Origin of the sequence: Saccharothrix sp. CCNWYY140 (assembly GCF_037401995.1) — a bacterium.
Lineage (GTDB): Bacteria > Actinomycetota > Actinomycetes > Mycobacteriales > Pseudonocardiaceae > Actinosynnema.
In genome coordinates this window covers 1-49,196 of the sequence record NZ_JBBEGC010000056.1, presented here as the reverse complement: position 1 = coordinate 49,196, position 49,196 = coordinate 1, and the positions used below count along the sequence as shown (strand labels likewise).

The window sequence follows — 49,196 nt, the reverse complement described above, 5'->3', positions numbered from 1 at the left end:
AAGGGCAAGGTCATCAAGACCGTCCCCGAGCACCAGATCGTCGAGACCCTCATCGAGGAGGCCATGCGCATCGCCGAGGAGCTGGGCGAGACCGCGGGCGACGGCGAGCCGGTGGTGACGGTCGGCTGAGCGGGTGGCGGACGCGCGTGGAATGGTGTCCATCTGGCAGGCTTGAAGCGTGCTGAGGTTGGCTGGCGCGCGTGTGCTGGACGAGCGGGACCTGAACGAGGTCCTCGCGGTGCTGGCTGGCGACCCGGTGGCCACGTGCATGGTGGCCGCCCGGGTCGAGGTCGCCGGGTTGGACCCGTGGCGGCTGGGCGGCGAGGTGTGGGCTTACGACCACCGCTCGCTGCGCGGCGCCCGGCTGGACGCCCTGTGCTTCGCCGGTCCGAACCTCATCCCGCTGTGCGGCAACGCGTCCGCCATCCGCAGCTTCGCCGACCGCGCGCGGCGGCGGGGCCGCATGTGCTCGTCCCTGGTCGGTCCCGCCGAGCAGGTGCTCGCGCTGTGGGAGGAGCTGGCCCCGGACTGGGGTCCGGCCCGCGAAGTGCGCGGTGACCAGCCGCTGATGGCGCTGGGCCGCACGCCGTCGGTGGCGCCGGACCCGCTGGTGCGGCCGGTGCGCCCGGACGAGCTGGACCGGTACCTGCCGGCGGCGGTGGCCATGTTCATCGAAGAGGTCGGCGTCGACCCGTGCGCCGACGATGGCGGCGCGTCCTACCGGGCGCGGGTGGCCGAGCTGATCTCCAGTGGCCGCGCGTTCGCCCGGTTCGAGGGCGGGGACGTGGTGTTCAAGGCGGAGATCGGGGCGATGTCGAACAAGGTCGGCCAGATCCAGGGCGTGTGGGTGCGGCCGGACCGGCGCGGGCACGGCATCGGCACCGCCGGGACCGCCGCGGTCGCCGAGCGGCTGGTGCGGGGGCTGGGCCGAACCGCCTCGCTGTACGTGAACAGCTACAACGAGGTCGCGCGGGCGGCCTACCGCAGCATCGGGTTCACCCAGGTCGGCCAGTACGCGACGGTGCTGTTCTAGCCACCGGGCATACTCACCTCCCGTGACCCTCCGGACTGCCCTGGCCGTGGTGGCGCTCCTGGTGCTCAGCGGATGCGGCCTGTTCTCCTCCAAGCCCGGTCCCGACCAGATCGCCGGCGACTTCCTGGCCAAGCTCGCCGCGGGGGACGTCGACGGCGCGGTGGCGCTGACCGACGATCCCGGCAAGGCCAAGGAGCTGGTCGAGAAGGTGCGCGGCGCCCTGAAGCCCGCCGCCGTGCGCGCCTCCGTCGAGCAGGTGCGGTCCTCCGGCGAGTCGTCGGCGGCCGACGCCACGGCGAAGCTGGAGTGGGAGCTGGCGCACGGCCGGGTGTGGTCGTACCAGACCAAGTTCGACCTGCGCCGCGAAGAGGACGCGTGGAAGGTGCACTGGGCGCCGTCCGTGCTGCACCCGAAGCTGGCCGCGCAGCAGTCCATCGGGGCGTCCGAGGTCAAGCCCGCGCTCGCCCCCGTCCTGGACCGCGAGGGCACGCCCCTGCTGTCACCCGAACAGGTGGTTTCGATCCTGCTGGACCCGGCGCAGGCCGGTGACGTGGGCGCGGTCGCCGGTGCGCTGGGCGCGGCCTTGGGCCGGATCGACCCGGCCATCACGGCGGCGTCGATCACCGACGGCGTCGGGAAGGTGCCCGCCGGGCAGGTGTACCAGGTGGCGGCGTTGCGCGACGCCGACTACCAGAGCGTGAAGCCGGAGATCTACGAGCTGCCCGGGGTGCGGTTCACCTCCCAGACCAGCCTGCTCGCGCCCGCGCGGGACTTCGGCTCGCAGGTGCTGCCCGCCGTGCGCAAGGCGGTGGAGGAGGAGATCGCGGGTCGGGCCGGGTTGCGGATCTACACCGTCAACGCGGCCGGCGACGAGGTCGAGGACCTGCACGAGGTGGCGCCGGAGCCCGCCGAGGCCATCTCCACGGGCCTGAGCCGGGCCGTGCAGACCGCCGCCGAGGACGCGCTCGAACCCATCGCGGAGCCCGCGATGCTGGTCGCGCTGTCCGCGTCGACCGGCGACGTGCTGGCGGTGGCGCAGAACAAACCCGCCGACGAGCAGGGCGCCATCGCCCTGACCGGCCGCTTCCCGCCGGGGTCCACGTTCAAGATGATCACCGCGGCGGCGGCGGTCGAGGCGGGCGTCCCGGCGGACTCGCCCCAGCCGTGCCCCGGTCGCATGACGATCGACGGTCGCCGGATCGTGCCCAACGACAAGGAGTTCGACAAGGGCACCATCCCGCTGCACTCGGCGTTCGCGTTCTCCTGCAACACGACGTTCGCGAAGATCGCCTCCGAACTGCCCGCGGACGCGCTGACCAAGCAGGCGGAGAAGTTCGGCCTGGGCGTCGACTTCGAAATCCCGGGCATCACCACCATCACCGGCTCGGTGCCCGCCGCCACGGACGTCGTCGAGCGCGCGGAGGACGGCTTCGGCCAGGGCAAGCTGCTGGCGAGCCCGTTCGGAATGGCCCTGGTGGCGGCCACGGCGGCCCACGGCACCATGCCCACGCCTGCGGTCCTGAAGGGCCGGGAGACCAAGGCGAACCTGAAGCCGACCGCCCCTTCGCCGGCGGTGCTGGAGCCACTGCGGGCGATGATGCGCGAGGTGGTCGAGTCGGGGACGGCTCCGCAACTGCGGCCGTACGGGGATGTGCGGGGGAAGACGGGGACGGCCCAGTTCGGCGACGGCACCAACTCGCACGGCTGGTTTGTGGGGTACCGGGGCGACGTGGCCTTCGCGACGCTGTTGCTGGGCACGAACACGTCCGCTCCGGCGGTGGACGCGTCGGCCCGGTTCCTGAAGGCGCTGGGCTGAATGGAGCAACATCAATGTGATACCATGTGATACATGGAGCGCATCGGGCTTCGCGAACTCCGGCACCACTCCACCGACTACGTGCGGCGGGCGCAAGCCGGCGAGCGGATCGCCGTGACCGACCACGGCCAGGTCGTCGCGCACATCGTCCCCCCGGACCCTGAGGCTTCGAGCCTTTGGGACGAGCTGGTGGCCAACGGTGAAGTGCTGCGCGGCCGTGGCGGCCCGCTCCCGGAACCGCTGCCGCCGACGACCGGCACGCCGTTGTCCGAGGTGTTGCGCCAGATGCGGGAAGACGAGCGCTGGTGATCTACTTCGACACCTCCGCACTGGTCAAGCTGGTGCAGACCGAGGCCGAAACGGCTGCGCTCCGCGAGTGGATCGACGCCCGGACCGGGGTTCGGCTCATGACGAGCACCCTGGCCCGGGTCGAGCTGATTCGAGCGGTGCGCGCCGAAGGCGACGCCGCCGTCCGGGTGGCGACCCGCCTGTTGGTGCAGCTCAACCAGATGCCGATGACGATGGACCTCCTCGACGCGGCGGGTGCGCTGCCGGTCCCGTTGCGGTCGCTCGACGCCATCCACTTGGCCTCGGCGCTGCGCTTGCGGAGCGAGTTGACCGCGTTCGTCGCCTACGACAAGCGGTTGCTGGCGGCGGCTGACGAAGTGGGGCTCGCCGTCGCCTCGCCCGGGGTCTCCTGACCACATTGGGGGTATACGGCGCACAGAGCGTCACGGTCACGCCGTACTGTGGAGGGCATGTCCGTGCGTGCCCCTCTTGAGCCTGGTGTGCTCTCCCCGCGTCGTCCGGTGCCCGCTGAGATCGAGCGGCCTGAGTACGTGGATCGCAAGGAGCCCAAGCGCAACACCGACCCGTGGGTGCAGCCGCCCGACGTGATCGAGGCCATGCGCGTCGCCGGGCGGTTGGCCGCGCAGGCGTTGCAGGAAGCGGGCAAGGTCATCGTGCCCGGGGTCACCACCGACGAGATCGACGCCGTCGTGCACGAGTTCCTGTGCGACAACCGCGCCTACCCCTCGACGCTGGGCTACCGGGGCTTCCCCAAGTCCTGCTGCACCTCGTTGAACGAGGTCATCTGCCACGGCATCCCGGACTCGACCGTCGTCCAGGACGGCGACATCGTCAACGTCGACGTCACCGCCTTCATCGGCGGCGTCCACGGCGACACCAACGCCACCTTCCTCGCGGGCGAGGTCAGCGACGAGGTCAAGTTGCTGGTCGAGCGCACGCACGAGGCCACCATGCGGGCCATCAAGGCGGTCAAGCCCGGTCGGCAGCTCAACGTGGTCGGCCGGGTCATCGAGTCCTACGCCAACCGGTTCGGCTACGGCGTCGTGCGCGACTTCACCGGTCACGGCATCGGCCGCACCTTCCACAGCGGCCTGGTCGTGCTGCACTACGACGCCCCGCACGTCCCCACGGTCATCGAGACCGGCATGACGTTCACCATCGAGCCGATGATCACGCTCGGCGGCATCGAGCACGACATGTGGGACGACGGCTGGACGGTCACCACCCGTGACAAGAGCTGGACCGCCCAGTTCGAGCACACCATCGTGGTCACCGAGGACGGCGCGGAGATCCTCACCGTCTGCTGAGCTCGGCCAGCAGGTCCGCCAGGGCGCCGGCGACCCGCGCGGGCTCCGACGCGGCGGCCAGGTGGTGCGCGTCCAGCGTCCGCACCGGCCACCCCAGCGTGCCCGCCTGAGCGGCGGCGTGCGCGTAGACCTCGCTGAGCTGCAAGTACGCGCACGGCCCCTGCCAGGCCACGGTCGGTCGGGGCTCCTTGAGGAACGCCAGCGGCACCTCGGGGGCCTCGGCCACGATCTCCTCCAGCAGCCGCACGTCCGGCACCATCGCCGACAGCGCCTCGGGGGCGAACCACGTGTCCCACCGGGGCATCAGGCCCTCGCGGGCGATCGACTTCAGGTGCGCCATGCGGTCGGCGGGGGCGTCGTCGCGCCAGCTCCGGCCCGGGGTGGGCAGCTCGGCGTCCACGAAGACCAGGCCGGACACCGGGGTCTCCAGGGCGTCGGCGAACGCGGGCAGCAGGGGACCCGCGCCGCTGTGCCCGACCAGCACCAGTTCGCCCTCGACCAGGGAGTCCTCCACGGCGTCGGCGAACACGCCGATGATGCGCTGGTGCACGGGCGCCGCGTTCACCGTGACCCGCAGGTCCAGCAGCAGCGTCGGGTGTCCGAGCGCGGCGAGGGCGTCGGCCAGCGGGCGCAGGCTCGCCGGACCGAGGTAGGGGCTGTGCACCAGGACGGTGGTGGCGGGCACGTCGACCATGACGTGGATGATGTCAGCCGGGACCGACAACGAGGGGACTTCGAGGACTGTGGGCGGTGCGCTGCTGGTCGCGGGCACGACGTCGGACGCGGGCAAGAGCGTCCTGGCGGCGGGGGTGTGTCGCTGGCTGACCCGGCGGGGGGTGCGGACGGCCCCGTTCAAGGCCCAGAACATGTCCAACAACTCGGTCGTCACGGTCGAGGGCGGCGAGATCGGCCGGGCCCAGGCGCTCCAGGCGGCGGCGTGCGGGCTCGAACCGAGCGTGCGGTTCAACCCCGTGCTGCTCAAGCCCGGCGGTGACCGCAGTTCGCAGGTGGTGGTGCTGGGCAAGGCGGTCGGCGAGGTGTCCGCCCTGTCCTACCGCGAGCGCAAAGCCGAGCTGATGACGACCGTCCTGTCCACTTTGGACAACCTCCGCCAGGACTTCGAGGCAGTGATCTGCGAGGGCGCGGGGTCGCCCACGGAGATCAACCTGCGGGCCAACGACATCGCGAACATGGGACTCGCCCGCGCCGCGGACCTGCCGGTCATCGTCGTCGGCGACATCGACCGCGGCGGGATCTTCGCGCACCTGTTCGGCACGCTGGCCCTGCTCGACCCGGCGGACCAGGCCCTGGTCAGCGGGTTCGTGGTGAACAAGTTCCGCGGCGACCCGGCCCTGCTCGAACCCGGCCTGCGGCAGCTGGACGCCCTCACCGGCCGGCCCGTCCTGGGCGTGCTGCCGTGGCGCGAGGAGCTGTGGCTGGACGCTGAGGACTCCCTGTCCTACACCGCCGACGGCGTGATCGGCCGGCCCGCGCCCCCGCACGGCGACCAGTGGCTGCGGGTGGCGGTCGTGCGGCTGCCGCGCATCTCCAACGCCACCGACGCGGAGGCGCTGGCGTGCGAGCCGGGCGTGTCGGTGCGGTTCGTCACCGAGCCGTCCCGGCTGGCCGACGCGGACCTGGTGGTCGTGCCCGGCTCGAAGGCCACCGCGCACGACCTGGCGTGGCTGCGCGCCACCGGCCTGGCCGACGCGATCGCCCGCCACGACGGCCCCGTGCTGGGCATCTGCGGCGGGTTCCAGATGCTCGGGCACAGGATCGAGGACGCCGTCGAGTCGCACGCGGGCACCGTCGAGGGGCTCGGCCTGCTCGACGTGGACATCCGCTTCGAACCGGACAAGACCCTGCACCGCCCGCACGGGCACGCGCTGGGCGAACCGGTCACCGGCTACGAGATCCACCACGGCCGCGTGACCCGGTCGACCGGGGAAGGCCTGATCACCCTGCCCGACGGCACCCCGGAGGGCGTGCTGTCCGGCCGCGTCGCCGGCACGCACTGGCACGGCCTGCTGGAGAACGACGGCTTCCGGCGCGCGTTCCTGCGCTGGGCGGCCGGCCACGCGGGCCGCACCGGGTTCACCCCCGCACCGGACACCGACTTCGCCGGCCGCCGCGCGGCGCAGCTGGACCTGCTCGGCGACCTGGTCGCCGACCACCTCGACACGGACGCGCTCCTCGCGCTGCTCGAACGTGGTGCTCCCACCGGACTCCGGGTCGTTCCGCCCGCGGGCGTCCCGCCGATCGCCTGACGGCGTCGCGGGCGGCGCGCGACCGCCAAGTCGCGCGGGGTGCCACCGAACGGCGTTCTCGTCGACGACCACCACCGGACGCCGCGGAGCGGGGCTGGTCCGGCCACCAAGCCGGGGCGTCCACTCACCGGTGTGCGGAGGGTCGCGCGGGCTCGGCCGCGGCGCGGAACCACTCGGGAGTCGTAGGGGCCTTAACGCTCGATCAGCGAGTCGCGGCCCGGGGGGAATGCGCATGCGGTCAGCGCGTCGAATCGCATGGCAGGCGCTCCCCCTTCCCAGCGAGTGGGTGTATTAGGAAAGTACCGGTGGAGGGCTGAGGAATACGTGGCCCGATCGGGGGAAGCGCGGTCACCCGGAGTCGCGGAGAACGGCCCAGCCGGCCTCGTCGGGCGTTTCGGCCCACCCGGCGGGCCACTTCCGGCGCACGTCGCCGACTTTCGTGCGCGCTCCGTCAAGGGCGGCCGTCGTCCGGACGCCGAAGTCGGTCTCCCCTTCGAACCGCGCGCCCCGGAACACCGCCTCGGCGAACACCACCCGCCGGAAGTCCGCCAAGCCCTTGAACCGGGCTTCGCGGAAGTCGGCCACACCGGTGAACTCCGTGCCACGGAACGTCGCCGGCCCCACGAACGTCGTCCCCGTGAAGGACGCCGAGCGCACCCGCGCGTGGGTCAGCGTGAGCTTCACGAGCGTCGCGTGCGACAGGTCGAGGTCGACGCCGTCCCAGAACGAGTCGGGTCGGTCCGGCCGCAGGTGCGCGGCGAGCAGGCCGGTGGCGGTCTGCCGGACCTCCTGCTCCTGGAACTTGCCCGTGTCGCGCGGCCCGATGCGGTCGCGGGTGTCCGGCGGGAGGCTGAACGGCATCCGCAGGTAGGCGCACATGAGGTTGACGATCGTCTGCCGGTGCGCGGGGTTGTCCTGGGCGAGCCGCTCCAGCGCGTACAGGCCGGCCAGCCGCACCGGGGCCTTGTCGCTGCCCAGTTGGTCGGCGGCCTTGCCGTACAGCTCGGTGACGCGCCGCTCGGTGGCGTCGTGGTCCTTCTGCGCGAGGTCCAGTTCGGTGGACCGCTGGCGGCGGGCGGTCAGCAGCAGCGCCGCCGCGCCGCCCGCGCCGAGGACGATGCTGGACGCGGTGCGGATCACGTCCAGCCGCACCCCGTCCCGCGCGTCACCGGACCCCAGCGTCACCAGCAGCACCACCACGGCCGCGCTCGCCAGGACGACCAGCCCGACGCCCCAGGCGGTGATCGTCCTGGCCGACAGCACCCGGTGCTCCACGCACCCAGTCCATCGTCACCCGGTGCGAGCGTCAATCACCTCTCTGTGCACAACCAGCGGCAGTGGCTTGGTCCACCGGATGGTCGTGGCCGCCATGCCCGCGATCACCAGGGCGGCGGCCCCGACCCGCAGCGGCGACACGGCCTCGTCCAGCAGCAGCCAGCCGGAGAACATGCCGGCCACCGGCACCAGCAGGGCGAACGGCACCACGGTCGAGGCGTCGTACTCGCGCAGCAGGAAGCCCCACACGCCGAACCCGAACAGCGTCGAGATCCACGCGATGAACAGCAGGGCGCCCACCCCGGTCCAGCTCAAGTTGCTCAGCGCGGCCACCCCGGCGGCCGGTCCCTCGAACACCAGCGACAGCACGAGCAGCGGCAGCACGGCGACGGCGCTGACCCACACGATGAAGTTCAGCGCGTCCGGCGGCTTGGCGTAGCGGGTGGCGACGTTGGACAGCCCCCAGGCCAGCGCGCCCAGCACCACCAGCAGCAACGCGGAGATCGGGCTGCCGACGCCGTAGTCCAGCGCGATGAGCGTGATCCCGACCGCGGCCACCGCCATGCCCGCGATCTGCACCGGACGCGGCCGTTCGCGCAGCAGCACGGCGGCGAAGACGACGGTGAAGATGACCTGGCTCTGCAACACCAGCGACGACAACCCGGCGGGCATCCCCGCGCCCATCCCGAGGAACAGCAGGCCGAACTTGGCCACCCCGAGCAGGAACGCGACCGCGAGCACCCACTTCCACGCCACCTTCGGCCGGCCGACGAGCCACACCGCGGGCACGGCGGCGGCGAGGAAGCGCAGCGCGGAGAACAGCAGCGGGGGGAACTCGGCGAGACCGACCTTGATGATGACGAAGTTGACGCCCCAGATGCTGGTGATCAGGACCGCCAGGGCGGCGTGGCGAGGTTTCACGCGATCGAGTCTTCGCACACCGACCGTTTAGCACCAGCGAATACTGCTAAGGCTTTTGGTTTAGGATCGCTACATGCTCGATCTCGGCAGACTCCGCGCCCTGCACGCGGTGGCCACGCACGGCTCCGTGGGCGCCGCCGCCACCGCCCTGGGCTACACGCCCTCGGCGGTGTCCCAGCAGATCGCCAAGCTGGAACGCGAGACCCGCACCACGCTGCTGGAACGGCGTGGTCGGGGCGTCGCGCTGACCGACGCCGCCTACCTCCTCGCCACGACGGCCGGGCAGGTGCTCAAGCTGGTCGAGGAAGCCGAGGTGACGCTGGAGGAGCAGCGCGGGGCGGCGGTGGGCGAGCTGCGCATCGGCTCGTTCGCCACGGCCGCGCGTGGTCTGCTCCCGGCGGCCCTGGTGGCGCTGGCCCGCGACCACCCGGCGCTGGACGTGCGGCTGGTGGAGTTGGATCCGCCGGAGGGCTTGGAGGCGGTGGCGCGCGGCGAGCTGGACATGGCCGTGACGCACGACTGGGTCAACGCCCCGCTGGCCGTGCCGGACGCGGTGTCCCGGGTGCAGCTGGGGGAGGACGTCGCCGACGTGCTGCTGCCGGTGTCGCACCCGTTGGCGGCGCGCGAGGTCGTGGTGCCCGAGGACCTGGCCGGGGAGCGGTGGATCTGCCAGCCGGAGGGCACCATCTGCCACGACTGGCTGGTCAACACCTTCCGCGGCGCGGGCATGGAACCCGACCTCGCCTACCGGATCGCCGAGTACGAGACGCAGCTGGCGTTGCTGGCCAAGGGCATCGGGGTCGCGCTGCTGCCCCGGCTCGGGCGCGGCGAGCTGCCCGCCGGGGTGCGGGCGGTGCCGTTCACGCCGACGCCGACGCGGCGGGTGTTCGCGGTGTGGCGCACGCAGGCCACCCGGAGGCCCGCCGTGGCCGCGACCCTGGCGGCCCTGCACGGCTGTTGGAGTGAACGTTCGACCGCTTAAGTAACAATCGGGCAAACCCTTGTTGCGGGGAGGGTCCTGCCGACGACCCTGGTTGCGGGGCGCTCGAAGACCATCACCCAGGGGACCTCCCAAGGATTCATCCGCCGCCGTGGGAGGTCCCCGCCTCCCTGTCTTCAGTCCTTGTGGCGTTCCAGCAACTCCTCCAGGAACCCGCCCGCCTCCGCAGCCGCGCGCGCCGGGTCCCGGTCGCGGACCGCGTCCAGCAGACCGGTGTGGGACACGTGGTCGTCCTCGTGGTCGGTCTCGACGGTGGCCGTGATGCTCGCCCGGACCGCCTCGGTCAGCCCCTGGTAGAGCTGGTACAGCAGGTTGTTGTGCGAGCTCTGCACGAGCAGCAGGTGGAAGGCGGCGTCGCGCTCGACCAGGCGGTCCCAGTCCTTGGCGGCCAGCGCGGCGTCCCGCTCGGCCAGCAGCGCCTCCAGGCGGGTCAGCTCCTCGTCGGTGCGCTCGGTCGCGGCCAGTCGAGCCCCCTCGACCTCCAGCGTCCGCCGCACCTGGAGCACCTCGCGCAGTTCGCTGCCGCACAGCCGGCGCACCGCGCCGGACAGTTCGCTGGTGGCGCGCACGAAGGTGCCGTCACCCTGTCTGACCTCCAGCAGCCCCGCGTGCGACAGCGCGCGCACCGCCTCCCGCACGGTGTTGCGCCCCACGCCGAGCGCGTTGACCAGTTCGGGTTCCGGCGGGATGCGCCGGCCCACCGGCCATTCACCGCCGGCGATCGCGCCCCGCATCTGGTCGATCACCTGGTCGACGAGTCCGGCCCGCCGGGTAGTGGCCAACGGCACAGCGTCGTCCTTTCATCCGAACATCCCATGTCTGCGATAGTAGTCCGGTGACGATCCAGCAGACCCAGCCAGACCGGACACCGTCGATGGTTCACATTGCCACTGATGCCAGTGCCAACGCGACGATCGCGGCCCATCCTTCTGGCTCGGCCGCCGGGTCGGTGGCAGCGAACCGCCAAGTTGCCCTGGTCGGCAGCACCCTGTTGGCGATCGGCGTAGCGCTGGCAGCCGCCAACCTGCGGCCGGCCGTCACCAGCTTGGCCTCCGTGCTCGGCGACGTGCGCGGGTCGCTCGGCGTCTCCACCGCGTGGGCGTCTTTGCTCACGGCCGTGCCGACGCTGTGCTTCGGCTTCGCGGCCTTCCTCGCGCCTTGGCTGGGGCGTCGGCTGGGCATGGCGCGGGCGGTGGGTTTGTCGCTGCTGGTGCTGACCGCCGGTCTGGTGCTGCGGGTCGTCGACGGTCCTGCGGCGGTGCTGGGCGGCACGTTCATCGCGTGCGCCGGGATCGCCGTGTGCAACGTCCTGATCCCCGTGGTGGTCAGGGACTCCTTCCCCGGTCGGGTCGGCCTGATCACCGGCGTCTACACCGCGGCCCTCGCCGCCGGCGCCGCTATCGGTGCCGCTTTCACCCCCGGCCTGGAGTCGTGGCTGGGCTCGTGGCGACTCGCGGTGGGCGCTTGGGCGTTCCTGTCCGCGGCGGCTTTGCTGGTCTGGCTGGCCGGCGCCCGCCACGGCGTTGCTCTCCGCACTTCTTCTCCGCGCCACGCTGCGGTGCGCAGGTCGTTGGTCCGCAGCCCGCTGGCCTGGGTGATCACCGTCTTCTTCGGCTTGCAGTCCCTGCTGGCCTACACCGTCATGGGTTGGCTGCCGCAGATCCTGGGCGACGCCGGCGTGGACCGGACGACGGCGGGCCTGCTGCTGGCGATCACGATGGTCCTGGGCGTTCCGGTGAGCTTGATCGTCCCGCCGCTGGCGGCCCGTCGTCCCAGCCAGTCGGGTCTGGTGCTGGGCCTGGGCGTGCTGTCGATGGCGGGTGTCGCGGGCCTGGCCCTGGCGCCCGCGGCGGCTCCGGGGCTGTGGGTCGTGCTGGTCGGCCTGGGCATGGGCATGTTCCCGCTGGCCCTGGTGATGATCTCGCTCCGCACGTCCTCGACCGCCGACACGGCTCGGCTGTCCGCGATGGCCCAGTCGATCGGCTACCTGATCTCGGCGGCCGGCCCGTTCGCGTTCGGCCTCCTGCGCGGCGTGACCGGCACGTGGACCGTCTCCATGCTGCTCTTGGCCGCCCTGCTGGCCCTGCTGACTGCTCTGGGCTGGATCGCGGGCCGTCCGCGCACGGTGTGACCGGAACGACGAAGGGGCGAGGACCGCGTGGTCCTCGCCCCTTCGTCGTCGGCCGTCAGTCCAGCGGCAGGTTGAGCAGGGCGTTCTCGATCACCTCGGGCATCGCCGGGTGGATCCAGTACTGGCCGCGGGCCATCGTGCGGGCGTCCAAGCCGAAGCTCATCGCCTGGATGATCGGCTGGATCACCGTCGACGCCTGCGGGCCGATGATGTGCGCGCCCAGGATCTGGCCGGTCGACGGGTCGGCCAGGACCTTGGCGAAGCCGGTCGTGTCCTCCATCGCCCAGCCGTAGGCGATCGACGCGTAGGCCTGGGACGCCGCCACGTACCGGATGCCCTTCGCGCCCGCCTGTTCCTCGGTCAACCCCACCGAAGCGATCTGCGGGGACGAGAACACCGCCGCCGGCACGAACCGGTGGTCGGAGGCCTTCAGATCCGACGGGTTGAGCAGGTTGTGCTGCACGACCCTTGCCTCGTGGTTGGCCACGTGCTTGAGCTGGTACTCCGAGCTGATGTCGCCCAGCGCGAAGATGCCCTCGACCGAGGTCCGCTGGTGCTCGTCCACCACGATCCGGCCGTCCGGGTGCAGCTCGACGCCGGTCGCGGCCAGGTCCAGCAGGTCCGAGTTCGGGCGGCGGCCCACCGCGACCAGCAACTCGTCCGACACGACGACCTCGGCGCCGTCGGGGCCCTCCAGGTGCAGGCGGACCTCGCCGGAGACCCGTTCCGCCCGCACGGCCTTGCGGCCCAGCCGGACGTCCCACTTCTGCGCCGCCAGGGACGTGAACCGCGTGGCGATCTCCGCGTCCTCGTGGCGCAGCAACAGGTCCGAGCGCGCGATCACGGTCACCTCGACGCCGAACGACGAGAACACGTGCGCGAACTCCGCCGCCACGAAACCCGACCCGAGGATGGTCAGCCGCCGCGGCAGCTCGTCCAACCGCATGACCGTGTCACTGGTGTGGTAGCCGACCGACGCCAGGTCCGCGACGTCCGGCACCACCGGGCGGGAGCCGGCCGCGATCACGAAACGGTCCGCCGTGATCACCTCGCCGGTGCCGGTGTCCAGCGTCTTCGGCCCGACGAACCGCGCCGTCCCCGCGTACACGGTGACGTTGGCGTTCTCCTCCGCCCGCCACCGCCTGCCGCCCTCGGCGATGGGGTCGATGCGGCCGAAGATCCGGTCCCGCACGTCGGTCCAGCGGACGCCGTCCAGGGACAGGTCCACGCCCAGGCGGCCACCGGAAGCGGGCGAAGCCGCCACGTCGGCGGTGTGCACGAACATCTTCGTGGGGATGCACCCGACGTTCAGGCACGTGCCGCCGAACACCCCCTTCTCGACGATCGCGATGTCCCAGTCCGCGAATCGCTCGTCCGCGATGGAGTTGCCGGAACCGGTGCCGATGATGACCAGGTCGAAGTGCCTCACGTCGTGCTGCAACCCACGACGCGAGGCACTCATTCCCGCACCTCAGGCGGCGTAGGTCGAGACGAGGACGGCCCGCGCCAGCGTGTGGAACGCCAGGTTGAAGCTCACCACCGCGGGCGACGAGTCCGGCGTCACGTCCAGCGCCTCCACGTCCACCGCGTGCACCACGAAGTAGTACCGGTGCGCGCGGTCGCCGGGCGGCGGCGCGGCGCCGCCGAACGAGCGGGTGCCGTAGTCGTTGCGCACGTGGAACGCGTCACCGGGCAGGCTGTCGTCGGACGCGCCCGCGCCGGTGTCCAGCTTGGTCGTCGACACCGGCAGGTTCACCGCCACCCAGTGCCAGAAGCCCGACGGCGTCGGCGCGTCCGGGTCGAAGCAGGTGACGACGAAGCTCTTGGTCTCCGCCGGGAACCCCGACCAGCTCAGCTGGGGCGAGGTGTCGCCCTCGGCGTACACGTGCGCGTCGGGCAGGGTCTCGCCGTCGCGCACGTCGGTCGAGGTCACCTCGAACGACGCCACGGCCGGGAGCAACGAGTAGGGGTCGGGAGCGACGGGGCGCTCAAGGCTCATCTGGGGGTCCTCCGCACAAACGTTCTGCTCGACCCCGCCGACCCTATCGTTCCGGTGAACATTGGTTGCGAAACCATCACCGCGCAACCCGAGGAGCGCTCGGAGCGTCTCCAATACCAGGGGCCGCCGCGCCGGCGGTGGATCTGCACGGGGGGACTCCAGCAATGCGAAGAATCGGCGTGGCGGTCGCCGCTGCCCTGGCCGCCGTCACCGTGGCGTGCGCACCGGAGCCGAAGGCGCTGCCCGCGCCGACGACGACGACCACCACGAGCACCGCGGTGACCACGACCACCCCGCCCACGGCGGTGCCCGGTCCGGGCGGCACGACGGTGCCGGTGTTCCAACACCCCTACAAGTACGGCACCCCGCAGGCGAAGGTCCCTGCGAGTCAGGACGGGTTGCTGCCGGTGGTCCGGCGCATCCAGACCGACAAGCCATACGTGTTCATCACCATCGACGACGGTGCGGTGCGGCACCCGGCGGCGCTGGAGCTGATGAAGTCGTCGCAGACCCGGCCGTCGCTGTTCCTCAACACCAAGCACGTGGTCGAGCAGCCCGCGTTCTTCAAGGCGTTCCAGGACGACGCGAAGGCCGCCGTCCACTCCCACACCGCGAACCACCCGAACCTCATGGGCAAGGGCTACGAGTTCCAGAAGCAGGAGATCTGCGGCAACGCCGACTACCTCCAGCAGCAGACCGGGGTGCGGCCGACGCTGTTCCGCCCGCCGTTCGGCAACCACGACGCCACCACCCGCAAGGCGGCCACCGACTGCGGCTTCAAGGCGCTGGTCATGTGGACGGCGGCGGTCAACGACGGTGTCGTGCAGTTCCAGGCGGGCAACAAGCTCGTGCCGGGCGACATCGTCCTCATGCACTTCCGGCACACGTTCGTCGAGGACTTCCTGGCGTTCCTGGAGCACTGCAAGGCCCACGGCCTGACGCCGGTGCCGCTGGAGGACTTCCTGTCCACGACGCAGCCCTGAACGGCGCAACCGTGTGACCTGTGACACGTCCTTCAAGGTGACGCACCCGGCAGTCAGCCGGGGGTTCCGCCCGAGGAGGGCAGCCCCATGATCAGGCACCTGAGCAGTCGCTTCCGCACATTCGCCGTGCTCGTCCTGGCGGTGCTCGCCGTGGGCGCCGCCGTGCCCGCGGCGGCAACCACGACCCCCGTCGTCCCGGAGCTGACCAACATCCGGGTGGGCGCGCACGACACGTTCGACAGAGTCGTGCTTGACCTGAACGGGTCACGCCCGGAGTTCTTCATCCGGTGTGTCGACCAGCTCTACTACGACGGCAGCGGCCTGCCGGTGTCGATGCCGGGCAGCACCTTCCTGGAGGTGCGGTCCTTCCCGGCCGCCGCGCACGACGAGTGGGGCAACCCGACCTACACCGGGCCTCGGCAGTTCACCACGCCGTCCCTGAGCAACGTGCAAGCCGTGGCGATCACGGGTGACTACGAGGGCAACCTCACCATCGGCCTGGGGATGCGCCAGGAGACCTGGCACCGCGTGTTCCTGCTGAGCAGCCCGACCCGTCTGGTCATCGACGTCGGTGCCGCCCACTGACGTCCCGCGAAGGCAAGGGGGTCCCGTCCGTCCGGGACCCCCTTGCCGCCTGTCGGCTCACGCCGCGACCGCGACGGCTTCCTGCTCCAGCGCCAGGTCCAGCACCTCGCGCACGTCGGCCACCAGGTGCACGGTCAGCGCCTCCCGCACCGACTCGGGCACGTCGTCCAGGTCGGGCTCGTTGCGCTGCGGCAGCAGGACCGTCGTGATGCCCGCCCGGTGCGCCGCGAGCAGCTTCTGCTTCACGCCGCCGATCGGCAGCACCCGGCCGGTCAGCGACACCTCGCCGGTCATGGCCACGTCCGACCGGACCGGTCGTCCGGACAGCAGCGAGGCCAGCGCCGTCGTCATCGTGACGCCCGCAGAAGGACCGTCCTTCGGCACCGCGCCCGCCGGCACGTGGATGTGGACCCCGCGCTCGGCCAGCGCCGCCGCCCGCTCGTCGTGCGACTTCAAGTAGGACAACGCGATCTGCGCGGACTCCTTCATCACCTCGCCCAGCTGCCCGGTCAGCGTGACACCCGGCGCGCCGGTGCCCTCCGAGGCCAGGGACGCCTCCACGAACAGGACGTCACCGCCCGCGCCCGTGACCGCCAGCCCCGTCGCCACACCGGGGACCGACGTCCGCTCCGCCGACTCCGGCGTGAACTTCGGCGAACCCAGGTAGCCCTTCAGGTCCGGCACGTCGACGCGCACCGGCAGCACCGCCTCGTCCAGCGCCGCCCGCGCGGTGACCTTGCGCAGGACCCTCGCCAGCGACCGCTCCAGTTGCCGCACGCCGGCTTCCCGCGTGTACTCGCCGGCCAGCTTGCGCAGGGCGTCCTCGGTGACCGCGACGTCCTCGGTGGTCAGACCGGCGCGCTCGACCTGCCGGGGCAGCAGGTGGTCGCGGGCGATGGTGACCTTCTCGTCCTCGGTGTAGCCGTCCAACCGCACCAGTTCCATGCGGTCCAGCAGCGGACCGGGGATGGACTCCAGGACGTTGGCGGTGGCCAGGAACACCACGTCCGACAGGTCCAGCTCCACCTCCAGGTAGTGGTCCCGGAAGGTGTGGTTCTGGGCCGGGTCCAGGACTTCGAGCAGGGCCGCGGTCGGGTCGCCGCGGTAGTCCGCGCCGACCTTGTCGATCTCGTCGAGCAGCACGACCGGGTTCATCGAGCCGGCCTCGGCGATCGCGCGGACGATCCGGCCGGGCAGCGCGCCGACGTAGGTGCGCCGGTGGCCGCGGATCTCCGCCTCGTCCCGGACGCCGCCCAGGGCGACCCGGACGAACTTGCGGCCCATCGCCTTCGCGACCGACTCGCCCAGCGACGTCTTGCCCACACCGGGCGGACCGACCAGGGCGAGCACCGCACCGCTGCGCCGACCGCCGACGACACCGAGGCCGCGATCGGCCCTACGCCGCCGCACCGCCAGGTACTCGGTGATGCGCTCCTTCACGTCGTCCAGGCCCGCGTGGTCGGCGTCGAGCACCGCCCGCGCGCCCGCGATGTCGTAGGTCTCCTCGGTGCGCTCGTTCCACGGCAGTTCGAGCACGGTGTCCAGCCACGTCCGGATCCAGCCCGTCTCGGGGGACTGGTCGGAGGTGCGCTCCAGCTTGTCCACTTCGGACAGTGCCGCCTTGCGGACGTGCTCGGGCAGGTCGGCGCCCTCGACGCGGGCCCGGTAGTCCTGCTCCTCGGTGGCGGGCTTGCCGTCCAGCTCGGCCAGTTCCTTGCGGATCGCGGCGAGCTGTTGGCGCAGCAGGAACTCGCGCTGCTGCTTCTCCACGCCCTCCTTGACGTCCTTGCGGATCGTCTCGGCCACGTCCAGTTCGGTCAGGTGCTCGCGACCCCACTCCAGCAGCTTCTCCAGCCGCTCGGCGACGTCGCTGGTCTCCAGCAGCCAGATCTTCTGCTCGTCGGACAGGTAGGAGGCGTAGCCGGCGAGGTCGGCCAGCGCGGACGGCTCGTCCACCTGCTGCACCGAGTCCACGACCTGCCACGCGCCGCGCTGCTGGAGGATGGTGGTGACCAGCGCGCGGTACTCGCGGGCCAGCTCGCGGGTGCGGTCGTGGACGGGCGGCTCGTCGGCCACCGTCGCCTCGACCCACAGCGCCGCACCCGGCCCGGTCGTGCCGGTCCCGATCCGCACCCGGTCCGTGCCGCGCACGACCGCCGCGCGCTCCCCGCCCGACAACCGCCCGACCTGCTCCACGACGGCCAGCGTGCCGACCTTCGCGTACTTCCCGTCCAGCCGCGGCACCAGCAGCACCCGTGCTTCCCCACCCGCGGCGGAGGCGGCTTCGACGGCGGCACGCGCCTCGGCCGCGGCGTCCGAGCCGGTCAGCCGGATCGGGACGACCATGCCGGGCAGCACGACCACGTCGTCCAGCGGCAGCACCGGAAGCGCCAACGTCTCGCCCATGTCGATCCTCCAAAGTTGAGTCTGATGGGCTCAACCAACATGAGCGCGGGATTGTTTCCCCGTGGCGTTCGCTCTGAGCGATGGGGCCGGCACCGCGAAAACCCGCCTCCCGGTCAACGTTCCTCGCACAGAATCCGTGCCATGCCCACCCGCGAAGCCCGCCTGGCGACCGTCGCCCGCCGCCACCTGCCGCCGGCCGTGGCCGAGCGGTGGACCTCCCTCATCCGTCCCGGCGTCCGGCTGCGGGTCCGGGACGGCGGCCGGCAGGTCGGTCACCTCGGCGGTGAGCCGCTGCTGCCCGCCGACGTGGCCTGGCCCGAGTGGGAGGGCGAGGGGTCGCTGAACTTCGTGGCGTCGATCGACTGCGGACGCCTGCCCGCGAACAGCGTGGACATCGCGCTGCCGGACAGCGGCACGCTGCTGTTCTTCTACTACGACCCCGAGTCCGCCTACCTCGACAACACCCCGCACCGGCCGCCCACAGTCGGCGCCTGGGACCCGGAAACCCAAGCGGGCGCACGGGTCCTGTACGTGCCGGCCGACGCCGAAGTCGTCGAACACGACACCCCGCTCGACATCGAGCCCTACGACTACGCGCCCCTGGTCGCGACCGTGGAGGCCACCGGCCCGGACTGGTACCACCCGGAGTTCCGCGCGCTGTGCCGTGACCTGTCGGAGGACGACCTCGACTTCCTGGACGACCACCGCAACGGCAACGACTTCGCCCGCGCGTTGAGGAGCCTGAGGTCCCACCCGTCGCACCAGGTGGGCGGGCACGCCCTCCCGATCCAGAACCCGGCCGAGACGGACGTCGCCCAGAGCGAGCTGGGTCCGGGCGTGGCGTGGGAGAGCGTGGTGGAGGAAGCACGGCGCTGGACGCTGCTCGCCCAGATCGACAGCGACCAGGAGGCCGACCTGCGCTGGGGCGACGTGGGCACCCTGTACTGGCTCATCCGCCCGGAAGACCTGGCGGCGCGGGACTTCGGGGCGGCGCGGTTCACCTGGCAGTGCGGCTGACCAGGCCTTCGAGCAGGACCGCGGCGTGGTCGGGTCCGGGGAGCGCGGCCAGTTCGTCACGCAGGCGTTCGGCGGACAAGCGGTACGCGGGGTCGCCGAGCACCTCGGCCACCGTGGCGCGAACCTCGGCAGGGGTGGCCGTGACCGGGTCCAGCGCGCGGCCGACGCCCAGCGCAGTGCAGCGCTCGGCGTTCATCGGCTGGTCGGCTCCCATCGGGGTCAGCACCATCGGTTTGCCGTGCGCCAGCGCCCCGACGACCGTGCCCGAACCGCCGTGCGACACGACCAGGGCGCAGTCCGCGAGCACCTCGTCCTGCGGCACGTACCGGGCGATCCGGACGTGGTCGGGCTGCGGGCCGAACTCGGCGGGGTCGACATGCCGTCCCACGGTCATGAGCACGCGGACGGGCAGGTCGCGCAGCCCGGCGAGCACGCGCTCGAACAAGTCGCCGGACTCCAGGGCGAATTCGGTGCCGAGCGTGAAGTAGACCAGCGGGCGGTCGTGCGGTCGCGGTGTGGCGGGGTCGGGCAGCGGTGGGCGAAAAGCGTGCTCGGTGCCGGACAGCCACGCGTCGGGCGCGCGGAAGGACGGTGGGAACGGTGAGAGCCGCAGGTGCCTGCCGAGCATCGTGAGGTCCGGGTCCTCGGGCAGGCCGAGGTCGGCGCGGATCTCCCGCAGCGGCTCGCCCACGACGTCCGGTCGGATCTGCACGCCCGCCGCCGTCACCAGCACGCTCGCCTGCGGCAGGCCGGCCTCTTCGGCGACGAGCATGGTCGCGAAGTCGAACTCGTCGCACACCAGCAAGTCCGGCCGCCACTCCGACACCAGCGCTCGCACCAGCGGCAACCGCGTCCGCGTCCCGCGCCGGGTGAAGCCCTCGCGCACCTCCTCCTCGGACCGCTGGACGTCGGGCACGAGCAGCGGTCCCCTGGTCGCGGGCGCGTCGTCGGGTGGTGCGGAACCCAGTTGGTGGAAGGGGAATCCGGCGGCCTCGACCAGGCCGCGCAACGATCCGGACGTCGCCCAGAGCACTTCGTGCCCGCGATCGGCGACAGCCCGGGAGACGGGCAGCAACGGGTTGAGGTGGCCTGGACCGCCGATGCAGGTGAACAGCACGCGCATGGCATCAGACTTCCATCCCCGCAGCCACTTCGGATGTAGTACTTTGGTCGCAGTGGTGCGACGTGCGGAGGTGTGTCGATGGTGCGGCGCAATCCCGAGCGGCGGGCGGCGTTGCTCGACGCCGCGATAGAGGTCCTCGCCCGGGAAGGGGCGCGGGGACTCACGTTCCGGGCCGTCGACCAGCAGGCCGAGGTGCCGGCGGGCACGGCGTCGAACTACTTCGCCAACCGGGACGACCTCCTCAAGCAGGCCGGTGAGCGGGTCTACGAGCGGCTGGTGGACGAGGACGTCCTCGCCGGCGGGATGGCGGGCACGCACGACCGCGCCCGCGTCACCGAGCTGATGCACGAGCTGGTGGACCGGGTGGCCGCCTTCCCCACCGGGTTCCTGGCCCTGCTGGAACTGCGCCTGGAAGCCACCCGCCGCCCGGAGCTGCGCGCGGTCCTGACCAGCCGCATACGCGCGGACGTGGAGTTCAACGTGGACTACCACGACAAGACCGGGCTGCCCGGCGACGGCACGATGGTCGTCCTGCTCTGGTTGGCGCTCAACTGGCTGATCATGGAACGCCTGCTGCTGCCCGACCTTTTCACCGAACAGCAGCGCCACGAGCTGGTGACCGCCCTGGTGGAGCGGTTGCTGGACGGCCAACCCGACGAGCCGGTGCACCCGTTCCGGGCCGGCGACTGAGCGCGGTGTAACCCGTTCAGGGGTTGTGGGCGGTTTGTCCCTCCGCGACGATCACGCGCGTCGAAGCGGTGGAGGGAATGGCATGGAGCAGGCTAGCTGGGTCCCGGCGTCGGTGGACCTGGACCGCCCGAGCGCGGCCCGGATGTACGACTACTTCCTGGGCGGGTCGCACAACTTCGCGGTCGACCGCGAGGCCGCGCAGTCGGTGGAGCGGATCTACCCCGGCATGGCCGGCGCCGCCCGCGCCAACCGGTCGTTCCTGCGCCGCGCCGTGCGGTTCCTGGTGGAGCAGGGCGTGGACCAGTTCCTCGACCTGGGCTCCGGCATCCCGACCGTGGGCAACGTGCACGAGATCGCCCAGCAGGCCAACCCGGCGGCCCGCGTGCTCTACGTCGACGTCGAGCCGGTCGCGGTCGCGCACAGCAACGCCCTGCTGGCGCGCAACCCGGGCGCGACGGCCGTGCAGTCCGACCTGCGCGACGTGGACGTGGTCCTCAAGGCCGCCCGGGACGTGCTGGACTTCGACCGGCCCATCGCGGTGCTGATGGTGGCGGTGCTGCACTTCGTGCCGGACTCGGACGAGCCGGGCGCGGCGGTGGCCCGCTACCGCGAAGCCCTGCCGGCCGGCAGCTGGCTCGCCCTGTCGCACGGCAGCCTGGAGGGAGTCCCCCGCGACACGCTCCCGGACACCGAGCGCATCAAGGCGATCTACCGCCGCACCGACAGCCCGCTGGCGCTGCGCTCGCACGAGGAGATCGCGGCGTTCTTCACCGGGTTCGACGTGGTCGAGCCGGGCGTCGTGGCGCTGCCGGACTGGCGGCCGGACTCCGACGACGCCTTCATCAGCGCGTTCGTCGGTGTCGGCCGCAAGCCCGTTCCGCAGGCGTGAGGCGCGGGTCCGCTATTCGGGAGGTGTGAGGCGCAGGTCCGGGTCCACCGGCGGTTCGCCGTCGAACGGACCCGGCGGCAGTCCCGCCAGGCCGTCCAGGGTGAGGACGACGTCGGTGCCGTGCGGGTCCACCCCGGACGGCGGCGTCTCGAACCACTCGTGCAGGTCCGGCGGGACCGGGTAGTCGTCGGCGAGGTCCCGGTAGAGGCCGGCGCGCTGCTTGGCCTGCGCGGACAGCTGCTGGTACTCGCGCATGGCCAGCCGCATCCGGATCCACCGGTAGCGGTCGGTCTTCTCGGCGTCGTCGGCGGTGAACCGGTCACGCAGCAGCGTGCCCGCGAGCCGGCCGCGTTCGGCGAGGGTCAGGATCGTCCCGGGCGTCATGAACAGGTTCGTGCCGCCCTCGCCGTCGGCCAGGCGGATGTGCGCGATGCGGCCCCGGTAGCCGGGCAACGCGGACTGCATGGTGTCGCGCCAGTCCAGCATGGTGTCCAGGATCGCGGTGGCGAACTGGAGGGGCCGGGTGACCTCCCGGTAGGGCGTGCCGGTGGTGGACGCGTCCTGCTCGGGCAGCCACACCGGGTCGGCGCCGTCCCGGAACGGGCCGAGCGTCAGGCCGAACGTGGGCCAGCGCGGCAGCATGCTGTCGAAGAAGTGGATGGGGAAGTTGCTGGTGATGCCGCCGTCGGAGAACCAGTGCACGCGCGGCTCCGGTTCGGCGCGGCACAGCGGGACGGCCGCGATCAGTCCCGGCATCGGCATGCTCATCCGCACGGCCAGCGCCACCGGGAGGTCCTGGGGGAGCGTGCGCAGGGTTTCGTCCTTGTGCAACGGGCAGGCGTGCTGGGTTTCCGCGCCCTTGAGTGCGTCGGTGATCCGTTGCGGCACAACGGTGTTCAGGCACCGGGTGCAGTACAGCCAGGCGGCGGCGGGCTCGGTGAACGGCAGGCGGTAGGGGCGGCCCTCGGACAGGTCGGTCGTCATCAGGACCAAGGTGGTGTTCAGGTCCGAGAACCTCAGGTTCGGGGTGCCGGACAGGTCGTCCAGGCGGTCGGCGAACCAGTCGCTCATCGGCGGCACGCCAGTGGAGCGGGGGACGCCGCAGCGCCGGTCCCAGAAGTTCGCGGTGAACTCGCCCGTGCCCGGGACCAGTCCGAAGTGGATGGTCCGCGCCTTGTCGGCCAGGAACCGCCGGGCGCCCAGGAAGTAGGTGACGCCCACCGCGCTGGCGAAGGCGAAGCCGAGCACCATCCACCAGGCGGTCGCGGTGGCGGCGGAGGCGAGGCTGGGGGCGGTCCAGCGCGTGGCCAGGTAGACGGGGACGAGCGGCAGCGCGAACAACAGCGCCGTGCCCAGCCTCCTGATCCAGGTGAGAGCGCCGGGTTTGCGCGCCCTGCGCCGGGGACGGACCCGGACCAGGACACTGGGCACCACGACCAGCACGGTGGCGATGACGGCGACCAGCACCCAGGTCGGCGTGCCGCCCCAGTCCAGGGCGAGGAACCACGCCATCGGCCCGACCAGCCACAGCGCGAGCACCAGTCCCAGGGCGAGCTTGGCCCGGAAGCCGATGGCCCCGAGCAGGGCGAGGACCAGGCACGTGGTGGCGCTGCGGCCGGTGGTGTCGCGGGACTGCATGGAGGCGGCGACGATCCGGTAGAGCTTGCGGGTGTGCTCGCTGGGCTGGAAGAGCTGGGCCAGCCGCCAGTCCGGCCCGGCGAACCAGCGGATCACCTCCTCCAACTTGCCGAACCCACCCTGCTCCCGCCCCTTCTCGGCGGCAGCGGTGAAGGCAGCGGCGATGGCCCCGGCAGAAGCCCCACCCAACGACCGGAACCGGTAGTGCCTCGCCAGCTCGACGACGGCCCACGGGTACACGACCCCACTGGCCGCGCCACCCCGCATGGTGACGTCGCAGTACTGGTTGAACTCGTCGCGGTCATCGCTCACGGGCGACCTCCTCGGTGCACGCCCCATGATCGCGCCACCGGGCCGGGATCGTCGCTAGACCAACAGGCTCGTGTCAAAAGTCCTTCAGCAGGCCGTGGTCGCGGGCGATCGCCTCGATCTCCGCCGGGGTGCCGGACATGATGGTGCGCACGTGTTCGGTCACCAGGGCGATCGGCCAGTCCCACCACGCGGCGCGCAGCAGGCGGTCCACGTCGTCGGGGCTGTAGCGCTGTTTCACGGGCTTCGCAGGGTTGCCGCCGACCACCGTGTACGGCGGCACGTCGGACGTCACGACCGACCCGGACGCGATGATCGCCCCGTCGCCGATGCGCACGCCCGGCATGACGAGCGTGTTGTAGCCGAACCACACGTCGTTGCCCACCACGGTGTCGCCGCGCGAGGCCATGTCGGTGACCAGGTCCAGCGTGTCGGTCTGCCAGGTGCCGCCGAACATGGTGAACGGGAACGTCGAGACGCCCGTGGTCAGGTGGTTGCCGCCGGCCATGATGAAGCGGGTCCCGGTCGCCAGGGCGCAGAACTTCCCGATGACCAGCCGTTCGGTCCCGTACGCGTACAGCACGTTCCGCGTCTGGAACTCCGCCGCGTGCTCCGGGTCGTCGTAGTAGGTGTACTCGCCGACTTCGATGGTCGGTGCGTCGACCAGCGGCTTGAGCAGCACGACCCTGGGGTGGGCGGGCATCGGGTGGACGGTGGTCGGGTCGGGGATGAACGTCAAAGCGGCTCCTTATCGCAACTCGGGTTGCGTTAAGCATGCCTCACGGCGGACCACAAAAGCAACACCAGTTGCGTTTAGGATCGGCGCATGACCAGACCAGGGGGACGTTCCGCCCGCGTCCGCGAAGCCGTCCTCGCCGCCACCTACGCCGAGCTGGTCGAGCACGGCTACCTGGGTCTGACGGTGGAGAACGTCGCCACCCGCGCCGGCGTGCACAAGACCACCGTCTACCGCCGCTGGGCCACGATCGACGTCCTCATCGCCGACGCCCTCGACCAGGCCCGCGCCACCGACTGGCCGATCCCCGACACCGGCACCCTCGAAGGCGACCTGATCGCCATCGCCGACGAGGTCGTGCAAGCCTTCACCGACCCCGCCCAACGCGCCGTGCCCGAGGCGATCGTCACCGCCGCCCTGCACTCCGAACGCGCCCGCGAGGCCAAAAAGGACTTCTACACCGCCCGCCACGCCCAAGCCGCCGAGGTCGTGACCCGCGCCGTCGCGCGCGGAGAGTTGCCCGAGGACACCGACCCGGTCGAACTCGTCCGCCTCACCTGCGCCCCGCTGTACTACCGGATCTTCATCACCGGCGAACCCCTCGACCACGACACCGCCCGCCGGTCGGTCCGAGCGGCACTGGCTGCCGCACGGGCCGGGGTCGTCTAAAGCTCGTACCAGCGCAGGATCTCCGGGTCGAGGACGCGGGTCGCCAGGCCGATGCGCTTCGCCGTCTCCGCCAGTTCCGCCGCCGCGCCGGGGTTGCCGAGTGGAGGCAGGGCGGGGTCGTCGAGTTGGGTCACCATGTCGTCGTGGTGGCTGGGTACAACCACGCGGGGGCGGGTCGCGCGGAGGGCGCGGGCTGTGTAGTCGAAGACGTTGGCGTGGCCGCTCATCGCCAGCACGAGCACGTCCGGGCGCAAGCCGGCGATCTCGCGCTCGACGAAGTTCGCCGCGCCGGACAGGAACAGCACCGAGAATCCGCCGACGTCCACCAGGTACGCCAGGGTCCCGCCCTCCACCAGGTCCGCGATGGTCTCCGGGCGACTCGGCACGCCGGTCAGGGTGCCGGGGGCGAAGGTGCTGTAGTCCTTGAAGACCGAGTGCAGGCTGCGGAACACCTGCACGGTGAAGCCGTGGAAGTCCAGGTGCTCCCCGCCGCCGGCGAGGGTCACGTTCGCCGTCGGAACTCCTTGTGCCAGCAGGAGGTTGCGGTGCGTCTCGGTTCCGATCACGCGGGAACCGTGCTTCTGCACCAGGTACGGCGCCTCCAGCATGTGGTCGTAGTGCCCGTGCGTCACCAGCACCAGTTCGGGCTTCTCGGCGAGGTGCCGGTCCACGAGGTCCGTCCGCACGCGCAGCGGGTAGTCCTCGATGAACTTCCCCGCGGGGTCGAACACCGGCAGCCGGGTCAGGTACGGGTCGATCACCACGCGGCGGCCGGCGAAGGTCAGCTCCCAGCCGGCGACGCCGAGCCAGCGCATCCGCACCCCGCTGCGGCCCTCGGCGAACGCCGGAACCGCCGAAGCCGCACCCGCCAACGCCGTGCCGGCCAGCGCCGCTGCCGACCCGACCAACACCTGTCGTCTGTTCAAGCACATGACCCCAGGACAGCAGCGCCCCGCCGCACGTGTCCAAGTCCAATATCGCGCGGACAACAATATGCGAACCGCTATCATCCCTGCTCGTGGACCTGCTGCGGCACCTCCGGTACTTCCTCGTGGTCGCCGAGGAGTTGCACTTCGGGCGTGCCGCAGTCCGCCTGCACATGTCCCAGCCGCCGCTGTCGCAGAGCATCCAGCGGCTGGAACGCGAGCTGGGCGTCCGCCTGTTCGACCGGGACGCCCGCCGGGTCGCCCTCACCGACGCCGGCCGCCAGTTGCTGCCCGAGGCGCGGGACGTGCTCGCGGGCGAAGACCGGTTGCGCGGCCTGGCCGAGCGGTTTCGGCGGGGTGAGGCGGGGGCGTTGCGCGCGGGTGTGCCGCCGGACCTCGGTGGGCGGGCGGTCGCCGCGTTGCTCCCAGCGTTCCGCAGGCGCAGTCCGGTCGAGCTGAAGCTGCGCGAGATCGGCACCGCCGAGCAACTGCGCGCCCTGGCGGACCGCACCCTGGACGTGGGCGTGCTGCGGCTGCCGTTCGACGTGTCGTGGCTGAGTCTGGGCGAGGTGCTGACCAGCCCGTTGGGCGTGCTGCTGCGCCCCGATCACCCGCTGGCCGCCGCGCCCGACGTGCGGCTGGCCGACCTGAACGGGCTGGGCCTGGTGCTGTTCCCGCGTGCCGCCGCGCCCGCGTTGCACGACGAAGTCCTCACCACCTGCGCCCGGCACGGGTACACGCCGGCCGAGGTGCACCAGGCGGGCACCGCGGAGTTCGCGCTGGGCCTGGTGCTCGCGGGCGGCGCGGTGGCGTTGCACGACGGCGTGTCGCCGCCCGCCGACGTGGTCTGGCGACCCTTGCGCGGCACATCGCTGCTGTGGCGGACCGCCCCCGCGTGGCCACGCGGCAGGCGCACTCCGGCGGTCACCGCGTTCGCCGACGCCGTCGCCGAAGTCCTGGTGGCACAAGGCATGCGCCCCGCCGAGGGCACGCTCCCGCGCTACCCGCGCCCGGCCGCGGAGTACCTGTCGTGAGCGCCGCCCGCATCCGTGCCGCGTTCGCCGACGCCGGTGTCACCGGCCGGCTGCACGCCGTCGACCTGGCCGACCCGACCCGTCAGGTGGCCGTCGGCGCGGACGAACCCGTGGTGTTGGCGAGCGTCTTCAAGCTGCCGCTGCTGGTCGCCCTGTACCGCAGCGGGATCGACCTCACCCGGCGCGTCACCCTCGACCCCGGCGACCGCAGCACCGGCCCGACCGGCATCGGCGGCTTGCTCGACCCCGTCACGATGTCCTTGCGGGACTTGGCTTTCCTGGCCATCACGGTGTCCGACAACGCCGCCGCCGACGCGCTCGTGGACGTCGTCGGCCTGGACGAGGTCAACCGCGTGCTCCGGGACCTGGGCTTGAAAAAGACCTCGATCGTGCACCGCGCCCGGGACTTCATGCGCTCCCTGGCCGAGGACGCCGCCCCCGCCGAACTGCCCGCCGCGCTCACCGACCCGGTCGTCCTGTCCCGCCTGCGCGCCCTCGACCCGGCCCGCACCAACCGCAGCACCGCCCGCGAGATGACGACCCTGCTCGCACACGTCTTCGCCGAGGAGACCCACGAGCCGATCCGCCGCGCGATGGGCCTCCAGGTGTGGCCGCACCGGCTGGCGTCCGGCTTCCCGTTCGACGACGTCCGGGTCGCGGGCAAGACCGGCACCCTGCCGACCGTGCGCAACGAGGTCGGCGTCGTTTCCTACCCCGACGGCGGCCGGTACGCGGTGGCGGTGTTCACGCGCAGCGCGAGCACCGCCTTCACCCTGCCCGCGGCGGACGCGGTGATCGGCACGGCGGCCCGTCTGGCGGTCGAGCACCTGCGCTGACCACGATCAGATCGAGTCCAGGAACTCGTCGATCTCCGCCAACGCCCGGTTGCGCACGGGTTCCGCCGACAGGAACAGGTCGTGCAAGCCGTTCTCCACCTGCACCACCGTCACCTGACGGCCGATCTTGGGCGCCCACCGCTGCATGTGCTCGACGTCCAGCACGGTGTCCGCGCCCATCGCCTCCTGCGTCCACGACCGCGCGTGCAGGTGGCTGCGTGCGGACCGCAGCAGGAGCACGGGAACGGAGACGTCCAAACCGCGGTGCACCAAGGCGTGTCCACGGCGGATCGCGCGCAGCCAGCCCGCCAGCACCGGGAACGCCTCGATCGGCTTCCACGTCGTGTCGAAGTCCCACTCGCCGTGGTGGTCGGCGTGGATGCTCTGCCCGTACACCGGGCCCAAGCCCTTCTTCAGCACCAGCTTCGGCGCGATCCGCCCGACCCCGCGGATCAGCGCCGTGCCGACCGTCCGCGTGAGCCACGGCTCGGCCAGGTCCAGCCACGGGCTGTTGAGCACCAGCGCGTCGAACAGCCCGTCCGACCGCCGCTCGTGCGCCCACAGGGACGTGATCAGCCCGCCCGTGGAGTGCCCCATCACGACCAGGTGCCGGTGCCCGTCCTCCTCGCGGACCACCCGCACCGCCGCGTCGACCTCCTCGAAGTGCTCCGCGAGGTCGGTCACGAAGTTCGCCGTCTGCCCCGCCTTCAGGGAACGGCCGTACGCGCGCAGGTCCAGCGCGTAGAAGTCGAAGCCGCGCGCGGTGAAGTGCTCGGCCACGTGCTTCTGGAAGAAGTAGTCGGCGAAGCCGTGCACGTAGAGCACCGCGCCGCGGGTCGCCTGCTGCGCGCGGCGGCGGACCAGGGTGGCGTTGAGGTCCCCGCCGCCCAGGGGCAGCGTCCGGGTCTCGTAGTCGGTGCCTAGCACGTCTGCGTTCACCGCGTCAGTGTGCATCGGGAATCACCGTTTCGGGGAGATGACAATGCCCACCCGTGGCACTGTGGACGGCATGAGCGAGGAGATCGAGCGGTCGAGTTCGCGCGTGCGGTTCCCCGGCATCAGCCCGCGGGCGTACGAGCACCCGGCCGACCGGGGGGCGTTGGCGGTCTTGCGCGCGGTGCCGGGCATCGGACCGGTGTTGCAGGCGGTGGCGGGGGCGTTCACCGAGCGCGGTGAGCGGTTGTTGTACGTGGCGTCGGCGATCCGGGTCGGGCCGCGCCAGTACCCGATGATCGACGGCCTGCGGCAGGAGGCCGCCGCGGCGCTGGACCTCGACCCGGTCCCCGAGGTCTTCATCGAGCGCAACCCGGACCCGCAGGCGATGACGCTGGGCATCGACAAGCCGTTCATCGTGCTGACCACGGGCCTGGTCGAGCTGCTGGACACCGAGGGCCTGCGGTTCGCGATCGGCCACGAGATGGGGCACGTCCTGTCCGGCCACGCCCTGTACCGCACGATCCTGTTCCGGCTCATGCAGCTCCAGAACAGCCTCGGCTGGATGCCCGCGGGCTACTGGGCGGTCCGCGCGGTGATCGCCGCGCTCACCGAGTGGTACCGCAAGACCGAGCTGAGCTGCGACCGCGCCGGCCTGCTGGTCGGCCAGGACCCGGCCGCCGCGCTGCGCGTGCACGTGGCGATGGCGGGCGGCATGGACGTCTCGCAGGTCGACACCGCCGAGTTCCTCAAGCAGGCCAAGGAGTACGAGCAGGTCGAGGACGTGCGCGACAGCGTCCTCAAGCTGGCCAACACCTGGCGGCGGACCCACCCGATGGCCGTCGTGCGCGCCGCCGAGCTCCAGCGGTGGGCGGCCGGCGAGGAGTACCGCGAGATCCTCACCGGCGCCTACCCGCGCCGCGAGGACGACCGCCCGACCTCGTCGTTCACCGAGGACGTCAAGAACGCGGCCCGCTCCTACAAGGAGTCCGCCGCCCGCTCGGAGGACCCGCTGCTCAAGGTGCTCAACGAGGTCGGCGAGGTGCTGGCGGGCGCGGCGGGCAAGGTCCGCTCGAAGTTCGGCGGCTCCGACGACTAACTCGAACGTGTGACAGCCGCGCCACTCCGCCGATTGGCGTAGCGGTCTCGCCCGTCCTGGCTAGCCTTTGCGGGAGATCTCTCGATCAGAGGAGGCCTCGTGCGGCTGGGCGTGTTGGTTGCGGTGTTGGCGGTGCTCTTCGGCGGGTCGGCGGCGGCGGACCCCAGAGTCGTGGGCGGGGAACGGGTGCGCATCGCCGACCACCCGTGGGTCGTCTACATCGCGGACGCGAGCGGCAACCAGTTCTGCGGCGGCACGATCGTCGGGCCGCGCAAGGTCGTCACGGCGGCGCACTGCGTGTCCGGGCGACCCACCCGCAACACCAGGGTGGTCACCGGCCGCGAGGACAAGCAGAGTTCGGCGGGCAAGGTGGTCCGGGTCGCGAAGATCTGGGTGCACCCGGACTACGTGAGCGCGGACCAGGGCGAGGACGTGGCGGTCCTGACCCTGCGCGACGCGGTGACCGCCCAGCCCGCCGACCTGGCCACGGCCGGCCCGCTGTACGCGCCGGGCACGGCGGCGTTCGGGCTGGGCTGGGGCCGCACCGGCGAGCAGGCCCCGGCCTCGCGCTACCTGATGGGCGTGACCCTGCCGGTGGTCTCCGACGACGACTGCAAGAACGCGTACCTCCAGTACGACAAGGAGGCGATGGTCTGCGCCGGCTACGACGAAGGCGGCAAGGACACCTGCCAGGGCGACTCCGGCGGCCCGCTCGTGGTCGGCGGCACCTTGATCGGCGTCACGTCGTGGGGCGAGGGCTGCGCTCGGGCGGGCAAGTACGGCATCTACACCCGCATCGCCACCTACCGTGACGTCCTGGTGGAGCAGATCGCGGCGACGAGCGAATAATCCACACGTCCAGGTCACCCCGGTTGTGGGTCGCGGGGCGGGTGTCTTCAGTGGCTGACATGCGGACTGTGACTGCTGTGCTGCTGGCCCTGGTGGTGCTCGCCCCGCCCGCCGGCGCGGACCCGGACCCGAAGATCGTCGGCGGGACCGCTGTGCAGGACCCCGGCGAGTACCCCTTCGTCGTGGCCCTGGTGACCCCGGACGGCCGCCAGTTCTGCGGCGGCGCGTTGGTCGACGCCACCCACGTCGTCACGGCGGCGCACTGCACGGTCGGCAGCACGCCGGCCGAGGTCCGCGTGCTCGGCGGTCGCCTGGCCCTGGACGACCAGGGCGGCACGGTGTCCGAGGTGACGGAGATCTGGGTCCACCCCGAGTACACGACGGCGGAGCAGGGGGAGGACATCTCCGTGCTGACCACGGCGGCGTCCTTCCCGTACGAGCCGGTCGAATTGCCCGAGCCGCACGACAAGCTGTACAAGCCGGGCACGTTCGGCACCGTCCTCGGGTGGGGCCGCACCAGCGAGGGCGGTCAACCGAGCAACGTGCTCCGCGAGGTCGACGTGCCGATCCGGTCGGACGCGGACTGCGAGGAGGCCTACGAGGAGCAGTACCAGGCGAAGGCCATGTTCTGCGCGGGCTTCCCCGAGGGCGGGAAGGACTCCTGCCAGGGCGACTCGGGCGGCCCGTTCGTGGTCAACGGCAAACTGGCCGGGATCGTGTCGTGGGGCGAGGGCTGCGCGAGGCCGTGGAAGTACGGCGTCTACACCAAGGTCATCTCGTATTTGGGTGAACCGGAGTAGCGGTCGGCCGGCAGTCAGACGACCAGGCCGACCGACATGGTGAAGAAGACCGCCGCGCAGACCGCGTCCAGCGCGGTGGTCACGCCCGGCCGGTGGAGCCGGTTCGCCATGCGGCTCGCCGCCAGCACGATGAGCAGTTCCCACAGCGCCGCCAAGCCCAGGAAGACCACGGCCAGCATCGCGAGCTGCGCCGTGGGGCTTCCGGCGCCGATGAACTGGGGCAGGAAGGCCAGCGAGAACAGCAGCATCTTCGGGTTGGTGATGTTGGTCAGGAACCCCTGGCGGAACGGCCGCACCGACGCCACCTCGCCGCTGTCCTCCGCGGAAGCCCGGCGCACCAGGCTCCGCGCGATGGTCACCGCCAGGTACAGCAGGTAGGCCGCGCCGATCCAGCGCAGCGCCGTGAGCACCGGCGGGTACTGGGCGATCACCACGCCCAGGCCGGAGATGACCAGCAGCACCTGCACGGCGGCGGCGGTGTGGATGCCCGCCAGCGCCCACAGGCCCGCCTTGGTGCCCGCGCGCAGGGACGTCCGGAGGAGGAGGAAGGCGTCCACGCCGGGCGTCAGCACGACCACCGCGCACGCGATCAGGAACGTCGGTAGCTGGGTGAAGTCCAGGTGCATGTGTTTCCCCTCCCTCGGAGTTGACCGGATAGATGCGCGTGATCTGCCTCACTCGCCGTGAAATCTTCGGTCTCACGGCATCCTAACAACAGATTTTCCGGATTTGATACCGCCTGTGCGGCACCGCTACTGTCAGTGCCCACTCGGCCACCTGTCGTAGAGGGGTGCTCCATGCGCATCAGCGCCCTGGTCCTCGCCGTGCTCGTCCTCGCCGCCACGCCGGCCGCCGCCGTCGTGGGTGGGCGCGAGGCCACCGACCAGCCCTGGGTGGTGGCGCTCTACGACGCGAACGGCAACTTCTACTGCGGTGGCGCGCTGATCGCGCCGGACAAGGTGCTGACCGCCGCGCACTGCACCGTGGAACGGACGGCGTTCGGCACCCACGAGCGGCGGGCCACCGACATCTGGGTGGTCGCCGGGCGGCGGGACCTCGACGGCGACGAAGGCCGGGAGACGCGGGTCTCGGTCGTGTGGCGGCACCCGGACTTCCGGAGCGCCGCCCAGGGCGACGACATCGCCACGCTGACCCTGGCCGAGGCGCTGCCGTACCGGCCGGTGCCGCTGGGCGAGGCCGGACCTGGGGACGTGGCGACCGTCTTCGGCTGGGGGCGCACGGCCGAGCTCGCACCGCCCAGCCCCACGCTGCGCGAAGCGGACCTGCCGGTGTTGGACGACCAGGCGTGCGGGCGGGCGCTGGAGGGCTTCCGGCCCGACACGATGCTGTGCGCGGGCTACCCGGACGGCGGCAAGGACGCCTGCGAGGGCGACTCCGGCGGACCGCTGACCGTGCGCGGCGCGCTGGTCGGGATCGTGTCCTACGGCAAGGGCTGCGCGCGGGCCGGGCTGCCCGGCGCCTACACCCGGGTGAGCCGGTACCTCGACCGCATCTGAGACTGTGGTACCAATCCGAGGTGCGTTCGCAACCCTTCCCGGCCACGCTGCGCCGCAAGTGGTCCGCCGACCTGACCGCGGCGGAGGTCTACCAGCTGCTCAAGCTGCGCAACGAGGTCTTCGTGGTCGAGCAGAACTGCGTCTACGCCGACCTCGACGGCCGTGACCTCGAACCCACCACCCGGCACTTCTGGCTGGAGAGCGACGGCACGACCCAGGCCTACCTGAGGCTGCTGGAGGAACCCGACGGCACCTACCGCATCGGCCGGGTCTGCACGGCCCGCGCCGCCCGCGGGCGCGGGTTCAGCCGCCGGCTGGTGGAGGCCGCGCTGGTGGAGGTCGGGCGCACCGAGTGCGTGCTGGACGCCCAGACCTACGTCGCCGACTTCTACGCCTCGTTCGGCTTCCGGCCCGAGGGCGCGGAGTTCATCGAGGACGGGATACCGCACCTGCCGATGCGCCGGTCTCGCTGATCACCCGCACCGCGCGCTCGACGTCGGCCTCGGTGAGGTCGGCGCGCGCGGTCAGGCGCAGGCGCGAGACCTGGTCGGGCACCGACGGCGGCCGGAAGCAGCCGACCAGGACGCCCTGCGCGCGGCACCCCTCGGCCCAGGCCACCGCGGCCTCGGGCGAGGGCGCCTGCACCGACACCACGGCCGCGGTCGGGTCGCTGACCCGGAAACCTTTGTCCTTCAAGCGGAACGCCAGGTCCTGCGCCACGTTCAACGCCCGCGTCGGGCGGTCCGGCTCCTCGCGCAGCACCTTCAGCGCGGCCAGCGCGGCGGCGGTGCTGCTGGGGGCCAGGCCGGTGTCGAAGATGAACGTGCGCGCGGTGTCGACCAGGTGCTTGATCACCCGGCTCGGGCCGAGGACCGCGCCGCCCATCGCGCCCAGGGACTTGGACAGCGTCACCGTCGTCACCACATCGGGTGCTTTCGCCAGGCCGGCCGCGTGGACCGCGCCGCGCCCGCCCTCGCCGACCACGCCCAGGCCGTGGGCGTCGTCCACGACCAGCGCCGACCCGTGCTCGCGGCAGGTGGCGGCGAGTTCGGCGAGCGGGGCCAGGTCGCCGTCCACGGAGAAGACCGAGTCGGTCACCACCAGGGCGCGCCGCTTGCCGCGGGTGGCCAGGGCGTGGGCGACCTTCGGCACGTCGCAGTGGCCGGCGACGACGACGTCGGCCTTGGACAGCCGGGTCCCGTCGATCAGCGAGGCGTGGATGTGCTGGTCGGCGACGATGGCCGTGCCGGGGCCGGACAGGGCGGTGAGCACGCCCAGGTTGGCCGCGTAGCCGGAGGAGAACACCAGCGCGGCCTGGGCGCCGCAGAAGTTGGCCAGCTCGTACTCCAGCTCGGTGTGCAGCTCGGTCGAGCCGGTCACCAGGCGGGACCCGGTCGAGCCCGCGCCCCAGCGCAGCGAGGCCGCCGCCGCCGCGCCCGCGACCCGCTTGTCCCGGGCCAGGCCCAGGTAGTCGTTGGACGCGAGGTCGAGGTCGGACGAGTCGGCCGGTCGCGGCCGGACCCGGCGGGCCAGGCCCGCTTTGGCACGGGCCTGTGCCCGCGTGTCGATCCAGTCGAACACCGACTCCGGCGCGGACACCCCTGTGCTGACACTCACGCCGGCAGTGTCGCATCCGGCGGCTACGGTCCCCGCGTGGACCTCTTCCAGCTCGGGCGGGACGACCTGCGGTCGCTGCGCGTGGACGCGCCGGTCCACCGCGACGAGCGGACCGGGTTGTGGCTGGTCAGCCGGTACGCCGACGTCAAGGCGGTGCTGGCGGACCCGAAGACCTTCCACCCGGACAACGCCCTGACCGCCGTGACGCCCATCCCGTCTCCGGTGCTGCGCACGCTGGCCCGCGCGGGCTTCTCACTGCCGCCCACCCTGGCCAACAACGGCACCGACACCCACACGGGGTTGCGCCGGTTGGTGGCGGCCTTTTTGACCCCCGCGCGGGTTGCCGCCATGCGTCCGCGCATCGCCGAGCTGGCGCGCGAACGTTTGCAGTGCTTGATTGCCGCTGCTCCGCAGACGGCGGCTCGGTCGCCGGAAAGTCGGCAGGCCGCGCCTGGTTTCGCGTCGATCGAAAGGCGTGATCGCCACGAAACCAGGCGCGGCCTACCGACGCGACCTCGCGGGTTGTCCGGGACGGTCGACCTGCACCCCGCGCTGGCCCGCGACCTGCCGGCGGTTGTGCTGCTGGAGGTCATGGGCATCCGGGACGTGGACGTCGACAAGCTCAAGGCGTGGAGCACGGCGTCGCTGGAGCTGTTCTGGGGTGACGTGACCGTCGAGCGCCAGCACGAGCTGGCCGGCCCCGCCGCCGAGTTCCACCAGTGGCTGACCGCGCGGATCAAGGCCGCCGACCCCGGCGGGGACGACCTGTTCGCCGCCCTGCGCCGGGAGGGCGTGCCGGTCCGGGACGCCGCCGGCCTGTGCTACTTCCTGCTGATCGCGGGTCAGGAGACCACCACCCAGCTGCTGTGCGCGGTGTTCGACGCCGTGCTGCGGCACCGCGACCTGTGGTCCCGGCTGGGTGAACCCGGCATGGCGGAGCGGTGCGTCGAGGAGGTGCTGCGCCGCGACCCGCCGGTCAACACGTGGCGGCGGGTCGCGGCGCGGGACGTGACGATCTCCGGCGTGGAGGTGCCCGCGCGGGCGCAGTTGCTGCTGATGCTCGCGGGCACCGGGTCCGACCCGGAGGTGTTCGACGAGCCGGAACGGCTGTGCCCGGCGCGGCCCAACGCGCGCAAGCACCTCGCGTTCGGGTTCGGCCGGCACTTCTGCCTCGGCGCGGGCCTGGCCCGGCTGGAGGCGGAGGTGGTGCTGCGGGAGACCTTCGACCGGTTCCCGCGGCTGCGCCTGGCCTCCGCCGAGCCGCCGCCGATGCTGGGGTTGCTGTCGTTCCGCGCGCCGCTGAGCGTGCCGGTCGAGCTAGGGGACGAGGACGAGCTTCCCGGTGGTCGTGCGGGACTCCAGGGCCTCGTGGGCGCGGGCGGCGTCGGCCAGCGGTAGGGCGGGACCGAGGGTCGTCCGGAGGTCCAGCGCGAACACCTCGCGCAGGGTGTCGGGCGTGAGCGGGTTCCACAGGCCGATCACCGAGACGCCCCAGGCGAAGACGTCCGCCGGGGTGACGTCCAGTGGCTCGCCGCTCGCGAACCCGAACACGACCAGCCGCCCCACGCCGTTGCGCAGCTGGTCGAAGGACCGCCGGGCGGTGGTCCCGCCGACCGACGAAAAGACCACGTCCAGCTCGCCGGCCGCCCAGTCCTCGGCGCTGTAGTCGACGGTCTCGTGCGCACCCAGCGCACGGGCGTGCGCGAGCTTCTCGGCGCTGCTCGCGGCGGCGACCACCGTGGCCCCGGCGCGGGCGCAGAGCTGGACCAGCAGGCCGCCGACCCCGCCCGCGGCGGCCTCCACCAGCACGCGGTCGCCTGGTGTGACACGGGCGCGTTCGACGGCGTGGACCGCCGTGGTGCCCTGGAGGAACAGGGCCAGGGCCTCGTGGTCGCCGATGTGCTCGGGCACCTCGACACCGTCCTTCACGGCGGCCAGCTCGGCGTACCCGTCGCCGCTCGGGACACCGACGAGCCGGCGGCCGTCCGCGGTGACGCCGACGACCTCGTTGCCGAGCTGCCCTGTGGGTTCGGCCGCCGGGAACCAGGGGAACAGCTTGAGGGCCTTGCCCGAGCGGATGATCGTCTCGCCGTAGTTCACCCCGATCGCGGTGACCCGCAGCAGCTCCTCGCCGGGGCCGGGGACCGGGTCGGGCACCTCCACCACCCGGAGGACGTCGGGCGGACCGAACTCGGAGAACCGCACTGCGCGCATCTTGGCTCCTCTGGAGGCGTCCGTCGTGGGGTAGCGGTCACCGGCGGGTGTCGGCAAGGGCGCGGTGGTCCACCGCTTCGGGACCGCGTGCCGATCTCGCAGGTCAGGCCGGTGAACCCGGTTCGCGGCGCCGCCGGTGTGATCGTCCTCGCGTGGGCCGCGCGGGCCGCGGACTTGGTCGGTGCCGGCCGGGATGCGACGATGCCTGCGCTGTAGGGGTGCGCGAGGAAGCCGGTGCGAATCCGGCACGGTCCCGCCACTGTGACCGGAGGGTGAATCCGGGAGTCAGGAACTCGGCCCCCGGAACCTCTCGACCGGACACGGGCGTGGACACCCGAGGAAGGACACCGCCGCATGGGCGCGCGTTTCCCCTTTTCCGCCGTCGTCGGACACGACGACCTCCGCTTGGCCCTGCTGTTGAACGCCGTGCACCCCGGGATCGGCGGTGTGCTGGTGCGGGGTGAGAAGGGGACCGCGAAGTCGACCGTGGTCCGGGCGCTCGCGGCGCTGCTGCCGGAGCTGGACGTGGTGCCGGGCTGCCGCTTCGCCTGCGACCCGGCGGTGGACACCGAGTGCCCCGACGGGCCGCACGGGCGGCCTCCGGCCCCCGTCTCGATCGTCTCACGCGCCACCGACAATTCCGGCCGTGCGGGCGGCTCGGCCGTTGCCGTGGAGCCGGGTGGCTCGGCGGTTGCCGTCGAGCGGCGGCCGGCGCGGTTGGTCGAGTTGCCGGTGGGTGCCACCGAGGACCGGTTGATCGGGTCCCTCGACCTGGAGCGCGCGTTGACCGAGGGCGTCCGCGCCTACCAGCCGGGTCTGCTCGCCGCCGCGCACCGGGGCGTGCTCTACGTGGACGAGGTCAACCTCCTGCACGACCACCTGGTGGACCTGCTGCTCGACGCCGCCGCGATGGGCCGGGCGCACGTCGAGCGCGAAGGTGTCTCGGTGTCGCACGCGGCCTCGTTCCTGCTGGTCGGCACGATGAACCCCGAGGAGGGCGAACTCCGCCCCCAGCTGCTGGACCGCTTCGGCCTGACCGTCTCCGTCAAGGCCGCGCGGGACGTGGCCACGCGCACCGAGGTCATCCGCCGCCGCCTCGCCTACGAGGCCGACCCCGAGGCGTTCGCCGCGCGGTGGGCCGGGCAGGACGCCGAGCTGGCCGCCCGGATCGTCACCGCACGGGACCGGCTCGCCGCGGTCGTGCTGCCCGACGCGGAGCTGCGTCGGATCGCGGCGGTGTGCGCGGCCTTCGAGGTGGACGGGATGCGGGCGGACCTGGTGGTCGCGCGCACCGCCGTCGCCCACGCTGCCTGGCGGGGTGCGGACGAGGTCGCGGAGGCCGATGTCGAGGCCGCTGTCCGGCTGGCTTTGCCGCACCGCAAGCGCCGCGACCCGTTCGACGAGCCGGGCCTGGAGGAACAGCAGCTCGAAGACGCCATGAAGCAGGGCGCCGAGCACGCCCAGGAACCCGAACCCGATCCGGACGGTCCGGACGGCGGGTTGCCGGGCGAGACCCCCGATCTCCCGGAGGACGCGAGCTCGTCGTCCGAGCAGCCTTCCGCCGGCGGTGGTGCGGGGGCCGAGCGCACGCACGCGCCGGCGCCGTCGTTCCGCACGCGGCTGCTCCAGGTGCCGGGCGTGGGTGAAGGCGCGCCGGGCAAGAGGTCGCGGGCGCGGGCGCGCACCGGCCGGGTCGTCCGTTCGTCCACTGTGGACGGCAGCGGGTTGCACCTGGTCGGCACGCTGGGCGCGGCGGCGCCCCACCAGTCCGTGCGCGGGCGCAGCGGTCCCGGCCTGGTGCTGCGCGGCACCGACCTGCGGCTGTCGGTCCGCGAGGGCAAGGAGGGCAACCTCGTCCTGTTCGTGGTCGACGCGTCCGGCTCGATGGCCGCCCGGCAGCGGATGTCGGCGGTCAGCGGCGCGGTGATCTCCCTGCTGCGCGACGCCTACCAGCGGCGGGACAAGGTCGGCGTGATCACCTTCCGCGGCAACCAAGCCGAGACCGCACTGCCACCGACGAACTCCGTGGACGCCGCCGCCACCCGGTTGCGCCAGTTGCGCACCGGCGGGCGCACCCCGCTCGCGGACGGACTCCTGAAGGCTCGCAAGGTGCTCCAGACCGAACGGGTCCGCGACCCGCGCCGCCGTCCGCTGCTGGTCCTGCTCACCGACGGCCGTGCCACCGCCACGAGCACCGGCGGCGACCCCATGCGCGACGCCCTGCGCGCGGCGGGCCTGCTGGCTGCCGACGAGGTGGCGTCCGTGGTGGTGGACTGCGAGTCCGGCCACATCCGGCTCGGCCTCGCCGGCCGCGTCGCCGAAGCGCTGGACGCGATGTGCCTGCGCCTCGAAGAACTGTCCGCCGACCAGGTCGCCGGCGTCGTGCGCGCCGCACGCGCCGCGTAGAGGAGCCTGCAATGCCCCAGGGACAGCCGTCCGTCGTGCCCACCGACGGGCTCACCACCCGACAGCGCCGCAACCGCCCGCTGCTGGTCCTCCACACGGGGGAGATGAAGGGCAAGTCCACCGCCGCCTTCGGGCTCGCGCTGCGCGGGTGGAACCAGGGCTGGTCGATCGGCGTCTTCCAGTTCGTGAAGTCGGCCAAGTGGAAGGTCGGCGAGGAGAACGCCTTCCGCGCGCTGGGTCGGCTGCACGAGCAGACCGGCGAGGGCGGACCGGTGGAGTGGCACAAGATGGGCGAGGGCTGGTCGTGGTCCCGCAAGCAGGGCACCGAGGACGACCACGCCGCCGCCGCGCGCGAGGGCTGGCAGGAGATCGCCCGCCGACTGGCCACCGAGCAGCACGGCCTGTACGTGCTCGACGAGTTCACCTACCCGCTGCACTGGGGCTGGATCGACGTGGACGAGGTGGTCACCGCGCTGCGCGAGCGGCCCGGCCACCAGCACGTCGTGATCACCGGCCGGTACGCGCCGCAGGCCTTGGTCGACGCCGCCGACCTGGTGGTGGAGATGACCAAGGTCAAGCACCCGATGGACGCGGGGCAGAAGGGCCAGAAGGGGATCGAGTGGTGAACCGCCTGGTGGTCGCCGCGCCCGCGTCGGGCAGCGGCAAGACCACCGTGGCCACCGGCCTGATGGCGGCGCTGCGCCGCGCGGGGGACCGGGTGGCCCCCTTCAAGGTCGGGCCGGACTACATCGACCCCGGCTACCACGGGCTGGCCACCGGCCGTCCCGGGCGCAACCTCGACCCGGTCATGGTCGGTGAGCACCGCGTGGCGGCGCTGTTCGCGCACGGCTCGCGCGGCTGCGACATCGCAGTGGTCGAGGGCGTGATGGGGTTGTTCGACGGGCGGGTGGACACCGAGGGCATCGGGTCCACCGCGCACGTCGCCAAGCTGCTGTCCGCGCCCGTGCTGTTCGTGGTGGACGCGCGCGGCCAGAGCCGCAGCCTGGCCGCCCTGCTGCACGGGTTCCGGGGGTACGACCCGACCGTGCGGCTGGGTGGCGTGGTGCTCAACCAGGTCGGGTCCGCGCGGCACGAGCAGGTGCTGCGCGGCGCGTGCGCCGAGGTCGGGCTGGAGGTGCTGGGCGTGCTGCCGCGCGACGACCGGTTCGCGCTGCCGTCCCGGCACCTGGGCCTGGTCACCGCCGCCGAGCACGGGGCCGCCGCGGTCGAGGCCGTGGACGCCGTGGCCGACGCGGTCGCGGCGCACGTCGACCTGGAGGCGGTGCGGCGGCTCGCGGCCGGGGTGCCGTCGATGGCGGTGCCCGCGTGGGACCCGGCCGAGGAGGTGGCGGCGGTGGCGGGTGCGCCCGTCGTCGCGGTCGCGGGCGGTGCGGCGTTCACCTTCGGCTACGCCGAGCACGTCGAGCTGTTGCGGGCGGCGGGCGCGGACGTCGTGGTCGTGGACCCGCTGCGGGACGAGGACCTGCCCGAGGGCACGGCGGGGCTCGTGCTGCCCGGCGGGTTCCCCGAGCAGCACGCGGCCGAGCTGTCGGCCAACGCCGGACTGCGGTCGGCGGTCGCGGCGCTGGCGCGGTCGGGTGCGCCCGTGCACGCGGAGTGCGGCGGGTTGCTGTACCTGGCGCGGTCGCTGGGCGGCGTGCCGATGTGCGGTGTGCTCGACGCGGACGGCTCGATGACGCCCCGGCTCACCCTGGGCTACCGGGACGCCGTGGCGCCGCACGACTCCGTGCTCGCGCGGGCGGGCACGCGGATCACCGGGCACGAGTTCCACCGGACGACGATGAGCGTGCCCGCCGGGGCGAAACCGGCCTGGCAGTGGCGGGGTCACGACCTCAAGCCGGTGGCCGAGGGGTTCGTCGTGGGCGGGGTCCATGCGTCCTATCTGCACACCCACCCGGCGTCCGCGCCGGACGCCATAACCCGTTTTGTGCGGGGTTGCGAGACCGGGCAGCTCCGGTTCGAGGCCACTCGATAGTGGATCGTCCGGGCGCGGTACGGTCGTTGCCCACCAAGCCGAACACGTCGTGGGGAGCAGTTGTGATGACTGGTCGGGTCTCCTTCGTGGGCGCCGGTCCCGGCGCCGCCGATCTCATCACCCTCCGGGGCGCCAAGCGCATAGCCGAGGCGGACGTGGTGGTGTGGGCCCCGAGCGTCGTGGAGGCCGAGTGCGTGCGCGAGCACGCCCGCCCCGACGCCGAGCTGGTCGACTTCTCCCGCGTGTCCGAGGCCGAGGTGGTCGACGTCTACCGGCGCGCGTCGGCGAGCAAGCTCAAGGTGGTGCGGCTGCACGCGGGCGACCCGGCGCTGTGGGGAGGCCTGCGCGAGCAGCACGAGACGTGCCAGAAGCTCGGGCTGGACATCGAGGTCGTGCCCGGTGTGTCGGCCGTGTCGGCGGCGGGCGCGGCGGTGGGGCGCGAGCTGACCGCCTCCGACGTGGCGCAGTCGCTGGTGCTGGCCGGGCCGGAGGGCGCCGAGCACCTCAAGGACTTCGCCGCGCACGGCACGACCCTGGCGATCTCGGCGTCCGGCGCGCGCACGGCCCGGATCGTGGAGCAGTTGCGCGAGGGCGGTTACGCCGACGACACGCCGGTCGTGGTGGCCTACAAGGTGTCCCTGCCCGACGAGACGGTCGCGCGGACCACGCTGGGCGAGCTGGAGGCGTGCGTCAAGGAGCACAAGCTCTACCGCACCACGCTGTTCCTCGTCGGCGACGTGCTCAAGGCCCCGGCCCGGCGGTCCGCCGACGAGCCGGTGCGGCGGTCGCGGGCGTCGAAGTGGGGCAAGCGCCGCGAGTCGCCGTCCGCGACGGCGTGGTCGATGGTGCACGACTGGCAGGAGACCGCGCGGGCGGCCCGGGTGAAGCCGAAGCCGGTGGCCGTCGAGCCGGCACCGGCCCCGGAGCCGGTGCCGATGCTGGCCCTGGTGCCCGAACCCGTTGAGGCGCAAGGAGAACCGGTGGTCGAAGAGGCGCCCAAGCCCAAGACCACCGCGGTCGCCGCGGCGAAGAAGAAGCCCACGACCGTCCAGGCCAGCACGACCCCGCGCCCGCGCAAGCCCGCCGCGCCGCGCACCTCCAAGAAGACCAAGCGCGCCAACTGACATGGACGTCGCCGCGCTGCACGCCTTCCTCACCGCGACCGGCCGGTCGTGGGACTCGGTGACCGTCGTGGACGCGGCGGCCGTCGGCCTCCGGCACGCGCTCAACGTGTGCCGCGCCCGGTCCGCCGTCGTCGTCGCGGGCGTCGACCCCGCCGAACTGGCCGCCGGGTTGGCCGGGTGGCGGCGGGCGCTGACCGTGTCCGACGGCAGTGAACTGTCCACTGTGGACCCTGCGGACGCGGTCGTGCGGCGCTGGGGTTCTCCGGATTTCGTGCTGTGCCTGGCGGAAAGCGCTTTCTCCACAGGTGAGGGCGGCTGGGCGCTGCCCGACGACGATTTCGCCCACCGGGAAGGCATGGTCGCCACCGCCGAGGTGCGTGCGCTGGCCCTGTCCCGCCTCGCCCCGCGCCCCGGCGTGCTGGTGTGGGACGTCGGCGCGGGACCCGGCGCGGTCGGCGTGGAGTGCGCCCGGCTCGGCGCGGCCGTCATCGCGGTCGAGCGGGACCCCGTGCAGTGCGTGCGGATCATCGCCAACGCCTCCGCGCACGGCGTGGACGTGCGGGTCGTGGAGGCGTCGCTGGCCGAGGCCGGCGACCTGCCCCGGCCGGACGCGGTGTTCGTCGGCGGTGGCGGCGCGGACGTGGTGCGGCAGAGCGCGCGGGTCGGCGCGGGCCGGATCGTCGTGGCGACCGCCGACCTGGACCGGGTGCTGCCCGCGCGGGACGCGCTGGCCCAGGCCGGGTACGAGGTCGAGGGCAGCCAGCTGTCCGCGGCGCGGCTGACCGGCGGGACGCTGCTCGCGGCGAACCCGGTGACCGTGCTGTGGGGGACGAGGAAGTCGTGATCGGGGTCTTCGCGACGGGCGAGCCGGCGCGGCGGGCGGCGGTCGAGCTGGCCAAGCGGCTCGGGCCGGACGCCGTCGTGCCGGACGGTCCGGTGCGGCCGGCGCTGCGGCGGCTGTGGCCGCGCCTGGGTTCGGCGGTGTTCTTCCTGGGCACCGAGGCCGCGGTCCGCCTGGTGGCGCCGCTGGTGCGGGATGAGCGCTCCGACCCCGGTGTAGTGTGCGTGGACGGCGGGTTCACCGTGGCGCTGCTGGGCGGGGCCGACGCGCTCGCCGTGCAGATCGCCGAGTTGCTGGACAACACCCCGGTCGTCACGTCCACCGACGTGTCGCCGCTGGACGAGCTGGTCGAGCTGCTGGACGTGGCTGTCGAGGGTGACCTGGTGGCGTGCGGCGAGGCGGTGCGGGGCGGCGAAGAGGTTCTCCTGGCCAACCCGCTGGGTTTTCCGCTGCCAGCGCTGCCGGACAACGTCCTGGTCACCTCGGACGTCCGTGTCCACGAGTCGGCGTGGACGGTCCTGCTGGACGACCGCATTCCGCCCGGCCGGCCGCGCGACAACGTGGTGCGGTTGGTGCCGCGCACGCTGGTGGTCGGGATCGGGTCGAGCAGCGGGGTGTCGGCGCAGGCGGTGTCGGCCGTGCTGGGCGAGCTGGAGACCCGCGGCCTGGACCTGAGGGCCGTGCGCGCCTTCGCCACCGTCGACCGCAAGGAGTCCGAGCAGGGCATCGCGGACGCCTTGGAGGACTGGGGTTTCTGGCACTCCGGTGTCGCCCCGCTGCTGGTGTACCCCGGCGAGGAACTGGCCGTGGTGCCGGTGCCGAACCCTGCGGAACTGGCCATCGGCATCCCGTCGGTGGCCGAGGCGGCGGCGTTGCGCGGCGCGATGGAACTGTCCGCCGGCGGTCGGGTCGAGATGGCCGTGGAGAAGGTCAAGGGCGCGGCGGTGACCGTGGCGGCGGCCCGGGTGCTGCCGCGTGGCCGGTTGGCGTTGGTGGGCTTGGGGCCGGGGGACGCGGACGAGCGCACGCCGCGCGCGGAGGCGGAGTTGCGGCGGGCTTCAGTGGTCGTGGGGTCCGAGGAGTGCGTGGCTCAGGTCCGGCACCTGCTGCGCCCTGGGACCCGCGTCGTCTCGGAGGGTGCTGTGGAGTGGGCCGAGGCGGGCGCGGCGGTGGCCTACGTGGCACGTGACTTCGGTCCGCAGGTCGAGGGTCCGGTGCGGGCCGAGGTGGTGCGGGTCGCCGGAGTCGGCGGTGCCCCGGCGCGCTGACCACCGACGTGCGCAGGGCGCGGACCACGTGCGCAGGGCGCGTTGACCACGCGTGCGGGTGCGGCGGGGCGGCCTCCGGCCCCCGTCTCCATGATCCCACGGGGGTACGACAGTCGGTGGGCTCGTCAAGTGTGAAGCCGGTTTGCCGCTTGTCCGGCCGGTCGTTTTCCGCCTAGCTGGAAGTCCGCCGTCGACCGAATCCCTGCCGGAAGGACAGAGCGCATGGCGAAAACCCTGCATCGCCTGATCACCGCTCTCGCCGCTGCGATCGCCGCGGTCGGGCTGCTCACCGTCGCACCCGCGCAAGCGGACACCGTCGAGCCCTACATCGTCGGTGGCACGAGGGCGTCCATCAGCCAGTACCCCTGGACCGTGTACCTCGCCACCTCCAGTGGCGGGCAGTTCTGCGGCGGCACGCTGGTGTCGCCCACGAAGGTCGTCACCGCCGCGCACTGCACCAGCGGCCGGACGCCGTCGAGCACCAAGGTCGTCTGGGGCCGTGAGGACAAGCAGAGCACGGCCGGCATCGTGGCGAACGTCACGCGCATCTGGATCCACCCGAACTACCGCTCCGCCACGTCGGGTTACGACGTCTCGGTCCTGACCCTGGACCGCTCCATCTCCTCCGCCTACCTCCCCCTCGCCACCCCCTCCGACACGGCCCTCTACGCGGCCGGGGCGAGCGCCACCATCCTCGGCTGGGGCACCACCTCCTCCGGCGGCTCGGCGTCGCGCTACCTGCTCAAGGCCACCGTCCCGGTCACGTCCGACGCGACCTGCAAGACCGCCTACTCCCAGTACAGCAACACCTCGATGGTGTGCGCGGGCTACCCGCAGGGCGGCGTGGACACCTGCCAGGGCGACTCCGGCGGCCCGTTGGTCGTCGGCGGCAAGCTCATCGGCGCGACCTCCTGGGGTCGTGGCTGCGCGCTCGCCGGGTACCCGGGCGTCTACGCCCGCATCGCCGCGTACTACAGCGTGCTGACCCAGCAGATCAACTCCTGATCGGTGCCGTGCCCACGTCCGGGTGACTCGCCGGGCGTGGGCACGGACCCCGTGGTCCGATCGGAGCCATGCGACGACTGCTCCTCGCCACCCTGATGATCATCGGCTCGGCGACCACCGCCCACGCCGACCCCGGTCTGTACTCCTGCGGCACCTCGGTCAACGGGTCCACCGGCAACGGCTGGTGCTCCGGCACGGGCACCTTCCGCGTGGTCGTGGCCTGCGAGAACGGGTCCTTCGCGCGAAGCCCGTGGGTAACGATCCAGACCGGTCAGGGCATGATCGGGACGTCCTGCACCAGCGCGAAGGCCGTGGGCGCGGAGATCGACACCCGGTGACCGGCGAGTAGTGCTTCCCACACTCTGACCCGCCCGGTTGGACAGGACATGGCCGGCGTGGATCCTTCTACCCATGCACGGTGAACAGCACTACCTTGTGGGCCTCGACCTCGCGGGCAAGCGGGTCGTCGTCGTGGGTGGCGGCACGGTCGCCCAGCGGCGGCTGCCGCGCCTGGTGGCCGCCGGGGCCCGGGTCGAGGTCGTCTCGCCCGAGGTGACGCCCGCGGTCCAGGGGATCGTGGACGCCGGGGACGCGGTGTGGCACCGCCGCCGCTACGCCACCGGCGACCTCGACGGCGCCTGGTACGTGCTGGCCTGCACATCCGACCCGCAGGTCAACGCCCAGATCACCGCCGACGCCACCGCGCAGCGCGTGTTCTGCGTCCGCGCCGACGTGGCCGTGCAGGGCACCGCCGTCACCCCCGCGGTCGGCGAGCACGACGGGCTGCTGCTCGGCGTCCTCGCCGGTGGGCAGCACCGGCGGTCGGCGGCCGTGCGGGACGGGCTGCTCTCGGCGTTGCGCGACGGCTCGCTGCACGACCAGCACGAGCCGCTGGCCGGGGTGGCGCTGGTCGGCGGCGGTCCCGGCGACCCGGACCTGATCACCGTGCGCGGCCGGCGGCTGCTGGCCCGCGCGGACGTCGTCGTGGCCGACCGGCTGGCGCCGCAGGAGCTGCTGGACGAGCTGCCCCAGCACGTCGAGGTGGTGGACGCGGCCAAGATCCCGTACGGGCGGGCGGCATCGCAGGAGTTCATCAACACCACGCTGGTGGACAACGCCAAGGCCGGGAAGTTCGTCGTGCGGCTCAAGGGCGGCGACCCGTACGTGTTCGGGCGCGGCTTCGAGGAGCTCATCGCGTGCGCCGAGGCGGGCCTGCCGGTGACCGTGGTGCCCGGCGTGACCAGCGCGTTCGGTGTGCCGGCGCTGGCCGACGTGCCGGTGACGCACCGGGGCGTGGCGCACGAGGTGGTCGTGGTGTCCGGGCACGTGGCCCCCGACGACGAGCGGTCCCTGGTCGACTGGGACGCGCTGTCGAGGCTGCGCGGCACGGTCGTGATCCTGATGGGCGTGGAACGGGCCGGCGCGTTCGCCGAGGCGTTGCGCGCCGGCCGTCCCGGTGACACCCCGGTGGCGGTCGTGCAGGAGGGCAGCACCCGGTCCCAGCGCGTCGTGCGGTCCACTTTGGACACGTTGGCCGCCGACGTCGTCGAGCACGCGATCCGCCCGCCCGCGATCATCGTTGTGGGACCGGTCGCCGGACTGGCGCGGGAGCTGCCGTTCCGGTCTTCCTGAACGCCCACGCCACGCCCAGGACGACGGCGACGAGCACGGCCAGCAGCGAGGCGAGCGTGGTGGGTCCCGGGTGCACCAGGGGCTCACCGCGCAGGGCCTGCCAGGTCAACGCCGCGAACACCCCGCCGTAGCCGAGCGCCGCGACCAGCACCAGGCGCAGGCGGGTGCGCTCGGCCAGACCCAGCGCGGCCAGCCCCAGGCCCAGCAGGATCAGCACCTGCAAGCCGTGCATGCCGAAGAAGTGCGGGATGCGCATGTCGCCGCCGGTAGTGCTCCACGTGGTCACCGGCATACCGGGACCACCGTCCGGCACACCCACCGCGTGCCCGCCGCTCAGCTTGATGTCGTTGCCGGCCGCGTCCGTCACGACGGACTTCTTGCTCTTGCCCTGGAAGATCATCAGGTAGCCCGAGGCCATGCCCAGGATCGCGAGGTAGAGGCCGCTGCGGATGGACCACGTCGTCGGGCGGTCGCCGAGCTTCTGCACGGACAGGAAGATCGCCAGGACGATGTTCGCCAGGAACATCAACGGGATCGACGTCCCGAACATGAACTGCACGACCTGGTTGATCCAGTCGCCCTTGGTCGAGTTGAAGTGGCTGAACGTGCCGCGCGCGGCCTGGACGCCGACCAGCAGCACGTCCGCGAAGATGATCACCGAGCTGAACGTGGCCAGCCCGGACGTCCACCGCTTGCCCTTGTGCGGCAAGGAGAGCATCCACGACAGGGTGGCCGAGTAGATCGTCAGGGAGATCCCGAACTTCAACGGCTTGAGCCACAGCGGCTCGCCGTTGAGCACACGGTCGTCGAACAGCAGACCGGCCAAGGGGATCAGGGTCAGCACGGCCATCGCGACGGCGACCCACAGGGAGGGGCGGTGCCAGGACTTGGTCATGCCGTAGAGCCTGCTCGGAGGTAGCGTGTCGCTCACTGGTGTCGGCAGGCCGGTCCGGGGTAGGGCTGTCCCCCGCCGCGAGGGAGGGTTGGCCCGGTGGCGGTGCGGATCTCGTTGGCGGGCGTGGGCCTGGCCAGGGTGCGGTTCGCGTACTCGCCGGTGTTCGAGACGGTGATGGCGGTGGACGGGCTGCGCGTGCCCGGTGCGCACGCCGTGCACCTGCCGTGGGTGTCGTGGGCGCGGGAGCGGGCGGCGGCCATCCCGGACTTGGACGTGGTGCTGGACCTGATGGCGGGCCGGGTGAAGCCTGCGGTGCTGATGCCCGTGCCGGACGTGCGGATGCCGGACTTGGAGGCCGAGCTGACCGGCGTGCCGGCGCGGGTGGCGGAGGTCGTGCGGACGTGCCACCGGGTGCTGGTGGCGCCGTTCTGGAAGCGGATCACGGCGGTCCTGGAGGCGGACATCGCGCACCGGGCTGCGGTCCTGGCCGACCGGGGTGCGGAGGCGGTGTTCGGCGACCTGCATCCGGAGGTGAGCTGGGCGGGCGGGGAGTTGGTGCTGTACGCGGATCTGCGCGCCGACCAGCCGCACCGGGTGGATCTGTCCGAGGCGGGGCTCGTGTTGTCGCCGAGCGTGTTCTGCTGGCCCAAGGCTTGGGCGGCGGTCGACCCGGTTGGGGCGGGGGTCGTGCGCTATCCGGCGCGGGGGGTGGGGACGTTGTGGGATGAACCGGCGGTTGCGGTCGGGGACGAGTTGGCGGCGCTGGTTGGGCGGACTCGGGCGGCGTTGTTGGGCTTGTTGTCGGCTCCGATGTCGACTGCGGAACTGGCGTCTCGGCTGGGGGTGACGGCGGGGGCGGTGTCGCAGCATGTGGGCGTCTTGCGCGCGGCGCGGTTGGTTACTAGCCGTCGTGAGGGTCGCAATGTCCTGCATATGCGGACTTCGCGCGCCGACGCACTCATGGACTGAGCCGCCGTGCTCCTACATGCACGCATCAATGCCGCTTTCGGCGCGCGGAGCGCGCCTTTCGCGCGCGGAGCGCGCGGTAGGTGTTACCTACAAGTGGAGGGCCTCGGTTCCCCCACCGTATGGCCTGCCCGA

Annotated in this window: 48 protein-coding genes, 1 pseudogene and 1 riboswitch; of the genes and pseudogenes, 33 read left to right on the top strand and 16 right to left on the bottom strand. The window is 72.4% G+C overall.

Annotation, left to right across the window (positions count from 1 at the left end):
- From WBN91_RS23410 to map, 6 genes and pseudogenes are all read left to right on the top strand, one after another.
- Positions 1-129: pseudogene (locus tag WBN91_RS23410) on the top strand (flavodoxin-dependent (E)-4-hydroxy-3-methylbut-2-enyl-diphosphate synthase); the annotation flags it as partial.
- 49 nt (positions 130-178) lie between these two features.
- On the top strand, positions 179-1,033 hold the full coding sequence (locus tag WBN91_RS23405; protein WP_337726241.1) for a GNAT family N-acetyltransferase: 855 nt from the start codon (positions 179-181) through the stop codon (positions 1,031-1,033).
- Positions 1,034-1,055: 22 nt separating this feature from the next.
- Complete coding sequence (locus WBN91_RS23400; RefSeq protein WP_337726240.1) at positions 1,056-2,849, top strand: penicillin-binding transpeptidase domain-containing protein; 1,794 nt, start codon at positions 1,056-1,058, stop codon at positions 2,847-2,849.
- A 33-nt stretch (positions 2,850-2,882) separates the two neighbouring features.
- Positions 2,883-3,158: a type II toxin-antitoxin system Phd/YefM family antitoxin gene (locus tag WBN91_RS23395; protein WP_337726239.1), complete on the top strand. Its 276-nt coding sequence runs from the start codon at positions 2,883-2,885 to the stop codon at positions 3,156-3,158.
- Positions 3,155-3,550, top strand: a complete 396-nt coding sequence (locus tag WBN91_RS23390; protein WP_337726238.1) for a type II toxin-antitoxin system VapC family toxin — start codon at positions 3,155-3,157, stop codon at positions 3,548-3,550. Before WBN91_RS23395 ends, WBN91_RS23390 begins: the two co-directional genes overlap by 4 nt.
- A gap of 57 nt (positions 3,551-3,607) precedes the next feature.
- Positions 3,608-4,465, top strand: coding sequence for a type I methionyl aminopeptidase (map, locus tag WBN91_RS23385; RefSeq protein WP_337726237.1), 858 nt, complete (start codon positions 3,608-3,610; stop codon positions 4,463-4,465).
- Here the strand turns inward: map and WBN91_RS23380 are convergent.
- Positions 4,452-5,159: a hypothetical protein gene (locus tag WBN91_RS23380; protein ID WP_337726236.1), complete on the bottom strand. Its 708-nt coding sequence runs from the start codon at positions 5,157-5,159 to the stop codon at positions 4,452-4,454. The two genes, map and WBN91_RS23380, sit on opposite strands and share 14 nt — an antisense overlap.
- A gap of 7 nt (positions 5,160-5,166) precedes the next feature.
- Between WBN91_RS23380 and WBN91_RS23375 the strand changes: the two genes are divergently transcribed.
- A complete protein-coding gene (locus WBN91_RS23375) occupies positions 5,167-6,732 on the top strand; it encodes a cobyric acid synthase (protein ID WP_337726234.1) in 1,566 nt (521 codons plus the stop codon).
- A gap of 348 nt (positions 6,733-7,080) precedes the next feature.
- Here WBN91_RS23375 and WBN91_RS23370 read toward each other — a convergent pair whose 3' ends face one another.
- Positions 7,081-8,007 (bottom strand): pentapeptide repeat-containing protein, encoded by a 927-nt coding sequence (locus WBN91_RS23370; RefSeq protein ID WP_337726232.1) that lies wholly within the window; start codon positions 8,005-8,007, stop codon positions 7,081-7,083.
- A 15-nt stretch (positions 8,008-8,022) separates the two neighbouring features.
- Positions 8,023-8,928: an EamA family transporter gene (locus WBN91_RS23365; RefSeq protein ID WP_337726231.1), complete on the bottom strand. Its 906-nt coding sequence runs from the start codon at positions 8,926-8,928 to the stop codon at positions 8,023-8,025.
- Positions 8,929-9,001: 73 nt separating this feature from the next.
- Between WBN91_RS23365 and WBN91_RS23360 the strand changes: the two genes are divergently transcribed.
- On the top strand, positions 9,002-9,910 hold the full coding sequence (locus tag WBN91_RS23360) for a LysR family transcriptional regulator (protein ID WP_337726230.1): 909 nt from the start codon (positions 9,002-9,004) through the stop codon (positions 9,908-9,910).
- Positions 9,911-10,044: 134 nt separating this feature from the next.
- On the opposite strand, the gene WBN91_RS23355 is transcribed toward WBN91_RS23360, so the two are convergent.
- Positions 10,045-10,716 carry a FadR/GntR family transcriptional regulator gene (locus WBN91_RS23355; protein ID WP_121226564.1) on the bottom strand — a complete coding sequence of 224 codons (672 nt, stop codon included), beginning with the start codon at positions 10,714-10,716 and terminating at the stop codon, positions 10,045-10,047.
- An 86-nt stretch (positions 10,717-10,802) separates the two neighbouring features.
- Between WBN91_RS23355 and WBN91_RS23350 the strand changes: the two genes are divergently transcribed.
- On the top strand, positions 10,803-12,059 hold the full coding sequence (locus WBN91_RS23350) for an MFS transporter (protein WP_443217780.1): 1,257 nt from the start codon (positions 10,803-10,805) through the stop codon (positions 12,057-12,059).
- Positions 12,060-12,114: 55 nt separating this feature from the next.
- Here WBN91_RS23350 and WBN91_RS23345 read toward each other — a convergent pair whose 3' ends face one another.
- On the bottom strand, positions 12,115-13,488 hold the full coding sequence (locus WBN91_RS23345) for a mycothione reductase (RefSeq protein ID WP_337726243.1): 1,374 nt from the start codon (positions 13,486-13,488) through the stop codon (positions 12,115-12,117).
- Between the two features lie 42 nt (positions 13,489-13,530).
- Positions 13,531-14,058, bottom strand: a complete 528-nt coding sequence (locus WBN91_RS23340) for a YbhB/YbcL family Raf kinase inhibitor-like protein (protein ID WP_337726227.1) — start codon at positions 14,056-14,058, stop codon at positions 13,531-13,533.
- 164 nt (positions 14,059-14,222) lie between these two features.
- On the opposite strand from WBN91_RS23340, the gene WBN91_RS23335 reads away from it, so the two are divergent.
- Positions 14,223-15,041 (top strand): polysaccharide deacetylase family protein, encoded by an 819-nt coding sequence (locus WBN91_RS23335; RefSeq protein ID WP_337726226.1) that lies wholly within the window; start codon positions 14,223-14,225, stop codon positions 15,039-15,041.
- An 87-nt stretch (positions 15,042-15,128) separates the two neighbouring features.
- Positions 15,129-15,626, top strand: a complete 498-nt coding sequence (locus tag WBN91_RS23330; protein WP_337726225.1) for an AMIN-like domain-containing (lipo)protein — start codon at positions 15,129-15,131, stop codon at positions 15,624-15,626.
- A gap of 57 nt (positions 15,627-15,683) precedes the next feature.
- Here the strand turns inward: WBN91_RS23330 and lon are convergent, their stop codons facing one another.
- Positions 15,684-18,032, bottom strand: a complete 2,349-nt coding sequence (gene lon / locus WBN91_RS23325; RefSeq protein WP_337726224.1) for an endopeptidase La — start codon at positions 18,030-18,032, stop codon at positions 15,684-15,686.
- Positions 18,033-18,173: 141 nt separating this feature from the next.
- Between lon and WBN91_RS23320 the strand changes: the two genes are divergently transcribed.
- Entirely contained in the window at positions 18,174-19,049 is an 876-nt protein-coding gene (locus WBN91_RS23320; protein WP_337726223.1) for a YwqG family protein, read from the top strand.
- Here WBN91_RS23320 and WBN91_RS23315 read toward each other — a convergent pair.
- Positions 19,030-20,172: a glycosyltransferase gene (locus tag WBN91_RS23315; protein ID WP_337726222.1), complete on the bottom strand. Its 1,143-nt coding sequence runs from the start codon at positions 20,170-20,172 to the stop codon at positions 19,030-19,032. The genes WBN91_RS23320 and WBN91_RS23315 overlap by 20 nt on opposite strands.
- Before the next feature lie 78 nt (positions 20,173-20,250).
- Here WBN91_RS23315 and WBN91_RS23310 point away from each other — a divergent pair, with 78 nt between their 5' ends.
- The gene (locus WBN91_RS23310; protein WP_337726221.1) at positions 20,251-20,862 is read left to right on the top strand and encodes a TetR/AcrR family transcriptional regulator; all 612 of its coding nucleotides are present in this window, start codon (positions 20,251-20,253) and stop codon (positions 20,860-20,862) included.
- An 82-nt stretch (positions 20,863-20,944) separates the two neighbouring features.
- Positions 20,945-21,751 (top strand): SAM-dependent methyltransferase, encoded by an 807-nt coding sequence (locus WBN91_RS23305; protein WP_337726220.1) that lies wholly within the window; start codon positions 20,945-20,947, stop codon positions 21,749-21,751.
- 12 nt (positions 21,752-21,763) lie between these two features.
- Here WBN91_RS23305 and WBN91_RS23300 read toward each other — a convergent pair whose 3' ends face one another.
- Together WBN91_RS23300 and WBN91_RS23295 are read right to left on the bottom strand one after the other, a co-directional pair.
- Entirely contained in the window at positions 21,764-23,701 is a 1,938-nt protein-coding gene (locus tag WBN91_RS23300) for a patatin (protein WP_337726219.1), read from the bottom strand.
- Positions 23,702-23,774: 73 nt separating this feature from the next.
- A complete protein-coding gene (locus WBN91_RS23295; RefSeq protein ID WP_337726242.1) occupies positions 23,775-24,401 on the bottom strand; it encodes a CatB-related O-acetyltransferase in 627 nt (208 codons plus the stop codon).
- 123 nt (positions 24,402-24,524) lie between these two features.
- On the opposite strand from WBN91_RS23295, the gene WBN91_RS23290 reads away from it, so the two are divergent.
- On the top strand, positions 24,525-25,103 hold the full coding sequence (locus WBN91_RS23290; RefSeq protein ID WP_337726218.1) for a TetR/AcrR family transcriptional regulator: 579 nt from the start codon (positions 24,525-24,527) through the stop codon (positions 25,101-25,103).
- Here the strand turns inward: WBN91_RS23290 and WBN91_RS23285 are convergent.
- Complete coding sequence (locus WBN91_RS23285; protein WP_337726217.1) at positions 25,100-26,029, bottom strand: MBL fold metallo-hydrolase; 930 nt, start codon at positions 26,027-26,029, stop codon at positions 25,100-25,102. The two genes, WBN91_RS23290 and WBN91_RS23285, sit on opposite strands and share 4 nt — an antisense overlap.
- A 92-nt stretch (positions 26,030-26,121) precedes the next feature.
- On the opposite strand from WBN91_RS23285, the gene WBN91_RS23280 reads away from it, so the two are divergent.
- Both WBN91_RS23280 and WBN91_RS23275 read left to right on the top strand, forming a co-directional pair.
- Positions 26,122-27,063, top strand: coding sequence for a LysR substrate-binding domain-containing protein (locus WBN91_RS23280; RefSeq protein WP_337726216.1), 942 nt, complete (start codon positions 26,122-26,124; stop codon positions 27,061-27,063).
- On the top strand, positions 27,060-27,899 hold the full coding sequence (locus WBN91_RS23275; RefSeq protein WP_337726215.1) for a serine hydrolase: 840 nt from the start codon (positions 27,060-27,062) through the stop codon (positions 27,897-27,899). Before WBN91_RS23280 ends, WBN91_RS23275 begins: the two co-directional genes overlap by 4 nt.
- A gap of 6 nt (positions 27,900-27,905) precedes the next feature.
- Here the strand turns inward: WBN91_RS23275 and WBN91_RS23270 are convergent, their stop codons facing one another.
- Positions 27,906-28,838, bottom strand: a complete 933-nt coding sequence (locus tag WBN91_RS23270; protein WP_337726214.1) for an alpha/beta hydrolase — start codon at positions 28,836-28,838, stop codon at positions 27,906-27,908.
- Between the two features lie 70 nt (positions 28,839-28,908).
- On the opposite strand from WBN91_RS23270, the gene WBN91_RS23265 reads away from it, so the two are divergent.
- The 3 genes from WBN91_RS23265 (at position 28,909) to WBN91_RS23255 (ending at position 31,580) form a co-directional block, all read left to right on the top strand.
- Positions 28,909-29,931 carry a M48 family metallopeptidase gene (locus WBN91_RS23265; protein ID WP_337726213.1) on the top strand — a complete coding sequence of 341 codons (1,023 nt, stop codon included), beginning with the start codon at positions 28,909-28,911 and terminating at the stop codon, positions 29,929-29,931.
- A 99-nt stretch (positions 29,932-30,030) separates the two neighbouring features.
- Entirely contained in the window at positions 30,031-30,780 is a 750-nt protein-coding gene (locus tag WBN91_RS23260; RefSeq protein WP_337726212.1) for a S1 family peptidase, read from the top strand.
- A gap of 59 nt (positions 30,781-30,839) precedes the next feature.
- Entirely contained in the window at positions 30,840-31,580 is a 741-nt protein-coding gene (locus WBN91_RS23255) for a S1 family peptidase (RefSeq protein WP_337726211.1), read from the top strand.
- 14 nt (positions 31,581-31,594) lie between these two features.
- Here WBN91_RS23255 and WBN91_RS23250 read toward each other — a convergent pair whose 3' ends face one another.
- A complete protein-coding gene (locus WBN91_RS23250) occupies positions 31,595-32,206 on the bottom strand; it encodes a LysE family translocator (protein WP_337726210.1) in 612 nt (203 codons plus the stop codon).
- Between the two features lie 171 nt (positions 32,207-32,377).
- Here WBN91_RS23250 and WBN91_RS23245 point away from each other — a divergent pair, with 171 nt between their 5' ends.
- Positions 32,378-33,097 (top strand): S1 family peptidase, encoded by a 720-nt coding sequence (locus WBN91_RS23245; RefSeq protein WP_337726209.1) that lies wholly within the window; start codon positions 32,378-32,380, stop codon positions 33,095-33,097.
- A gap of 20 nt (positions 33,098-33,117) precedes the next feature.
- Positions 33,118-33,570, top strand: a complete 453-nt coding sequence (locus WBN91_RS23240; protein WP_337726208.1) for a GNAT family N-acetyltransferase — start codon at positions 33,118-33,120, stop codon at positions 33,568-33,570.
- On the opposite strand, the gene WBN91_RS23235 is transcribed toward WBN91_RS23240, so the two are convergent.
- Complete coding sequence (locus WBN91_RS23235) at positions 33,524-34,714, bottom strand: 8-amino-7-oxononanoate synthase (protein ID WP_337726207.1); 1,191 nt, start codon at positions 34,712-34,714, stop codon at positions 33,524-33,526. The two genes, WBN91_RS23240 and WBN91_RS23235, sit on opposite strands and share 47 nt — an antisense overlap.
- A gap of 36 nt (positions 34,715-34,750) precedes the next feature.
- On the opposite strand from WBN91_RS23235, the gene WBN91_RS23230 reads away from it, so the two are divergent.
- The gene (locus WBN91_RS23230) at positions 34,751-36,112 is read left to right on the top strand and encodes a cytochrome P450 (RefSeq protein ID WP_337726206.1); all 1,362 of its coding nucleotides are present in this window, start codon (positions 34,751-34,753) and stop codon (positions 36,110-36,112) included.
- On the opposite strand, the gene WBN91_RS23225 is transcribed toward WBN91_RS23230, so the two are convergent.
- A complete protein-coding gene (locus tag WBN91_RS23225; RefSeq protein WP_337726205.1) occupies positions 36,032-36,928 on the bottom strand; it encodes a quinone oxidoreductase family protein in 897 nt (298 codons plus the stop codon). The two genes, WBN91_RS23230 and WBN91_RS23225, sit on opposite strands and share 81 nt — an antisense overlap.
- Before the next feature lie 199 nt (positions 36,929-37,127).
- Positions 37,128-37,244, top strand: a riboswitch (cobalamin riboswitch).
- A gap of 38 nt (positions 37,245-37,282) precedes the next feature.
- Here WBN91_RS23225 and WBN91_RS23220 point away from each other — a divergent pair.
- The 9 genes from WBN91_RS23220 to cobA all read left to right on the top strand — a co-directional run bounded on the left by WBN91_RS23220 (position 37,283) and on the right by cobA (position 47,200).
- Positions 37,283-39,334 (top strand): putative cobaltochelatase, encoded by a 2,052-nt coding sequence (locus WBN91_RS23220; protein WP_337726204.1) that lies wholly within the window; start codon positions 37,283-37,285, stop codon positions 39,332-39,334.
- Positions 39,335-39,345: 11 nt separating this feature from the next.
- Entirely contained in the window at positions 39,346-39,960 is a 615-nt protein-coding gene (gene cobO, locus WBN91_RS23215; RefSeq protein ID WP_337726203.1) for a cob(I)yrinic acid a,c-diamide adenosyltransferase, read from the top strand.
- On the top strand, positions 39,957-41,330 hold the full coding sequence (locus tag WBN91_RS23210) for a cobyrinate a,c-diamide synthase (RefSeq protein WP_337726202.1): 1,374 nt from the start codon (positions 39,957-39,959) through the stop codon (positions 41,328-41,330). Before cobO ends, WBN91_RS23210 begins: the two co-directional genes overlap by 4 nt.
- 65 nt (positions 41,331-41,395) lie before the next feature.
- Positions 41,396-42,454, top strand: coding sequence for a cobalt-precorrin-4/precorrin-4 C(11)-methyltransferase (locus WBN91_RS23205; protein WP_337726201.1), 1,059 nt, complete (start codon positions 41,396-41,398; stop codon positions 42,452-42,454).
- Between the two features lies 1 nt (position 42,455).
- Positions 42,456-43,298: a bifunctional cobalt-precorrin-7 (C(5))-methyltransferase/cobalt-precorrin-6B (C(15))-methyltransferase gene (locus tag WBN91_RS23200; RefSeq protein ID WP_337726200.1), complete on the top strand. Its 843-nt coding sequence runs from the start codon at positions 42,456-42,458 to the stop codon at positions 43,296-43,298.
- The gene (locus WBN91_RS23195) at positions 43,295-44,563 is read left to right on the top strand and encodes a cobalamin biosynthesis protein (RefSeq protein ID WP_337726198.1); all 1,269 of its coding nucleotides are present in this window, start codon (positions 43,295-43,297) and stop codon (positions 44,561-44,563) included. The genes WBN91_RS23200 and WBN91_RS23195 overlap by 4 nt, the downstream gene beginning before the upstream one ends.
- A gap of 222 nt (positions 44,564-44,785) precedes the next feature.
- Complete coding sequence (locus WBN91_RS23190; RefSeq protein WP_337726197.1) at positions 44,786-45,568, top strand: S1 family peptidase; 783 nt, start codon at positions 44,786-44,788, stop codon at positions 45,566-45,568.
- A gap of 68 nt (positions 45,569-45,636) precedes the next feature.
- Positions 45,637-45,906 (top strand): hypothetical protein, encoded by a 270-nt coding sequence (locus tag WBN91_RS23185; RefSeq protein ID WP_337726196.1) that lies wholly within the window; start codon positions 45,637-45,639, stop codon positions 45,904-45,906.
- A gap of 73 nt (positions 45,907-45,979) precedes the next feature.
- Entirely contained in the window at positions 45,980-47,200 is a 1,221-nt protein-coding gene (gene cobA, locus WBN91_RS23180; RefSeq protein WP_337726195.1) for a uroporphyrinogen-III C-methyltransferase, read from the top strand.
- On the opposite strand, the gene WBN91_RS23175 is transcribed toward cobA, so the two are convergent.
- Positions 47,142-48,095 (bottom strand): hypothetical protein, encoded by a 954-nt coding sequence (locus tag WBN91_RS23175; protein ID WP_337726194.1) that lies wholly within the window; start codon positions 48,093-48,095, stop codon positions 47,142-47,144. The genes cobA and WBN91_RS23175 overlap by 59 nt on opposite strands.
- Positions 48,096-48,191: 96 nt before the next feature.
- Between WBN91_RS23175 and WBN91_RS23170 the strand changes: the two genes are divergently transcribed.
- Entirely contained in the window at positions 48,192-49,064 is an 873-nt protein-coding gene (locus WBN91_RS23170; protein WP_337726193.1) for an ArsR/SmtB family transcription factor, read from the top strand.
- The last annotated feature ends 132 nt before the right edge of the window (positions 49,065-49,196 follow it).

Coding starts and splice junctions, on each gene's coding strand:
- WBN91_RS23395 (WP_337726239.1), top strand. CDS start 2,883: ATGGAGCGCATCGGGCTTCGCGAACTCCGGCACCACTCCACCGACTAC.
- map (WP_337726237.1), top strand. CDS start 3,608: ATGTCCGTGCGTGCCCCTCTTGAGCCTGGTGTGCTCTCCCCGCGTCGT.
- WBN91_RS23380 (WP_337726236.1), bottom strand. CDS start 5,159: ATGGTCGACGTGCCCGCCACCACCGTCCTGGTGCACAGCCCCTACCTC.
- WBN91_RS23375 (WP_337726234.1), top strand. CDS start 5,167: ATGATGTCAGCCGGGACCGACAACGAGGGGACTTCGAGGACTGTGGGC.
- WBN91_RS23360 (WP_337726230.1), top strand. CDS start 9,002: ATGCTCGATCTCGGCAGACTCCGCGCCCTGCACGCGGTGGCCACGCAC.
- WBN91_RS23350 (WP_443217780.1), top strand. CDS start 10,803: ATGGTTCACATTGCCACTGATGCCAGTGCCAACGCGACGATCGCGGCC.
- WBN91_RS23340 (WP_337726227.1), bottom strand. CDS start 14,058: ATGAGCCTTGAGCGCCCCGTCGCTCCCGACCCCTACTCGTTGCTCCCG.
- WBN91_RS23335 (WP_337726226.1), top strand. CDS start 14,223: ATGCGAAGAATCGGCGTGGCGGTCGCCGCTGCCCTGGCCGCCGTCACC.
- WBN91_RS23330 (WP_337726225.1), top strand. CDS start 15,129: ATGATCAGGCACCTGAGCAGTCGCTTCCGCACATTCGCCGTGCTCGTC.
- lon (WP_337726224.1), bottom strand. CDS start 18,032: ATGGGCGAGACGTTGGCGCTTCCGGTGCTGCCGCTGGACGACGTGGTC.
- WBN91_RS23320 (WP_337726223.1), top strand. CDS start 18,174: ATGCCCACCCGCGAAGCCCGCCTGGCGACCGTCGCCCGCCGCCACCTG.
- WBN91_RS23315 (WP_337726222.1), bottom strand. CDS start 20,172: ATGCGCGTGCTGTTCACCTGCATCGGCGGTCCAGGCCACCTCAACCCG.
- WBN91_RS23310 (WP_337726221.1), top strand. CDS start 20,251: ATGGTGCGGCGCAATCCCGAGCGGCGGGCGGCGTTGCTCGACGCCGCG.
- WBN91_RS23305 (WP_337726220.1), top strand. CDS start 20,945: ATGGAGCAGGCTAGCTGGGTCCCGGCGTCGGTGGACCTGGACCGCCCG.
- WBN91_RS23295 (WP_337726242.1), bottom strand. CDS start 24,401: ATGCCCGCCCACCCCAGGGTCGTGCTGCTCAAGCCGCTGGTCGACGCA.
- WBN91_RS23290 (WP_337726218.1), top strand. CDS start 24,525: ATGACCAGACCAGGGGGACGTTCCGCCCGCGTCCGCGAAGCCGTCCTC.
- WBN91_RS23265 (WP_337726213.1), top strand. CDS start 28,909: ATGAGCGAGGAGATCGAGCGGTCGAGTTCGCGCGTGCGGTTCCCCGGC.
- WBN91_RS23255 (WP_337726211.1), top strand. CDS start 30,840: ATGCGGACTGTGACTGCTGTGCTGCTGGCCCTGGTGGTGCTCGCCCCG.
- WBN91_RS23250 (WP_337726210.1), bottom strand. CDS start 32,206: ATGCACCTGGACTTCACCCAGCTACCGACGTTCCTGATCGCGTGCGCG.
- WBN91_RS23245 (WP_337726209.1), top strand. CDS start 32,378: ATGCGCATCAGCGCCCTGGTCCTCGCCGTGCTCGTCCTCGCCGCCACG.
- WBN91_RS23225 (WP_337726205.1), bottom strand. CDS start 36,928: ATGCGCGCAGTGCGGTTCTCCGAGTTCGGTCCGCCCGACGTCCTCCGG.
- WBN91_RS23220 (WP_337726204.1), top strand. CDS start 37,283: ATGGGCGCGCGTTTCCCCTTTTCCGCCGTCGTCGGACACGACGACCTC.
- cobO (WP_337726203.1), top strand. CDS start 39,346: ATGCCCCAGGGACAGCCGTCCGTCGTGCCCACCGACGGGCTCACCACC.
- WBN91_RS23205 (WP_337726201.1), top strand. CDS start 41,396: ATGACTGGTCGGGTCTCCTTCGTGGGCGCCGGTCCCGGCGCCGCCGAT.
- WBN91_RS23200 (WP_337726200.1), top strand. CDS start 42,456: ATGGACGTCGCCGCGCTGCACGCCTTCCTCACCGCGACCGGCCGGTCG.
- WBN91_RS23190 (WP_337726197.1), top strand. CDS start 44,786: ATGGCGAAAACCCTGCATCGCCTGATCACCGCTCTCGCCGCTGCGATC.
- WBN91_RS23185 (WP_337726196.1), top strand. CDS start 45,637: ATGCGACGACTGCTCCTCGCCACCCTGATGATCATCGGCTCGGCGACC.
- cobA (WP_337726195.1), top strand. CDS start 45,980: ATGCACGGTGAACAGCACTACCTTGTGGGCCTCGACCTCGCGGGCAAG.
- WBN91_RS23175 (WP_337726194.1), bottom strand. CDS start 48,095: ATGACCAAGTCCTGGCACCGCCCCTCCCTGTGGGTCGCCGTCGCGATG.